54 protein-coding genes (2 of these 54 cut by a window edge) are annotated in these 57,671 nt (G+C 52.0%); 27 read left to right on the forward strand and 27 right to left on the reverse strand.

Annotated elements, in window-relative coordinates; genetic code table 11:
• Window positions 1–2,731: the 5' portion of a methionine synthase gene (locus tag IE065_RS07070; RefSeq protein WP_189513327.1), read on the reverse strand. Its footprint begins 1,211 nt before the window's first position; only the first 2,731 of its 3,942 coding nucleotides appear in the window; it begins with the start codon at window positions 2,729–2,731; its stop codon lies beyond the left edge, outside the window.
• Window positions 2,732–2,835: 104 nt separating this feature from the next.
• On the opposite strand from IE065_RS07070, the gene rsmG reads away from it, so the two are divergent.
• Both rsmG and IE065_RS07080 read left to right on the forward strand, forming a co-directional pair.
• Complete coding sequence (rsmG, locus tag IE065_RS07075; protein ID WP_189513329.1) at window positions 2,836–3,522, forward strand: 16S rRNA (guanine(527)-N(7))-methyltransferase RsmG; 687 nt, start codon at window positions 2,836–2,838, stop codon at window positions 3,520–3,522.
• Window positions 3,519–4,265 (forward strand): class I SAM-dependent DNA methyltransferase, encoded by a 747-nt coding sequence (locus IE065_RS07080; protein WP_189513331.1) that lies wholly within the window; start codon window positions 3,519–3,521, stop codon window positions 4,263–4,265. Before rsmG ends, IE065_RS07080 begins: the two co-directional genes overlap by 4 nt.
• A gap of 31 nt (window positions 4,266–4,296) precedes the next feature.
• Here the strand turns inward: IE065_RS07080 and ruvB are convergent, their stop codons facing one another.
• The 3 genes from ruvB to IE065_RS07095 form a co-directional block, all read right to left on the reverse strand.
• Window positions 4,297–5,337, reverse strand: coding sequence for a Holliday junction branch migration DNA helicase RuvB (gene ruvB, locus IE065_RS07085; protein ID WP_189513334.1), 1,041 nt, complete (start codon window positions 5,335–5,337; stop codon window positions 4,297–4,299).
• Window positions 5,338–5,392: 55 nt separating this feature from the next.
• On the reverse strand, window positions 5,393–6,697 hold the full coding sequence (murA, locus tag IE065_RS07090; RefSeq protein ID WP_189513336.1) for a UDP-N-acetylglucosamine 1-carboxyvinyltransferase: 1,305 nt from the start codon (window positions 6,695–6,697) through the stop codon (window positions 5,393–5,395).
• A 151-nt stretch (window positions 6,698–6,848) separates the two neighbouring features.
• On the reverse strand, window positions 6,849–8,207 hold the full coding sequence (locus IE065_RS07095) for a hypothetical protein (RefSeq protein ID WP_189513338.1): 1,359 nt from the start codon (window positions 8,205–8,207) through the stop codon (window positions 6,849–6,851).
• 304 nt (window positions 8,208–8,511) lie between these two features.
• On the opposite strand from IE065_RS07095, the gene IE065_RS07100 reads away from it, so the two are divergent.
• From IE065_RS07100 to IE065_RS07145, 10 genes are all read left to right on the forward strand, one after another.
• Window positions 8,512–9,690: an ATP-binding protein gene (locus tag IE065_RS07100; protein WP_189513340.1), complete on the forward strand. Its 1,179-nt coding sequence runs from the start codon at window positions 8,512–8,514 to the stop codon at window positions 9,688–9,690.
• A gap of 46 nt (window positions 9,691–9,736) precedes the next feature.
• A complete protein-coding gene (locus IE065_RS07105; RefSeq protein WP_189513342.1) occupies window positions 9,737–11,038 on the forward strand; it encodes an urea ABC transporter substrate-binding protein in 1,302 nt (433 codons plus the stop codon).
• Window positions 11,035–13,143, forward strand: a complete 2,109-nt coding sequence (locus IE065_RS07110) for a methyl-accepting chemotaxis protein (protein WP_189513344.1) — start codon at window positions 11,035–11,037, stop codon at window positions 13,141–13,143. Before IE065_RS07105 ends, IE065_RS07110 begins: the two co-directional genes overlap by 4 nt.
• Before the next feature lie 107 nt (window positions 13,144–13,250).
• Complete coding sequence (gene def / locus IE065_RS07115) at window positions 13,251–13,826, forward strand: peptide deformylase (RefSeq protein ID WP_189513346.1); 576 nt, start codon at window positions 13,251–13,253, stop codon at window positions 13,824–13,826.
• A gap of 63 nt (window positions 13,827–13,889) precedes the next feature.
• Window positions 13,890–14,789 (forward strand): TIGR01777 family oxidoreductase, encoded by a 900-nt coding sequence (locus tag IE065_RS07120; RefSeq protein WP_189513348.1) that lies wholly within the window; start codon window positions 13,890–13,892, stop codon window positions 14,787–14,789.
• Between the two features lie 3 nt (window positions 14,790–14,792).
• Window positions 14,793–15,764 (forward strand): NAD(P)/FAD-dependent oxidoreductase, encoded by a 972-nt coding sequence (locus IE065_RS07125; RefSeq protein WP_189513350.1) that lies wholly within the window; start codon window positions 14,793–14,795, stop codon window positions 15,762–15,764.
• 53 nt (window positions 15,765–15,817) lie between these two features.
• The gene (locus IE065_RS07130; protein ID WP_189513352.1) at window positions 15,818–16,693 is read left to right on the forward strand and encodes a DMT family transporter; all 876 of its coding nucleotides are present in this window, start codon (window positions 15,818–15,820) and stop codon (window positions 16,691–16,693) included.
• A 59-nt stretch (window positions 16,694–16,752) separates the two neighbouring features.
• Window positions 16,753–18,084: a histidine--tRNA ligase gene (gene hisS / locus IE065_RS07135; protein WP_189513354.1), complete on the forward strand. Its 1,332-nt coding sequence runs from the start codon at window positions 16,753–16,755 to the stop codon at window positions 18,082–18,084.
• A gap of 165 nt (window positions 18,085–18,249) precedes the next feature.
• Window positions 18,250–18,717 (forward strand): hypothetical protein, encoded by a 468-nt coding sequence (locus IE065_RS07140; RefSeq protein ID WP_189513357.1) that lies wholly within the window; start codon window positions 18,250–18,252, stop codon window positions 18,715–18,717.
• A complete protein-coding gene (locus IE065_RS07145) occupies window positions 18,714–19,208 on the forward strand; it encodes a nuclear transport factor 2 family protein (protein WP_189513359.1) in 495 nt (164 codons plus the stop codon). Before IE065_RS07140 ends, IE065_RS07145 begins: the two co-directional genes overlap by 4 nt.
• Before the next feature lie 11 nt (window positions 19,209–19,219).
• Here IE065_RS07145 and IE065_RS07150 read toward each other — a convergent pair whose 3' ends face one another.
• Entirely contained in the window at window positions 19,220–19,981 is a 762-nt protein-coding gene (locus tag IE065_RS07150; RefSeq protein WP_194500010.1) for a hypothetical protein, read from the reverse strand.
• A 123-nt stretch (window positions 19,982–20,104) separates the two neighbouring features.
• Window positions 20,105–21,697 (reverse strand): citramalate synthase, encoded by a 1,593-nt coding sequence (cimA, locus tag IE065_RS07155; RefSeq protein ID WP_189513363.1) that lies wholly within the window; start codon window positions 21,695–21,697, stop codon window positions 20,105–20,107.
• 114 nt (window positions 21,698–21,811) lie between these two features.
• On the opposite strand from cimA, the gene hflX reads away from it, so the two are divergent.
• From hflX to IE065_RS07170, 3 genes are read left to right on the forward strand one after another with little or no spacing between them, the layout of a single operon-like run.
• Window positions 21,812–23,110 carry a GTPase HflX gene (gene hflX / locus IE065_RS07160; RefSeq protein WP_229792071.1) on the forward strand — a complete coding sequence of 433 codons (1,299 nt, stop codon included), beginning with the start codon at window positions 21,812–21,814 and terminating at the stop codon, window positions 23,108–23,110.
• A 10-nt stretch (window positions 23,111–23,120) separates the two neighbouring features.
• Window positions 23,121–23,975: an outer membrane lipoprotein-sorting protein gene (locus IE065_RS07165; protein WP_189513365.1), complete on the forward strand. Its 855-nt coding sequence runs from the start codon at window positions 23,121–23,123 to the stop codon at window positions 23,973–23,975.
• A 2-nt stretch (window positions 23,976–23,977) separates the two neighbouring features.
• Window positions 23,978–24,364 carry a DUF983 domain-containing protein gene (locus tag IE065_RS07170; protein ID WP_189513367.1) on the forward strand — a complete coding sequence of 129 codons (387 nt, stop codon included), beginning with the start codon at window positions 23,978–23,980 and terminating at the stop codon, window positions 24,362–24,364.
• 11 nt (window positions 24,365–24,375) lie between these two features.
• On the opposite strand, the gene IE065_RS07175 is transcribed toward IE065_RS07170, so the two are convergent.
• From IE065_RS07175 to IE065_RS07195, 5 genes are all read right to left on the reverse strand, one after another.
• A complete protein-coding gene (locus IE065_RS07175) occupies window positions 24,376–25,065 on the reverse strand; it encodes an HAD hydrolase-like protein (protein ID WP_189513368.1) in 690 nt (229 codons plus the stop codon).
• A gap of 129 nt (window positions 25,066–25,194) precedes the next feature.
• Complete coding sequence (locus tag IE065_RS07180) at window positions 25,195–25,650, reverse strand: single-stranded DNA-binding protein (protein ID WP_189513370.1); 456 nt, start codon at window positions 25,648–25,650, stop codon at window positions 25,195–25,197.
• 72 nt (window positions 25,651–25,722) lie between these two features.
• Window positions 25,723–26,028, reverse strand: coding sequence for a 30S ribosomal protein S6 (locus IE065_RS07185; RefSeq protein ID WP_189513372.1), 306 nt, complete (start codon window positions 26,026–26,028; stop codon window positions 25,723–25,725).
• Complete coding sequence (gene pth, locus IE065_RS07190; RefSeq protein WP_189513374.1) at window positions 26,006–26,614, reverse strand: aminoacyl-tRNA hydrolase; 609 nt, start codon at window positions 26,612–26,614, stop codon at window positions 26,006–26,008. Before pth ends, IE065_RS07185 begins: the two co-directional genes overlap by 23 nt.
• A gap of 65 nt (window positions 26,615–26,679) precedes the next feature.
• Window positions 26,680–27,291 (reverse strand): 50S ribosomal protein L25, encoded by a 612-nt coding sequence (locus IE065_RS07195; RefSeq protein ID WP_189513376.1) that lies wholly within the window; start codon window positions 27,289–27,291, stop codon window positions 26,680–26,682.
• Window positions 27,292–27,614: 323 nt separating this feature from the next.
• On the opposite strand from IE065_RS07195, the gene IE065_RS07200 reads away from it, so the two are divergent.
• From IE065_RS07200 to IE065_RS07215, 4 genes are read left to right on the forward strand one after another with little or no spacing between them, the layout of a single operon-like run.
• Window positions 27,615–28,577, forward strand: a complete 963-nt coding sequence (locus IE065_RS07200) for an SGNH/GDSL hydrolase family protein (RefSeq protein WP_189513378.1) — start codon at window positions 27,615–27,617, stop codon at window positions 28,575–28,577.
• A complete protein-coding gene (locus IE065_RS07205; protein ID WP_189513380.1) occupies window positions 28,574–29,605 on the forward strand; it encodes a hypothetical protein in 1,032 nt (343 codons plus the stop codon). The genes IE065_RS07200 and IE065_RS07205 overlap by 4 nt, the downstream gene beginning before the upstream one ends.
• Before the next feature lie 31 nt (window positions 29,606–29,636).
• A complete protein-coding gene (locus IE065_RS07210) occupies window positions 29,637–30,584 on the forward strand; it encodes a hypothetical protein (protein ID WP_189513382.1) in 948 nt (315 codons plus the stop codon).
• Window positions 30,581–31,456 (forward strand): nucleotidyltransferase family protein, encoded by an 876-nt coding sequence (locus IE065_RS07215; RefSeq protein ID WP_189513384.1) that lies wholly within the window; start codon window positions 30,581–30,583, stop codon window positions 31,454–31,456. Before IE065_RS07210 ends, IE065_RS07215 begins: the two co-directional genes overlap by 4 nt.
• A 30-nt stretch (window positions 31,457–31,486) precedes the next feature.
• Here IE065_RS07215 and IE065_RS07220 read toward each other — a convergent pair whose 3' ends face one another.
• Complete coding sequence (locus tag IE065_RS07220; protein ID WP_229792072.1) at window positions 31,487–33,124, reverse strand: ATP-binding cassette domain-containing protein; 1,638 nt, start codon at window positions 33,122–33,124, stop codon at window positions 31,487–31,489.
• Between the two features lie 67 nt (window positions 33,125–33,191).
• Between IE065_RS07220 and IE065_RS07225 the strand changes: the two genes are divergently transcribed.
• From IE065_RS07225 to IE065_RS07235, 3 genes are read left to right on the forward strand one after another with little or no spacing between them, the layout of a single operon-like run.
• Window positions 33,192–33,785: a hypothetical protein gene (locus IE065_RS07225; protein ID WP_189513388.1), complete on the forward strand. Its 594-nt coding sequence runs from the start codon at window positions 33,192–33,194 to the stop codon at window positions 33,783–33,785.
• Window positions 33,786–33,843: 58 nt separating this feature from the next.
• Window positions 33,844–36,837, forward strand: a complete 2,994-nt coding sequence (locus IE065_RS07230; RefSeq protein ID WP_189513390.1) for an alpha-L-rhamnosidase-related protein — start codon at window positions 33,844–33,846, stop codon at window positions 36,835–36,837.
• A gap of 57 nt (window positions 36,838–36,894) precedes the next feature.
• Window positions 36,895–38,115: an MFS transporter gene (locus tag IE065_RS07235; RefSeq protein WP_189513392.1), complete on the forward strand. Its 1,221-nt coding sequence runs from the start codon at window positions 36,895–36,897 to the stop codon at window positions 38,113–38,115.
• A gap of 73 nt (window positions 38,116–38,188) precedes the next feature.
• On the opposite strand, the gene IE065_RS07240 is transcribed toward IE065_RS07235, so the two are convergent.
• A complete protein-coding gene (locus IE065_RS07240; protein WP_189513394.1) occupies window positions 38,189–38,896 on the reverse strand; it encodes a hypothetical protein in 708 nt (235 codons plus the stop codon).
• Window positions 38,897–38,911: 15 nt separating this feature from the next.
• Window positions 38,912–39,616, reverse strand: coding sequence for a hypothetical protein (locus IE065_RS07245; RefSeq protein WP_189513396.1), 705 nt, complete (start codon window positions 39,614–39,616; stop codon window positions 38,912–38,914).
• 277 nt (window positions 39,617–39,893) lie between these two features.
• Here IE065_RS07245 and IE065_RS07250 point away from each other — a divergent pair, with 277 nt between their 5' ends.
• Window positions 39,894–41,219 carry a homoserine dehydrogenase gene (locus tag IE065_RS07250; protein WP_189513398.1) on the forward strand — a complete coding sequence of 442 codons (1,326 nt, stop codon included), beginning with the start codon at window positions 39,894–39,896 and terminating at the stop codon, window positions 41,217–41,219.
• A 57-nt stretch (window positions 41,220–41,276) separates the two neighbouring features.
• Here IE065_RS07250 and nadA read toward each other — a convergent pair whose 3' ends face one another.
• The 7 genes from nadA to IE065_RS07285 form a co-directional block, all read right to left on the reverse strand.
• A complete protein-coding gene (gene nadA, locus IE065_RS07255; RefSeq protein ID WP_343218634.1) occupies window positions 41,277–42,233 on the reverse strand; it encodes a quinolinate synthase NadA in 957 nt (318 codons plus the stop codon).
• Between the two features lie 119 nt (window positions 42,234–42,352).
• Window positions 42,353–43,696 carry a tetratricopeptide repeat protein gene (locus IE065_RS07260; protein ID WP_189513402.1) on the reverse strand — a complete coding sequence of 448 codons (1,344 nt, stop codon included), beginning with the start codon at window positions 43,694–43,696 and terminating at the stop codon, window positions 42,353–42,355.
• Window positions 43,697–43,699: 3 nt separating this feature from the next.
• A complete protein-coding gene (locus IE065_RS07265; RefSeq protein WP_189513404.1) occupies window positions 43,700–44,350 on the reverse strand; it encodes a TonB family protein in 651 nt (216 codons plus the stop codon).
• Window positions 44,347–44,769, reverse strand: coding sequence for an ExbD/TolR family protein (locus IE065_RS07270; protein ID WP_189513406.1), 423 nt, complete (start codon window positions 44,767–44,769; stop codon window positions 44,347–44,349). The genes IE065_RS07265 and IE065_RS07270 overlap by 4 nt, the downstream gene beginning before the upstream one ends.
• Complete coding sequence (locus IE065_RS07275) at window positions 44,766–45,353, reverse strand: MotA/TolQ/ExbB proton channel family protein (protein ID WP_189513408.1); 588 nt, start codon at window positions 45,351–45,353, stop codon at window positions 44,766–44,768. The genes IE065_RS07270 and IE065_RS07275 overlap by 4 nt, the downstream gene beginning before the upstream one ends.
• Window positions 45,346–46,716, reverse strand: coding sequence for a MotA/TolQ/ExbB proton channel family protein (locus IE065_RS07280; RefSeq protein WP_189513410.1), 1,371 nt, complete (start codon window positions 46,714–46,716; stop codon window positions 45,346–45,348). Before IE065_RS07280 ends, IE065_RS07275 begins: the two co-directional genes overlap by 8 nt.
• A gap of 56 nt (window positions 46,717–46,772) precedes the next feature.
• A complete protein-coding gene (locus tag IE065_RS07285) occupies window positions 46,773–47,531 on the reverse strand; it encodes a DUF3450 family protein (RefSeq protein ID WP_189513412.1) in 759 nt (252 codons plus the stop codon).
• A gap of 85 nt (window positions 47,532–47,616) precedes the next feature.
• On the opposite strand from IE065_RS07285, the gene IE065_RS07290 reads away from it, so the two are divergent.
• Together IE065_RS07290 and IE065_RS07295 are read left to right on the forward strand one after the other, a co-directional pair.
• Complete coding sequence (locus IE065_RS07290) at window positions 47,617–48,123, forward strand: hypothetical protein (protein ID WP_189513414.1); 507 nt, start codon at window positions 47,617–47,619, stop codon at window positions 48,121–48,123.
• Window positions 48,095–48,985 carry a DNA-3-methyladenine glycosylase family protein gene (locus IE065_RS07295; RefSeq protein ID WP_200163126.1) on the forward strand — a complete coding sequence of 297 codons (891 nt, stop codon included), beginning with the start codon at window positions 48,095–48,097 and terminating at the stop codon, window positions 48,983–48,985. The genes IE065_RS07290 and IE065_RS07295 overlap by 29 nt, the downstream gene beginning before the upstream one ends.
• Before the next feature lie 30 nt (window positions 48,986–49,015).
• Here the strand turns inward: IE065_RS07295 and IE065_RS07300 are convergent, their stop codons facing one another.
• From IE065_RS07300 to IE065_RS07320, 5 genes are read right to left on the reverse strand one after another with little or no spacing between them, the layout of a single operon-like run.
• Window positions 49,016–49,447 (reverse strand): ExbD/TolR family protein, encoded by a 432-nt coding sequence (locus tag IE065_RS07300; protein WP_189513416.1) that lies wholly within the window; start codon window positions 49,445–49,447, stop codon window positions 49,016–49,018.
• Window positions 49,447–49,851: an ExbD/TolR family protein gene (locus tag IE065_RS07305; RefSeq protein ID WP_189513418.1), complete on the reverse strand. Its 405-nt coding sequence runs from the start codon at window positions 49,849–49,851 to the stop codon at window positions 49,447–49,449. The genes IE065_RS07300 and IE065_RS07305 overlap by 1 nt, the downstream gene beginning before the upstream one ends.
• A gap of 21 nt (window positions 49,852–49,872) precedes the next feature.
• Complete coding sequence (locus tag IE065_RS07310; RefSeq protein ID WP_189513420.1) at window positions 49,873–50,655, reverse strand: MotA/TolQ/ExbB proton channel family protein; 783 nt, start codon at window positions 50,653–50,655, stop codon at window positions 49,873–49,875.
• Between the two features lie 36 nt (window positions 50,656–50,691).
• Complete coding sequence (locus IE065_RS07315; RefSeq protein ID WP_189513422.1) at window positions 50,692–51,801, reverse strand: tetratricopeptide repeat protein; 1,110 nt, start codon at window positions 51,799–51,801, stop codon at window positions 50,692–50,694.
• On the reverse strand, window positions 51,801–54,710 hold the full coding sequence (locus IE065_RS07320) for a tetratricopeptide repeat protein (RefSeq protein WP_189513424.1): 2,910 nt from the start codon (window positions 54,708–54,710) through the stop codon (window positions 51,801–51,803). Before IE065_RS07320 ends, IE065_RS07315 begins: the two co-directional genes overlap by 1 nt.
• 341 nt (window positions 54,711–55,051) lie before the next feature.
• On the opposite strand from IE065_RS07320, the gene thiD reads away from it, so the two are divergent.
• Window positions 55,052–55,831, forward strand: coding sequence for a bifunctional hydroxymethylpyrimidine kinase/phosphomethylpyrimidine kinase (gene thiD, locus IE065_RS07325; RefSeq protein WP_189513426.1), 780 nt, complete (start codon window positions 55,052–55,054; stop codon window positions 55,829–55,831).
• A gap of 189 nt (window positions 55,832–56,020) precedes the next feature.
• Window positions 56,021–56,485, forward strand: coding sequence for a prepilin-type N-terminal cleavage/methylation domain-containing protein (locus IE065_RS18260; protein WP_200163127.1), 465 nt, complete (start codon window positions 56,021–56,023; stop codon window positions 56,483–56,485).
• Window positions 56,486–56,491: 6 nt separating this feature from the next.
• Here IE065_RS18260 and proS read toward each other — a convergent pair whose 3' ends face one another.
• A protein-coding gene (proS, locus tag IE065_RS07335; protein ID WP_189513428.1) for a proline--tRNA ligase crosses the window boundary here: on the reverse strand, window positions 56,492–57,671 show its 3' portion. The gene runs 335 nt beyond the window's last position; the window shows 1,180 of its 1,515 coding nt (coding positions 336–1,515); the start codon falls outside the window, past its right edge; it ends in the stop codon at window positions 56,492–56,494.

Here is a 57,671-nt window from a genome sequence, read left to right on the forward strand (position 1 = left end):
CAAGCTTGATGGCGGTATGTGCGCTGCTGGTAGTGGCTCCACCGATCAACAAGGGCTGCTTGTTGCCGCGCTTCTGCATCTCTTTCGCGTTGAAAATCATCTCATCAAGAGAAGGCGTAATCAGACCAGACAAACCGATAATATCCGCCCCCCACTCTTCCGCTTCGCGCAGAATTGTGTCGCAGTCAACCATCACACCGAGGTCTTTGACCTCATAGTTGTTGCAGGCAAGCACAACACCGACGATGTTCTTGCCGATGTCGTGCACATCACCTTTCACCGTCGCGATAAGAAATTTGCCCGCCGAACTACTACTGCCGTCTTTCTCCTTCTCCATGTAGGGGAGTAAGTAGGCTACGGCTTTTTTCATTACACGGGCACTCTTCACCACCTGTGGAAGGAACATCTTCCCTGCACCAAAAAGTTCGCCGACAATCTTCATACCGTCCATCAACGGACCTTCGATGACATCCAGCGGACGCGGGTATTTTTGACGCGCTTCCTCGGTATCAGCGTCAACGTGCATGACAATGCCTTTGACCAACGCATGCGACAGCCGTTCCTCGACTGTGCCGGAACGCCAGTCGATCGCTACGTCAGCCGTTTTTTTTTCTGTGGCTGCTGGAACCGCGCCTGCACCCGACTCCAAGAATTTCTCAAGTATCTCGGGTTTTTTTTCTAAGGTGGCGCGTTCAAAAAGATCGCGGAGCACGTTCATGCCCTTGAGCATGGCCAAATTGATGCGCTCCTCCGGCGTACCAGCGCCCAAGGTCACGCGGCCATCCTTGATCGCTTCGGCAAAATCAATGAGTTTCTCGGTAGACTCTGGATCGCGATTCAGGAGGACGTCCTCGACTAGCTTTTTAAGCGTCGGGTCCATTTGCTCGTAGTCCATGAGCAGGCTCGGGTTGACAATCGCCATGTCGAGCCCAGCCGCGCAAGCGTGGTGCAGGAAGGCCGCATGCATGGCCTCGCGCACTGGGTTGTTGCCGCGGAAGGAAAACGAAACATTCGAGAGACCGCCGCTAGTGCGTGCACCAGGGCAGCGTTTCTTAACTTCGCGAACAGCCTCAATGAAGTCCACTGCGTAGTTATTGTGCTCCTCCATACCGGTCGCAACGGTGAGGATATTCAGGTCAAAAATAATGTCCTGAGGATCCATGCCGACTTCTTCAGTCAGTATCTTAAACGAACGCTCCGCAATAGCGACCTTGTCATCTTTATTATCCGCTTGGCCCTTTTCGTCGAACGCCATCACGATGACCGCCGCGCCGTAGCGCGTGATCTTCTTAGCCTGTGCACGGAACTCATCCTCGCCACCCTTCAGGCTGATCGAATTGACGATGCACTTACCTTGCACGCATTTCAGGCCCGCCTCAATGACAGACCACTTCGAGCTGTCGATCATGATCGGCACGCGGCAAATATCCGGCTCCGAAGAAATGAGGTTCAAGAAATGCGTCATGCAGGCTTCACCATCTAGCATGCCTTCGTCGAAATTAACGTCGATGACTTGCGCGCCGCTCTCCACTTGAGATAGGGCAATGGCGAGCCCGCCATTGAAATCGTCATTCTTAATCAGCTTTTTAAAGCGCGGGGAGCCAGTCACATTAGTGCGCTCGCCGACATTTACGAAGCCCGTGCTTTCGTCGATATTGAGCGCTTCTAAGCCGCTGAGGCGTAATGCAGGCTTGGCGACTGGAATCTTGCGGGGGGGGTATTGCTTGAGCTCCTTGACGACAGCCGCGATGTGCCCCGGCGTGGTGCCGCAGCACCCCCCCACTAGGTTCACAAGGCCATTCTTGGCAAACTGCCCGACCGCGCTACTGGTGTGCGCAGGGGTTTCATCGTAACCGGTGTCGGAAAGTGGATTCGGCAGACCGGCATTCGGGTAAACGTGAACGTAGCAATCGGCGACACGAGAAAGCTCTTCGAGAAAGGGCTTCATCAGGTCGGCACCGAGTGCGCAGTTCAAGCCAACACAGAGCGGTTTGGCGTGGCGGATGGAATTCCAGCATGCCTCAACCGTTTGCCCCGAAAGTGTGCGCCCAGATTGGTCGGTGATCGTCACCGAAACGATGACCGGCAGGCGCTCGTCCAACGTATCTTGAAAGTCTGCTATAGCGTGCAGGCAGGCCTTGAGGTTGAGCGTGTCAAAAGTTGTTTCCGGCAAGAGCAAATCGACGCCTCCTTCAACAAGAGCTTCAGTCTGGTCATAGTATGCCTGATAAAGATCGTCGTAGGTAGCCGCGCGATATTCAGGGCGATTGACGTCCGGCGAAATCGATGCCGTACGATTCGTCGGGCCTATAGCACCTGCAACAAAAGTTGGCCGATTTTCTTTGGCTGAAATTTCCTCCGCCACCTTTCGGGCTAATCGTGCAGAGGCCACATTGATGTCCCGCACGCGGTGTTCGAGCTTGTAATCGGCCTGAGCGATCGTTGTGCCGCTAAAAGTGTTCGTCTCAATGATGTCAGCACCAGCTTCAAAGAATTGCTGATGAATCTTCGCAATCACGTCTGGCCGAGTGATACTCAACAGGTCGTTGTTCCCCTTGAGGTCACCTGGGGCATCCGCTAGGGATTCGTCGCGAAAATCTTTTTCGGCCAGCTTATATTGCTGAATCATGGTGCCCATGGCACCATCTAGGAATACAATGCGTTCTGCCAGCAGATCAACGAGCAGCTGGCCCTTGGCCGTATACGGTTTGGTGTGTGCTTTTTGAGACATGGAAATAACGCATCAATAAATTCGGATATTTTGATGCGTTGCAAGCATGAAGTTGCGATTGCTTGTCTTAAATCCAGTTGGCATAACTTGCCAATATTCAAACCGTGCAAAGCTTAAAAACTCACTTCCCTGAAATCACTGAACCAACCTGGACGCAGCTTGAGGCATGGTCCGCGCTTATGCGTGACTGGAATGCCAAAATCAACCTAATCTCGCGTAAGGATATAGACCGGCTCGAAGAAAAGCACCTCGCGCACTGCCTAGTCGTCACCAAAGTGCTCAAGCTTATGGCTGGCGCACGGGTGATTGACGTTGGTACAGGTGGCGGTTTGCCTGGTTTGGTGATGGCCATTTGCTATCCTCAGGCTCACTTCACCTTGGTCGACTCTGTGGGCAAGAAGATCAAGGTTGTTGAAGACATCTCCAAACAGCTGAATCTCGAAAATGTCGAAGTGCGCAACTGTAGGGCTGAGAGCATAAATCGAGAATTCGATTTCATTACGGGACGAGCCGTCAAAGAACTGCCATTATTCGTCAATTGGGTCCGAAAACTGAGTCGCCGCGGCAAGAAGCACTCGCTCGAAAACGGCCTACTCTATTGGAAAGGTGGAGAATACGCGGAGGAAGTGGATAAGCTAAAAATCAAGCCTGTCCACGTATGGCCGATCGATGATTTCCTGCCCGGTGAAGAGTTTGCTGGTAAATATCTTTTGCACTTCCGCGCACAGGATCTGCCACAGGCGCGTAAGCCCCCCGTCATTCCAATACAGCACAGAATTCGTTCGAAATGAGCGAAAACGATCTAATGATCGCCAATAAGAATCAGCACATGTATGATTGCTATGGCGCGGCCTATCACGCCAAACGCGGACGTGAGGCTGACAGTTCGTGGAACCGCTACCTCGATCAACCCATGATCGAGGCGCTGTTTGATGGTTTGGCTGCTGGGCGAGTGGTTGACCTTGGATGTGGAAGCGGCTTGATGACGCGCTGGCTGCGGGATCAAGGCCACATTGCTGTTGGTGTCGATTTCTCCGAAACGTTGATCGATATTGCCCGCACAGAAAACCCCGATCTCGATTTTTCCGTGGCCAACATCAAGGCGACGCCCTACCCCGCTTCCTCGTTCGACATAGCCGTCAGCGCTCTGGTGTTACACTACGAGCAAGACCTCGGACCGATTTTCGCCGAAGTCGCGCGCGTGCTCCGACCGAACAGTCGGTTCATTTTTACGATGCACCACCCTGTGGACGAAGTGTCCCACTCCCACGAGCGCCTATCGAATGCCAGGACCATTACACCTTATTTTCACAACAAGCCCTATACCTTCGATATGGCGGGCATGCAACTGACCGCCTATCATCATACCTTTGAAAATATCTCCGAAGCTCTGTTCGCCAATGGCTTCGTGATTGAGCGGATCAGGGAGGCGCGGATGTTGGACACGGTGAAAGATCACTTTCCAGACTATTATGAGCGCACCAATAACTACCCTTCCTTCGTTGGCTTCCGTGCAAGGCTTTTCGCTCAATAAGCCATTATCGCCCAAGTCACTGACCGGCGAGTTACTCAAAAAGCGAGGTCTGACCGCTAGCGCTCTCCGGCTTGATACCAATCGTGGCCCATGCTTTCGGCGTGAGCACTCTGCCCTGCTGGGTACGAGCAAGGTAGCCTTCTTGGATTAGATACGGCTCGTGAACTTCCTCGAGCGTGTGCTCTTCCTCCCCCACTGCGACAGCAACGGTGCCGAGACCGACTGGCCCACCCTTGTAATTCTGCGCCATGAGGCGAAGAATACGCTTGTCCATTTCGTCGAGGCCATTGCGGTCAATCTCTAGCAATTCCAATGCTGAAGAGGCAACGGAACCCGTGATCTCGCCATCGGCGCGTTGCTCCGCGAAGTCGCGGGCAAAGTTGATCAAATTATTTGCGATGCGCGGCGTACCTCGAGCACGGCCTGCGATCTCCGCCGCTCCGTCGTCTGTAATCGCCACATTGAGCAGTTTGCAGCTTCGGCGGACGATCTTTTCGAGCGTGGCGCGATCGTAATAATCAAGGCGGGTCTGAAGCGTAAACCGGCTGCGTAATGGCGCGGTGAGGAGCCCCGTGCGAGTTGTCGCGCCAACGAGCGTAAAACGAGGAATCGACAAGCGAACGCTGCGCGCGTTGGGGCCTTGGTCGATCATAATATCGATGCGAAAGTCCTCCATTGCCGAGTAGAGATATTCTTCGACGGCCTTGGGGATGCGATGGATCTCGTCAATGAAAAGCAGGTCGCCCTCCTGTAGTCCAGTAAGTAGCCCGGCGAGGTCGCCTGCCTTATCGATAACGGGACCGCTGGTCAGTCGCAAACTAGCGCCCATTTCGTGCGCGAGAATGTGAGCGAGGGTTGTCTTGCCGAGTCCTGGCGGGCCATGCAGCAAAATGTGGTTCAACGCTTCACCGCGCTTGCTCGCCGCACCGACCATTACCTCAAGCCGCTCCTTGGTTTTGCCCTGCCCGGAAAAATCGGCGAAGCTCAGAGGACGCAGCGCTTTTTCCACCGCAGTCTCGGGTGCTTCAAGCACCTGCGAGAGGTAATCCGTTCCTTTGGCTTCGTCGGGCATAGTGGAGTGTTAGCTGGATTGCTGGGGAAACGAAAGAATTTTCCAGCAAGGCACCCTAGCTTTCGCCCGAGAGATCTTTGGGCATCTGATCCTGATTGAGCCGCTCCACATCGGCACCAAGCCCGCGGAGTTTTTCGTCAAAATTCTCGTAGCCACGGTCAAGATGGTAAATGCGCTGAACCCAGGTTTCGCCGTGAGCTGCCATCGCCGCCAAAATTAGGGCTGCACTTGCCCGAAGGTCGCTCGCCATGACGGGGGCACCAGAGAGCGGATTTCGACGTCCTTTGACGATCGCACTGGCACCCTCGATGGCAATATCTGCTCCCATGCGCTGAAGCTCAGGCACGTGCATGAAACGATTCGGATATACGCGCTCTGTGATGATCGATAGGCCCGGAGTAACGCTCATTAGCGTACACATTTGCGCCTGTAGATCGGTCGGAAATCCTGGATGCGGCAATGTGATAACGTCGACCGGATTCAACGTGCCGGGGGTGCCTCGCATCCGGATACGGCCACCGAGTTCGATGGAAAAATCGGCCCCGGCCTCCTCCAGCTTGTCAAGGAGAGCCGATAAATCTTCTGGATGCGCGCCATTGACGGTGATGTCGGCATCCAGCATCGCGGCGGCAATCAAATACGTTCCTGCCTCAATGCGGTCGTCGATCACACGGTAAGTCGTGCCATTCAACTTATCCACGCCTTCGATTGTCAGGCAATGACTGCCGACGCCTTCGATCTTCGCCCCCATGGAAAGGAGCATTTTGCACAGGTCAACGACCTCAGGCTCGCAGGCAGCAGACTCGATACGCGTGACACCCGGCGTAAGTACGGCGGCCATTAAAATGTTTGCCGTGCCAGTGACCGTGCTGCCATGTCGGCCACCAAGGAATACATGCCCCCCCCTCGCGCGTTTTGCGTCGATGTGAACGTAGCCCGCACGGACATCCACCTCGCAATTGAGCTTGGCCAAACCTTTCAGATGCAGATCGATTGGGCGCGGGCCAATGACGCAGCCACCAGGCAGCGAAACTTCAGCTTTCTTTAGTCGGGCAACGAGTGGCCCCAGCAAACAAACGCTCGCACGCATGCGACGGACTAGGTCGTAGGGGGCGCGATGAGTGATGTTTTTCGCAGTGATGCGCCAGGTGTTCTTGTCGGGGCGCTCGACCTCAGCACCAAGATTTTCAATAATCTCTGCCATGAAGCGGAGGTCAGATAGGTCCGGCACGTTTTCAATGACGCACGTTTCACCCGTTAATAAAGTAGCAGCAAAAATGGGCAAACATGCATTTTTTGCCCCGCTAACGGTTACCTCGCCACGAAGGGGGCGGCCCCCATTAATACGAAAAACATCCATGAATAAAATAACGCGGCTAGCGCGCTCATCGCGTTAACCAACTTGGCTAGCCAAAATGAAGGCCGCCTCGGGTTCAACGTCATTGTGCAAAAGTTCAAAAAAAGCGCCGCTCCAATTACGGAACGGCGCTGAAAATTAGGCGTTGCTTCGATTAAGAATCGGAGGCGGGGGGGCGACTGTCGCGGCGGCTATTCTGGCCTGAGCCATCTTGGCGTGGCCCATCCTGACGTGGCCCGCTACGACGGTTTTTACCACCACGCTTACCACGGCGGCGCTTTGGCTGATCACCCTCTTCACCAGCAGGACGATCAGTGCGAGGTCCACGGTTCTGGCTTTGGTTGCGATTTTGTCCCCCACGAGGCCCACGATTCTGATTAGAACCTTTTCCACGCGGCCGACCGTCCGAACGACGATCGCTGCGAGCTGATGGTTCTTGCTTTGCTTCAGCTTTGGGCGCTTCTGCACCGCCAAAGAGCGAGCGGAAAACCTTCTTAACTGCACCAAGGAAACCCTTTTCAGCCTTAGCTACTGGTTTGGCACTGGAGCTAGCAGCCTCATTACGGGGCTTCCATTCGCTGGTGCGGGTACCACGCTCATTTGAGCGTGGTCCTCGATCACTACGTGGTCCTCGGTCGCCACGTGGGCTGCGATCACCTGAACGTGGTCCACGATCGCCAGAGCGTGGATCGTTGTTGCGCGGAGCACGCTCTGAACGAGGGCCGTCTGGGCTCACATCGCTAGATCCCGTGGCCGCTTCGCCCTCTACAGGCTTCTTTTTACGGTTACGACTGCGCTTACGCTTTGGTTTTGGTCCGTCTTCCGAGGATTCCGTTGGAGACTTGGCAGCTTCGTCGGTGACACCGTCAGTTGGAGCGGTTTCTCGTTTTGGAGCAGTGTGGCGCTTCCGTTCAGGTTTACCGTCTGCTAGACGACCACTGAGCTTTTCTTCAAAAGCGGCAGGAGATTCGACTAGACTTGGGTAACCAGAGACCTCTTTCGACTTACTCGCCTCCGGACGGTTGCGTTTCCGGCTAGAGGACGATTTCGACACTTCTGAGCGATTTTGCAGCAGTGCAGGGCCAGGATCCGGCAAGCCACTATCGTCAATACGACGTGTTTCCGCCTTTGGAGCAACTGGTTCGGTTTTGGACGCGGTTGCTGCAACTTCTGGTTCTTTTTCTGCTGTGATATCGTCTTCTGCGAGTCCTTCAACTGCTACATCCATTTCGGGGTCGTAGTCAGTCATATCAAACTCATCTAGGGATTCCTCTTCAAGTATCGGTTGGACTTGGGCCTGTGCTGTAGCAGCTTCAGCTGCTACAGAGGTTTCTTCGGGCTCAGTCGGTTCGGGTTCTTTAGCTAAATCGCCCCAGGACAGACGTTCCTGTCCGAGGCCGATGTTTTTGGTTTCTTCGGCGGAAGCGTCCGGTGTGGTCGCATCTTCGCCTGGACGATAGTTATCGTCCTTTCGCGCCTTAGGCTGCGAATTAGTGTGTTCGAATGAAGGCATACTTCGTTGTTAGGTGTTGGGTGGCCGGCCGCTCAACTATAGATTTAAAAGGCGCCGCGCCAAATTCGGGTACGGATGAGATGACCAAAAAAGTCCTAATGGCTTCAAAACCAATTAGCCCGAAAGCCTCCTGTGATACGCATTGCTGCGGATCATACAAGCGCAAAATGCCGTCAGGACTGACGTTGAATGTGGTTAATCTCGTAATTAACTTGAACGTCTGGTATGATTTAGACCCATTAAAGAAACAGAAGTTCCTCACCAATCGGGAGTAGCGTTACTTTTGGGCTAGACCTGACCACCGATGGGACTAGAGTTTAATCCATGTGGACGCACCTTCGCCTACCTGAACAGTCATGAATTGAACGATCGTATGAACCTCAACGATCATCCGTTTTTTCGCAACTCTGATCAAGAGAGTGTGGCGCAGCTCGTCGACCAGGCGGATGTCTCCAGCTATGTTGACGGAGAAGTCGTCTTTTTGGAAGGAAGCCCTTCGGACAGTCTGTGTCTAGTGCTGGAAGGCACGGTGGCTTTTGCGGCCGAAACGCCAGATAATCGACGACGCATTATTTCGACCGCAAAACAGGGCAACTTCTTCGGCGAAATTGGGATATTCACTGGTGCCCCTCGTTCCTTGAGCGCAATTGCAGAGGGAGAGGTCCGCATTGCTAAAATTTACCGTGAAGACCTCCTGACGTTCATTAAACGCACACCTGGACCGATTGAACAAATCTTGGGCAGCATTGTTAATCATCTTCATCAGACGACCCGCCATTATCTCGATGACATGCTCCAGCAGGAGAAAATGAGTTTGGTGGGCACGATGGTGAACAGCATTATCCATGACTTCAAGAACCCCTTCACCCTCATAGGATTAGGCGCTCAAATGCTGGAGAGTCGCCATAAGGAAGACGCCAAAACAATTAAAATTTGCACCAACATCGCCGCTCAAGTCGATCGCATGGTTGAGATGGCCAACGAGCTTTCCGAATTCTCTCGAGGCGAGCAAAAGCTCATTTTCAGTCAAGTCAGCCTAACACAGCTTTTTGAAGAATTCCGTGAACTCAACGAACCCTCCTTCGTAAAAGCAAACCTCCAGATCGAGATGGATATTGTCGATCTCACCATTGAGGCGGAAAAAAACAAGTTGCTGCGCGTCATTCAGAATCTTGTTGGCAACGCCGTGGACGCACTGGGAGACAAGCCAGATGCAATAATCTCGCTTCTCGCCAAATCTGAAGGCGACCACGTAGTGATTACCATTACCGACAACGGAAACGGTATCCCTGAACAGATTCGCAATAAATTTTGGACGCCATTCGTTACATTTGGTAAAAGCCGTGGGACTGGGCTAGGTTCTGCCATCGTCAAATCTATCGTCGAAGCTCATTGTGGCACAGTGGAATTTGAAACTGAAACAGGCAAAGGCACCACCTTCACTGTGAGCCTGCCGATCGAGCAACCTGACCATATTGCCTGATTAGGCTCGGCATCCGCTTGCCTTTTAGGTTGATGCTTACACCGCGATGCCGAAATATATCTCATCGATGACCCGCATTTATCTGCTCAGTTTATTGGCCACAGCAATTGCGCTCTTAGCCGGCTGTGGCGAACGACAAAAGGAGCAAACCGTCAAAGTAGGCATCCTTCACTCCACCACTGGCACGATGGCCTCCTCCGAGGAGCACGTGATTGACGCTGTTCAGCTCGCGATCAAGGAGATTAACGAGAGCAATTACCTACCAGGCATCAAGCTCGAAGCGATTGTGCGAGATGGTCACTCGAATGAAACAATATTCGCACAACAGGCGGAAGACCTGCTAGCTCGTCAGGGTGTCGCAGTTATCTTTGGTGGGTGGACCTCAGCCAGCCGAAAAGCAATGATCCCTGTTCTTGAGAAACACGACGGACTGCTCTTTTATCCAGTTCAATATGAAGGGGCAGAAAGTTCCCCCAATGTCGTCTACACGGGCGCAGCACCGAACCAGCAAATAATCCCTGCAGTTTACTGGGCAATGAAAGATAAGGGCGCAAAGCGCTTTTATCTGGTCGGCTCAGACTATGTTTTTCCACGCACAGCAAATGAAGTTATCAAAGATCAAATTAAGGCCCTTGGCGGCGAAATTGTTGGCGAGCGCTATCTCCCCTTGGGTTCTGAAGATGTCGAAGAAATCGTTGCAAACATTAAGGAATCTCAGCCTGATTTCATCCTCAACACGATTAACGGTGACAGTAATGTAGCTTTTTTTCGCGCACTTCGGGCTGCTGGGATCGAGTCAAAAGATGTCCCCACAATGTCATTTAGCGTCGACGAGAACTTACTCAAGAGCATGGGTATGGAAAAGCATTTGCTCACTGACGACTACGCCGCTTGGAACTATTTCCAATCAGTACCGACCCGCGAAAACCGGCGATTTGTAGATAACTTTAAAAAGGAATATGGCGAAGATAGCGTGACCTCCGATCCTGTTGAGGCAGCTTATAGTGCGGTGTATTTATGGGCGGAAGCCGTTAAAAAGGCTGCCCTCGATAAAGAGTCCATCACTGTGGAGATGACTCAGCCCAATGTAGTTCTAGATGAGCTTGGCAATCGCAGTTTCCAAGCTCCAGGAGGGATCGTTTTTATCGACCCTCAGAATCAACACATTTATAAGACTGCTCGTATTGGTCGAATCAAACAGGACGGCCAATTTGAAGTCGAGTGGCAGAGCGATGCCCCAGTACGCCCTGCCCCCTACCCCATTTTTCGGCCAATGGAGTCTTGGGACGAATACCTAGCCATGCTCAAAAAAGGCTGGAATGGCCAATGGAGTGCGCCCCCCGAATGAGCAATCAACAACAGCCACACACGTTTCTATCTGCTGGCCGCAAGAGCCGACCAGCAACAAAGACTGCGACCGAGTCAAAACGTGCGCCTAAAGCGGGGCGTCGATTGTTCCGGCAGATCATGATCTACTTCTTGGCCATCGCCATGGCCCCGTTGATTATTGTCAGTGTCGTTCAGTATCTGCTGGCGCGTAAGGCTCTATTAGAGACAGAGGGTACATATTTGGCCTCAATTGCCGATCTCCAGCTCAACGAAGTACGCGCATATCTGGAGGAAGTTGAGAACATTGTTGGGCTGGTGGCTGATAGCCCTGCGGTTCAGTACAGCCTACTCTATCTCAAAGAAATGACCGCCATTGATCTGCCTACCATTGAGCAAGATACAACCTACCTTGAGGTGAACGAGTTCGCACGGCCGATCATGCGCGACCTCCGCAGTAAGTTAGGCTTTAAACAAATTTGCCTCATCAACAATGAAGGCGTGGTTGTCTATAGCGACCCAGCTATTCCACAGGAATATCGTGATTTGCGGGACGAAAGCAACCGCGAGAATGAGCTCGCGAAGTCGTTTGAAAGCTCGATCCGGCTGATGAGCGTGCAAGCTGGAGATTACGATAGATTTCCCGGCACACAGGAACCAGCCCTCTTCATCACCAGCCCAGTACTCGAAGATGGCATCCTGCTCGGGGCAGTCGCCCTTGTGCCCGAAAACAAAAAACTGCTTTCGGTCATAGAAGACACCACTGGCCTAGGAGAAACAGGCGAAGTCATGTTTATCGCCAAACGAGGTGAGGACATTATTGCGCTCAATAATCTACGAAGTGATCAGACTCTGGCATTTAGCAAAATCACCGACTACGAGCCCAATCCCGGGCAGCAATTAAGCCCGTCGCAGAAAGCTATACGAGGCATGAGCGGTGGAGATCTGGATGTTGATTACCGCGGAGAGGAAGTGGTTGCTATCTGGGATTACTTGCCGAACCTTCGCCTAGGTCTCGTCTTGAAAATCGACCGAGACGAAGTTTTCGGGCCGGTTAATCATCTCCTGCAAGCGTCTATTCTGGTTGCGGGCATCACGCTATTTGTCGTGGCTATCGCCGCGCTATTAATGTCACGAGGCATTACTCAACCAATCGCTGGCTTGACCGATGCTGCGCACCGACTGGCCGAAGGCGACCTGACTGCAGAAATTCGTTGCAAGGCACGTAACGAGATTGGCCAGCTTTCCGCCGCCGCTCAAACGATGGCCACGAATCTTAAATCACTTGTGGGGAAGGTCAAAGTCACAGCAGAAGAAATTAGTGGGGCCTCGCGACACCTCAGCGCATCGGCTCAACAACAGGTAACTGCCGCAGAGCAAACGGGCACCGCCTCCGTGGAAGTCAATGCCACAGCCAAGCAAATTTCCACGACATCGCGCGAGTTGGCCGAGACCATGAAACAGGTGAACGCTGTCACTCAGGACACCGCACTCAAAGCGGAGTCTGGGCTGGACGTCCTCGCTGCTATTGGGACATCGATGAAAGAGCTAGGTATCGCCAATGACGAAGTCGCCGAACAACTGGATGTTATTAATCAGCGTGCACATGCGATAACCAGCGTCATCGCAACGATGACCAAAGTCGCCGATCAGACCAATTTACTTTCGCTGAACGCAGCCATTGAGGCAAAAAAGGCCGGTCAGCATGGGCGCGGCTTTTCCGTCGTTGCCATCGAAATTCGCCGCCTCGCCGATCAAGCTGCATCCTCCACACTTGAGATTGAGCAAAGCGTTCAAGACATGCTTGCAGCTGTCCAAAACGGGGTAAAAAATATGGGTATGTTTTCCCGAAAAGTGGACACAAGTGTCGGCGAAATCATTGATATTAGCGGACGTTTAACGGACGTCATTCAGCAAGTGCAAGGACTCCCCCCCCGCTTCGATATGATTTTAGAGGGAATGGAAAGCCAGGCAGAAGGCGCAAGCCAGATCAACGAAGCCATGGGGCAACTGAGCACATCCGCCCAGCAAACCGCTAACGCAGTCCGTGAAACCAATCGCATGATTCTGAACCTGAAGCGTAGCGCCGACGTCCTACGCTCCGAAATTACGCGTTTTCAGACTTAAAAACGCAAGTGGGCAAAAATTAGCCCGTTTGTAATTTGTTTTTTCGGTTTTGCCTTCGAGTCTCAAAATTTTCAACGTTTCAAGCTTAGAACTTACAAACATACGAAATGATCCTCCGCGTAACCCAATACGGCGAACCCATCCTCCGCGAAAAAGGTGCTAGCGTCACCGAGTTTAACGACAAGCTTAAGCAGTTTGCCCGTGACATGCTAGAGACCATGTATGACGAAGAAGGCATCGGACTAGCCGCGCAGCAAGTCGATGTCGCCAAGCAAATCTTTGTGATGGATCTCCAGCTCGGTGATCGGCCAATAGAATTTCATTATGAGATCGACGGCAAGTCTCCGCCCCTTGAGCTGATCATGCCGCTCGTCGTGGTCAACCCACAGATCGTCACCCGTGAGCCCAGTGCACCTTACGAGGAAGGCTGCTTGTCCTTCCCTAGTATCCGTGGCGAAGTCGTTCGCGATACGGTTGTCGAGATGCAATATCAAGATCTTGAGGGCGCATCCCATACCATCGTCTGCGATGGCCTCTTTGCTCGCGTTATTCTCCACGAAAACGACCACCTGCAAGGCGTGCTCTTCATTGATCATATGACGCCTCTGACTTTGCGCCCACTTCAGACCAAGATCAAGAAACTCAAGCGCTCGACCCGAGACTGGATTAAGCACTACGGTTGAGTTGCTGACACGAGCCCTTTGTTGGTTTGCACATGGCTAAAATGATGCAATGTTGAGAGTCGGATGACGAACTCAAAACGTATTGCAATCACCGGAGCCACCGGCCTCGTTGGGACTGCTCTAAACGCTGCCCTTCGAAAGCGCGGAAATATCGTAATCCCTATTTCCCGAAGCTCGCAGCCTGAAGGTGTCGTTTGGGATCTAGAAAAGGGTGAACTACCGACCGAGCAACTAAACGGTCTTGAAGCGGTTATCCATTTAGCAGGCGCTGGTGTGGCTGATGAACGCTGGACACCATCCCGCAAGCAAGTAATCCGAGATAGCCGTATCAAAAGTGCAAAGCTGCTCATTGATACACTTAGCAAAGTATCGATGCCGCCCAAGACATTCATTTCAGCATCTGGGATTGGTTATTACGGTCCTAAGCCTGCCCAGGAATGCGATGAATCCAGCCCGTTAGGTCCGGGCTTCCTAGCAGATGTTTGTCGAGAGTGGGAAACAGCTGCGCATCGAGCAGAAGAGTTTGGGGCAAGGGTTGTTATCGCACGCCTTGGAGTAATTCTATCGCCTGAAGGTGGAGCACTTGCCCGAATGCTACTGCCATTCAAGCTCGGTCTTGGTGGGCCTGTTGGCTCAGGAAAACAACGACTGGGGTGGATCGTGCTGGATGATGTAGTCCGTGCGATTCTTTTTCTGCTAGACCATTCCCAAGCAACCGGCCCATTTAATCTGACTGCTCCTCAGATCATAACAAATGCCGCGTTTGCAGATACTTTAGGCAAGGCACTCAATCGTCCGACGAAGCTGCCCGCCCCTCGATTTGCCCTCAAATTGGCCTTTGGCGAACTGGTTGATGAAACCCTGCTCGCGGACTCTCCATCCATTCCGAAGCGACTAACCGAATTAGGATTCGATTTTCAGTTTCCGAAACTCGACGCAGCTTTACGGGATATGCTTAAGTAATCTATGAACTCTGAGAAGATTGATGTTCTCGTAATCGGTGCCGGTATTGCCGGACTATTGGCGGCGCACGAATTGACAAATCAGCATGGCCTGCGTGTCGCGATTCTCGACAAGAGTCGCGGAGTTGGTGGGCGCATGGCCACTAGGCGTGATGGTGAGGCAGCCTATGATCATGGTGCTCAGTTTTTTACAGTGCGTAATCCACGCTTCAAGCAATGGGTGGACCGTTGGCTAGAGCAAGGATTGATCAAACTATGGTTCGACCAACTCGCTGACGAAGCCCCATTGATGCGCTACGCTGCGATGCCCTCGATGACTGCCATTGCCAAACAGTTGGCGGTTGGCCTTGAATTGCACCGAGAGTCGCAGGTGGTTTCCGCTCAGCGAGCAGATGGTGAATGGACGCTTGTCACGAAGTCAGGTGCTACCTATCAGGCTCCCAAACTTTTAATCAATGCTCCAGTCCCTCAAGCCATGGAAATCATCGACGCAGGTGGCATCCAATTGGCCACGGCTGACGAGCAGTTCCTTCGCTCAATTCATTATGCCAAATGCATCGTCGCTATGGTTGAACTTAATCGACCTAGCGGACTGCCTGCTCCAGGACGTATTAAATTCGACGATCAGGAACCAATCTCATGGATGGGCGACAACCAGCAAAAAGGCGTCTCGATGCGCCCAGCAATTACAATTCATAGCGGCCCTGCTTTTGCCGAGAAATACTTTGATGCTCCAGATGACGTTCGGTTGCCTCTGCTTGTGGCCGCGGCAAAGCCGTGGCTTAAGGCAGAAATCCTTTCAGTCAAAGGTCATCGCTGGAAATTTGCCCACCGTTTGACTGAACATGATCGCGATTTCTTTGGCGACCCACCACTGGGCCTATGGATGGCGGGTGACAGCTTTAATGCACCTCGTGTCGAAGGTGCCGCCATGTCTGGTTTGCTTGCGGCAGACGCGATTGCGGCGACAATATAAAACCTTGGACTAATAAACGTGTCGGCCGGCACGGCTTTGCGTTTTCACTGCCTATGCCAATCCACTACCTATTGCCTGCACTATCCGCCGCATTGTATGCGGTTTCTTCACTCTTTAGCAAACGCGCATTGGAAGAAGGCGTTGGCATTATGCGGCTTTCATTTGTGGCAAATGTAGGCTTCTTTTTGGTTTTTGCTCCTTTGGCACTATTGGCCAATGAACCGCCTGACTGGAGGGCCGTCCAATGGCCAATCCTAGCCGGAACCGGCTTTTTCCTTGGGCACGTACTAACCTTCTCAGCGATTAAATTTGGCGATGTCTCGGTGCAGGCCCCAATGATGGGGACCAAAGTCGTTTTCGTCGCCACATTCACCGTAATTATTGGTGCGGGGACTGTTCCACTACACTGGTGGATCGGAGCTGGGTTGACTGCGGTTGCCATTTTTCTCTTAGGTTTTTCTGACTGGTCAAACCGTCGCGCGGTCTGGCGAACGGCATTGTTGGCCCTGTCGGCATCGGCTATTTTCGGCCTTACAGACGCACTGGTGATGAAGCATGCAATTTCATTTGGGCCTGGGTGGTTTCTCTGCGTGGTTAACGCGGTGATGTTGCTGGAATCAATACTGCTCGTACCATTCTTTGAAGGGAAAATGAACGCAATTCCTCGCAAAGCCTGGCCCTGGCTGATCGGCGGAGCGGGCTTGATGTCCCTTCAGGCACTAGGAATTGGGATATCGATTGCTTTCTGGGGTGAGGCAACAGCCGTGAACATTATCTACGCCTCGCGAGGATTATGGGGCATTATTCTCGTCTGGATCATCGGCAGTTGGTTTGGCAACCGTGAACGCGATGCGGGCGGTAAGGTCATGGGGCGACGCTTAGTCGGTGCGATGTTACTTGTGGCATCAATCATCCTCGTGCTGATTTAGCATTGCGCTAGCGTAGCATGGGCCTACGGTTTTCCGCTTTTCCACCTAAGCGAACCACCATGGCCACACATAAGACATTACCCGGATTCCGTGATTTTTACCCTGAAGATTGTTCGCTGCGCAATCACTTGTTTTCAGTGTGGCGGCAATGCGCCAAACGCTTTGGGTTTCAGGAATACGACGGCCCAATACTTGAGTCCCTTGAGCTTTTAACCGCGAAATCTGGTGACGAGATCGCTGGCCAGCTTTTTAATTTTGAGGACAAGGGCGGACGCGCCGTTACACTGCGACCTGAGCTAACTCCCACGCTGGCTCGCATGGTCAGCGCAAAAGCAAATGCCCTTCCCCGTCCCATCAAGTGGTATAGTATTGGTGAAAACTTTCGCTACGAGCGCCAACAAAAAGGCCGCCTCCGTTCCTTTTATCAATTTAACGCAGACATTCTCGGTGAAGCTGGCCCCATTGCTGACGCCGAAGTGATCGGTTTGCTGGTCGAGAGTCTTTGTTCTCAAGGCCTCCAAAGAGATGAGTTCATTGTCCGCCTGAGTGACCGGAATCTCTGGTTCTACTTCATTGAAAGCCTGGGCTTTACCGGCGAACAGGCAACTGGCGCATTGGGCATCATCGATAAGATGGAGCGTATGCCCCCGGAAAAAGCGCTTGCCGCACTCGGTGAACTCGGTGCCCCCGATCCAGCCAAGACCTTTCAAGCGATCACTGATTTCCAGCAACTACCAGACGTTGAAGCAATCGCTGCCTTTCTCTCAAAAATGGATCTGAGCGAGGAGTCTCATGATAAATTAAATGGCCGCTTAGACGCTTGGCGCGAACTATTGGACCTGCTTGATGCCGCTGGGCTCAATGACTTCGTTAAGCTCGACTTACGTATTGTCCGCGGGCTGGCCTATTACACGGGATTTGTATTTGAGGCCTTTCAAACAGTGGGTAAAGGCCGGGCGTTAGCTGGCGGTGGACGCTATGACGATTTGCTGGAAAAGCTTGGCGGCTCTGCGATGCCCGCAGTGGGTTTCGGCATGGGCGATGTCACCCTACGCGACCTTTTGGAAGAGGTTAACCGTCTTCCCCGGCTGATTGACAAGGCTGATATATTCCTCGTCTACACCGGAGATGCTGGTTTTAAGGCGGCCCTTGGAGACGCCTACGCATTGCGGCGCCAAGGATTACGCGCAGAACTGCCCTTTCGCGAGGCAGGCATGGGTAAGCAATTTAAACAAGCGGCCCAGTCCGGGGCAGACTTTACGCTGGTCTATGGGCCGGAAGAGCTCGCACAAGGCATTGTCCAAGTGAAGCATATGCGTACCGGCGAGCAAAAGGCAGTCCCTGCCGCACAATTGGTCGGTAGCGTGCTGGCGCTATGGCGGGAAGGCTAATTATTCACGAACCGAGTGAAATTCTGCGCTTATATGCATAATATGCAAAGTTTTAGCTAATAAGATGTATATAGGACGCCTTGGGATTCACGGGCGGCAATTCGTATTGTCATCACAGTTACGAGGTGATAACTCAATGGTGACAATCTAATTATAGGAAATGCCATGAAGCTTAAAAATCTTATTGGAATCATCGTGCTTGGAGCCGCTGGCTATTTTGGCTATACGTTTCTAGTCACGAATTTCAGCGCAGAAGCCATGGTCTATAAACGCTATGCATCAGCGTTGCTTGATTCAGAACCCTCAAGAATCAAAACCCTTGTCGCTGATAATAGTGCGCTGGAGCCGTTTAAGGCCGGGCAACAGCGAAAAGATCTGATCAATGGCGAGGTCCGATTTACTTGGTATGAATTCAAAGATAAGAAATTTTCCAATGACGGTAAATCCGTCACATTGACGGTTCTCCAAAAGATGCGCGTCGATCCACCAGGAGAAGATACTTTTTACGGAACTGTCGTTCGATCCGATCGGCACGTCGTTGTTTTGGAAAAGTTTCAGTCATCTTGGCGGATAAGGTCTTTTGAGGATACGCCCATGATGAATTATCGAGCCGAGAACAGTAGCCGTCGATGATCTGGCTGCAGCAGAATCTAAAAGTTGCCTTGGGGGTTATTGGGTTGGCAGCGATTGCCCTCTTTTTCATTCTTTCAGGTGAATCTGGGCCTGAAGGTGCCATTAATTCCCGCCTCGATGACCTATGCGAGCTTGTTTCCTATGAGCAGCGGGCTCCACAGTTAGCTCAGATAACGACCACCAAGAAGCTTTCAGGATACTTTACCGAGAAGCCGTATTTGATCGCCTGGCCAGGACAAGCCGCCATCACTGATCAAAATGCGGTCAGTGGCATGTTTATGTATTTGCTCAAGTATGCCTCCGAGGCGGAGGTCTCCTTGGGGAGCCGTCAAATGACATTGCAGAACGAGACATCTGCCATTGTAACCGCCAACGTCACGGCCAAAGCCAAGGTGAACGGTGAAACAGAACGGCATTCGGGGCGTTATCGCATAGAATTGGAAGAGGTAGATGGCAACTGGTTGATTAGTTCAGCCCAGCCTATTAACTAATTTTCCGCAGACTAATTGAGGTCTTCCTTGCTCACTTTTTGGTAAGTGCTGGGCTTCGTGAAATAAAAACTTAGCATGCCCGTGTTGCGTCTAATTTTGGTAATGTTGATGCGAGCCAGTTGCTTGTCTTTGAACACCGATTCCATGGTGTAAGGCGTATAAATCCCGTCGACTTTACGGTAATCGCTGAAAGTCGTTACCAAGGGTTCAGCTTCTTCATTTGGGCGATACGAACGGCGCTTTTCCAAAAAATCAATGGCGTCGATCCAAACGTCAACAGTGTCGCCAAAACGTTCACTGCTAAGCTGCACATGATGCTCTGGCTCAGATTTATCATTAATCTCGACCCCCAAGTATCTCACATCGAAATCATACAATTGCGGGCGATCTAGTGGTGTGTGAAACGAGTTGTTTAAACGAAAAAATCGAAGTTGCGCATCAGTAAGCAGATTGGCCCCCAATTCTGGTCGACCAGAAATCCAGCGCCAGCCATCATGCCCATCATGCACTTGAATGATTGTTTCTTCGTCCAGAGTAAGCGTGTAGCGAATCTCCCCAGTATCCTTCTGGTTCAATTCAAAAGAGTAAGTTTGCCCACCCTGCTGAATTTCACCAATAATAGCGACACTGCGAATATTTAAAAATGCAGAAGATTCCGCTCGTGCTTGCCGATAGCGGTTTAGCAAATCCTGTAAGTCCGAAGATGAAAACTGGGCTTGTACGGCGATTGCGGAGAATAAGAAAAATATTATTGTCCGAAAGTGACTGGTCATTCGTAAATTAGAATTGTAGGGAAAATTCATGATAGAGCATTCTCTAAAGTTGGCAAAGAAAATACGAGTAGTAGCGCATGCATAAGCGCCTATCTATCATGCAATAAGAAGGACGGATGCGCCCTACTCAGTTTCACCGTGATCCAGAGCAATCTTGTACAGGAATGCATCACGCAGGGCCTCTAGAGAGGCCTCAATTATGTCGTCTGAGGCACCGACAGTGCCCCAAATATTAACGCCATCCGTCGATTCCACCTGCACGCGAATGATCGCTTTAACACCTTTTTGCCCATCGAGAATGCGCACCTTGAAATCAGTCAAGCGCACGTCGTTAACTTGTGGAAACTCATGGGAAAGCGCCTTGCGCAGCGCTCCATCAAGGGCACCGACCGGCCCCGTGGATTCATCAACCACATGGTAAATGTTTTCGCCAATTTTGACCTTTACGGTGGCCTCAGCCGTCACGTCATCCGTCCATTCACCGTACTCATCGATAACTTTGTAATTGAGCACCTTGAACGGATCGGCCTTCTGGTTCACATAGCGCCGGATGAGCAGCTTGAAGGAAGCATCGGCGGCTTCGTATTCGTAGCCACGGAATTCCAATTGCTTAAGCTCGTCCAGGAAATGAGTCATCGCTGGCGATTTCGATTCCACATCGAGCCCCATCTCTTGAGCCTTCATCATGATCGAAGCGCGGCCAGACATATCCGAAACCACCACGCGCGTGCGGTTGCCCACGGCCTCAGGGGCAATGTGTTCGTAAGAATGCTTCACCTTGTTAACAGCGTCTGCATGCACCCCTCCTTTGTGGACAAAGGCCGACGCGCCGACGTAAGGCTGCTTGCTGTCATGGCGTTGATTCGCCAATTCCGCAGTGAATAGAGACAAATCGCGCAAGCGACTGATGTGCTCCGCGCAGGCCATCGGGTAGCCCATTTTCAACGAGAGATTCGGGATGACTGTCGTCAAGTTCGCGTTGCCAATGCGTTCGCCATAGCCGTTCATCGTGCCCTGCACCATAACGGCACCCGCTTCGACGCCGGCCAGCGTCACCGCAACACCCAAACCAGCGTCATTATGGCAGTGCATACCAATCTTTGTCTTGGGAAAATGCTTCTGTACTGCACCGACAATGTTTTGAACTTCGCCAACCAATGTTCCCCCGTTGGTGTCACAGAGGGTTAGGAATTCCGCACCGCCGCGTTGAGCAGCTTCCAGCGTTGCTAGAGCGAACTTTGGGTTGTCCTTGTAACCGTCAAAAAAGTGCTCGGCATCATAGACAACTTCACGGCCGTTATCCTTCAGGTAACGAACGGTGTCCTCGATCATCTTGATGTTTTCCTCGGCAGTCGTACGAAGAACCTCGGTCACATGCATGAGCCAAGTTTTGCCGAAAATAGTCACGACCGGCGTTTCGGCTTCGAGAAGAAGCTTAACCTGTGGATCGACCTCTACTGCATTGCTCGCACGACGCGTGGAGCCAAATGCCGCCACCTTGGCGCGCTTCAGCGTGACCTTGCGGATCTGATCGAAAAAAGCCATGTCACGCGGGTTTGAGCCCGGCCAGCCGCCCTCAATATAATCGATGCCAAACGAGTCCAGTTTCTCCGCCAGGCGCACTTTGGAGCTAACGGTGAAGGAGATGCCCTCGCCCTGCGTGCCGTCGCGCAAGGTGGTGTCATACAGAAAAACGTTTGGTTTCGCGGATTCCATGGGGATTGAAAAACGGAGCATTGTGCCAGATTCTGCCGCTTGGCCAAGTCTGAAAGTAAGAGTTTCCCAGTTGCAAGTTCAGCCCAATCAGCTGTAATTTGTTAAGTTTCTCCCATGATACAAACCGACGACCTCAATCCAATGATCAACCGCGCCTTCCTTCTGGGGGTACAAGGGCCACGGACGCCTGACGGAGAGGCTGAAACCCTACTCGATGAATTGGAGGAATTGGTTTCGAATCTGGGCATCGGCGTCGAAGAAAAGCGCGTGATAAAAGTCCGCCAGCCAAACGCCGCTTTTCTCCTCGGCTCGGGCAAAGTCCGCGAAATTGTCGAAGAGATCAAACAGCACGGCTGGGATTCACTCATTTTCGACGAGCCAATGACTCCCGGACAACAGCGCAATTGGGAGAAAGAGCTTGGCGGGAAGGTGCTCGTGATCGATCGCCAAGAGATCATCTTGGACATTTTTAATAGCCGAGCACAGACCAAAGAAGCCTCACTTCAAGTGGAATTAGCTCGCTTGGAATATGAACTGCCGCGCATGAAGCGCGCGTGGTCTCACCTCGACCGACAACGCGGTGGCGGTGCCATGCAGCGTGACGCGGGGGAAACCCAGCTCGAAATTGACCAGCGATTGATCCGCACCCGGATCGCACGGCTTAAAAAGGAACTAAACGAGGTGCTTCAGCACCGCGAAGTGCAGCGTAAGCGCCGCAATAGAGTCCCGCTGCCATCAGCATCCATTGTGGGCTATACCAACGCTGGCAAGTCCAGCTTGCTCAATCGAATTACTCAATCCGATGTCTTGGCGGCAGACAAACTCTTTGCCACCCTGGACCCCACGACACGTCGCACGATTTTGCCGAATGGCCAAACTTTGCTGATGACAGACACTGTGGGATTCATCCGCCGCCTCCCTCACCGACTTGTCGAGGCCTTTAAGGCCACTTTGGAAGAAGCCGTTGTTGCCACGTTCCTTATCCATCTACTGGATGCCTCCAGCCCAGATGTCGCCCAGCATTACGCCACGACGATGGGTGTGCTAAAGGAACTCAAAGCAGACGAAAAAACGATTTTAACCGTCTTCAACAAAGTAGATCGCGTCGAAGATCGCATGCAATTGGCTATGCTGCGGCACGACTACCCGGACGCACTTTTTATCAGCGTTAAGACTGGCGAGGGGCTGGATACCCTTCTCCGTCTCTGTGAACAGAGCATCGGCGAATGGGCGGAAACCGTTGAGCTAATGATCCCACATGATCGATATGATCTTGTGAACCGTTTACACGAGGCTGGAGCAGTCACTAGCAAGAAGGTGCTGGACGAAGGCGTACACATTGTCGGGGCTATTCCTTTACGATTACTCGATCCTGTGAAGCAGTTTCTTGTAAATGGCAAGACGCCTGCTTAACTTTGCCTCTATGAAATATTCGCTGCTGGGACTACTGCTTGCGTGCTGCTTATTAGCAACCGGCTTTCGCCCCGTGTCTCCCGAAGATCGCGCACGGGAGCTAATTCAGCGCACAGAAGGCCATTTCGGCATTCGTGAACATGCTGAGCTCTACCGCTATGTCCGCGCTACCAGTGACGGCGAAATCTACGACGGCCATATGCTCATCATCTTTCGATACGAGAAAGATGAGGTAAACGGCGTCTTCCGACTCTTGCCCGATAATGACAATGAAGGCGTCACTCTAATTAGTCAGCAATTACCTGGGAAATTACCTGCACTGGGCGTTTATGACCACAATAAGGACACGGGCGGCCCCGTCGAAACCGAGGAACTTCATCAAAAGCTCGGTGACACTGACTGGTTCTTTGAAGGCATTTACGACGATGACAAGAACCCGTGGACTTATCGGAATACTGGCTCCATTACTTACCGAGGGACTTCTGCCGATGTCATTGAAGCAACCTACTCGGATAAACGCCTGAAAGACGCCGTTGGCTATGACCACCGCCGCATTTTAATTCGCCAGTCAGATGATCAACCACTATCATCTGAATTTTACAACAGCGAGGGACAGCTCATCTACGTCATCGATCTCCTTGGTAGTGAACACTTTGAATATCAAGGAAAAGAGCAGGCTCGCACTAAACAGCTTCAATTGATCGACTTTGATGCGGGTTCCACGACTGTATTTACCCGTATTCGCAGCAACTGGAACCCACAACTACCAGCGGATATCTTTGAACTGGATTTCGCGCCTAAATGGGACAAATCTACTGACGACATGGTTGTCTCAAAGCTATTACGGGATCAGCCGGCAAACTAAGCATGCCCCCCCCCCCTTCATCAGAAATAATTTCCCGCGGTTTGACTGGTTGCTGTCCCAAATGCGGTACCCGTGGGCTCTTTCGCCATTGGTTTCGTTTGCACGAATCATGCAACAAATGTGGCCTGAGCTTGGGCAAAGAAGATGGTTTTTATCTCGGCACAACGTCAATTGGTTACGTCCTGGCGATCATTGTGGTGCTAATTCCCGTATGCTTCCTGGTAGTCACGGATGTGATCGGTGTTTGGCTCGGCGTTTCGATTGGTATCTTCGGCAGCCTCGTGCTCGTTGCTGCAATTTACCCAGCAATGCTCTGCGCCTTAATTACCGTCTATTACCTATTCAGACCGCAAGAACTCGTTGATTCCCAAAACGACTCCTCTGACTAATTTGCTTGTTCTCAAGCGTGGTCAACGGACGCATCTTCAGAGGTAGAGATCAGTTGCAGGAGCTCCTTCGGGTCTTGGAACAAATAATCTGGCTGCTGCTTAGCGAGCACATGATGTTTATTAAAGCCCCAGCAAACACCGACCGAACCCACTCCTGCTTTATTGGCTGCAAGGAGGTCGCGATATTCATCGCCAACATAGACAACTTCATTCGCCTCAAGTGTGAATGTTTTCATGACGGCCTTCAGATTCTTAGATTTTCCTCCAAGTTTCGATACGCTGCTAATGAAGTCAAAGAATTCAAGATTTTCCTTAGCTAGGAAAGCCTCAACGTTGGATTTAGCGTTAGAGGTAACAATGCCAAGTATTTTCACTTGTGGCCGCAAAGCGCACAAAACCTCAGGCATACCGGCGATTGGCTTGATTTCAATGATGCGCTTGCCGATGATACGCCGCCCTTCACGGATCAATGAAGGGATTTTCATGCGAGGAATGTCATAGCTACGAATGAATTCTTTTGTCGTCATGTTCCGCGCACGAGGCAGATCATCCGGCAATAACTGCTTATAGCCATAGACTGGTGCTAATCGATTAAACAAGCGAAGTGCCTCGCTGAAAGTGTCGGCAATAGTGCCGTCAAAATCGAAGATAAGGGCTGTCGGGGCCTGCTGTTGCTTGACGGACATAGCACGCAGAATCATTGGAATAAACAACGCTATTGCAAATGCGAATATCTATCAGCCAAACGTTTAGCCAACGTTGCTAGATGCCAAAGAAAATAGCAACACAGCTTATTGCCGGTTCTCCGCCTTATGGATGGTTTTTTAAAGCTAAAACGGCACGTCTTCGTCTATGCCGTCGTCAGAAGCAGTCGGTGTAGATTTCGTTTGACGAGGTGGAGGCGCGGAACGTTCGTAGGATTCATCGCTGTTATCAGACTCGCCCGAACCACTCTCACGGCCACCAACGAATTTAAATGTCTCGCAAACAACCATCAGTTTGCTGCGTTTTTCTCCTTGTGGCGTTTCCCACTTATCAAGTCGAAGACGACCTTCGACAAGTATCGGGCTGCCCTTACTGAGGTATTTAGAAATGACCTCAGCGCTACGGCCAAAAGAATCTACGTCAATAAACGCAACTTCCTCGCGCTGCTCGCCCTCTTTAGTCGTGAATTGTCGGTTCACCGCTAGAGTGAACTTACAAATCGACATGCCGCCTGGCGTGACCCGCATTTCGGGGGCCGCCACCAAGTTGCCCATAATGATGACTTTATTAAATGAGGCCATAAAAACAAGACTCAGGCTTTGTCTAGCCTGAGTCAAGCGTTGCGACGTGGATTCACACCCTACGCCGTAAAATTACTTAATTTCTTGGATCAAAACGCGGTTCACTGTCTTATCTAGACGGAAACGCTCATTGATTTGAGCAGGGCTCTCTGGCGCTGCATCCATTTCATACTCAACGTAAAGACCACTTGGCATCCGGCGGTCAGTAACACGGATGAAATCTTGGTTGCCCAAGTTATCGACCTTAGTAACGTTGACGCCAACGCTGGTTAGGTTTTCCTTAATCGAATCGACCAGCGTTTCTACCGCTTCGGTGTAGTTGCGTGTGTCGAGAATGAATGTAGCGCGGTAGCGCTTAGTTGTTGCTGTCTGGCTCATGATTGCTGGGAGGTGAAATACGGGTGTTAATACGGTTCATCGCGATAGTTGTCCCTTGCTCCGCCAAAAGACGTAATCCATCGATATACTCAGGAAACTGCGATTGTATGTGAATGTTTTCTTCGTTTGTAAATTTGCCAAGAACCCAATTGATCAGATCTCCGCGATGCGGATTGCCACCAATTCCAATGCGATATCGCACAAAGCCGCTACCCATATGCTTTAACAAACTGGCTACTCCATTATGACCACCAGCACTTCCATTGATGGTAATTTTGCAGCGACCTAGCTCAAGGTTGATTTCGTCATATATCACGACTATAGTTTCAACCGGAACCTTCAGGTAACGCATGACGGCACCGAGAGCGACGCCACTTTCGTTCATATAAGTTTCTGGCTTAACAAGAATTATGGATTGTCCAGCAATCGTTACTTTAGCCATTTTCGCTTGGAGGCGCTTTTGCAGCTTCCACTCGGCACGGCAGGCAACAGCCAACTGATCCACAACTTGAAATCCGACATTGTGGCGCGTATCGCGATATTCAAGTCCGGGATTTCCCAAACCAGCAATAACGGAAACGGCCATCTTGGCAAAGAACAGGGTTAAAACGCGATCAGCGACTCAATGGTGCTGACCGCGGAAATTGAAACTTATTCAGCTTCTGCTTCGACTTCAGGTTCAGCCGTTGTGGTAGCAGCTTCAAGCTTCGCAGGAGAAGCAACTGCAACGATCACCATGTCTGGTTCACCATCGAAATGAACGCCTTCCAGCACAGGAAGGTCTTCGAGATGGACTGCATCACCCACATTCAAAGCTGAAACATTGATTTCAATGAATTCCGGCAAATTGCGTGGCAAGCAATGGACTTCAACTTCGTGCACCACTAGGTCAAGCAGACCACCACCGGTTTTGACGCCGATTGGTTCACCAACGATGTGAACTGGGATATGCGCGTGAATCGATTCACCAGCGACAACTTCCAAAAAGTCAATGTGGCGGAACCGATCAGTCAGCGGATCGCGTTGTGTTTCGTGAATCAGTGCTTGAATGCTCTGATTTTCTTCAACGTTAAGGGTAATGACTGCGGTCGCCCCGGCGACCTCGCGCAATAGCATCTGAAAGTCTCGCTCAGCGACTGCAAAATTGCAGTTGCCGCTTTTACCGTAGATGACTGCAGGGATCATTCCCTGTGCGCGCAGGCGTCGTGAATTACCACGGCCAATGCCCTCACGTTTTTTTACGGACAGGAGGTGTTCGCTCATGTTTTTTCTGGGTGTTATTTGTATTCGGAAACTCCCGCAAGATTATGCGGAAACGAACCAAAGAATCATTTATCGACATTATGGCAATCAAAACTTTTACCAATTTGAATGCCAAAATTCGACCTAAAGGAGCTACCGGTTGAGTGGTCAGCAAGAAAGTGGTGGAACCAGCGCGTCGAAAATCCTAATGGGCGTATAACTTCAATTCAGCATAGTTGCACAGTCAGTCCATCATTCTCAGATTGGCCTCATGTCTTTAAAGGATCAACAAAAACGGCGTTGCCAAGGCAAGAATCGGCGTTCTTGATTGATTGTTTTGATTGATGAGAAAATTCATTTGTGAGATCGTAAAATTCGTCAGCATCCAGGCCGTTATTACGGTTACGATCCTGTCAGTCTTTTTCGGCATCCCAGAAAAGTATCATTACCTCGCGTCTACCGAGGATAAGGCCTTCCGCTTTTATCACGCAGAGTCCCCTCGCCTCATCCTCATTGGTGACTCTGGAGTTGCCTACGGGATGAAGTCAGACATCCTCGCCAAGCAGTTTCCACAGTTTACCGTGGTAAATATGGCCCTGATGGCGGGTCTGGGCTTTCGCAATATCATGGCTGAAGTAGAGGAAGACCTTCGCCCGGGCGATGTCGTGGTAATGATTTTCGCCCATCAGGTCTTCGATCGTAATATCCTGCACTATCAGTATTGGAACTACATTGCCTACCGCCCAGAAATGCTCAAGCGGATGAAATGGCGCGACGTACCGTTCCTCATGGACAACAGCTGGTTTATCTTCAATCGAGCTTTGCACGTTTACCGCCGTATAATGACGTGGAAATTGCATCCACCGCGCGATGGACCGGTTAATCGAGCAGGCTTCGACGAATATGGCGACCTCATAGCCCACCACGGCGGCAAAACAGTCCCGGGAACAAAATTTGAAATGGTTGACCTAAAACTGGATGATCCACGTTTTTCCAAGGAAGTCGTTAAGGAGATGAACGCCTTTGCTGACACTGCCCGTGCCCATGGTGCTCAGGTGTATTACATGTTTCCGGCAATCCCTGATGTTGCTTGGGAAGCGAACGGTGAGAAGATTCGTGAAGCGGCTGCCTATGCCATTGACGGCCTGAACTTTCCTGTAATCAATTCCGTAGAAGAAATGGTCTATCCCGCCAGCGAATTCTACGACACCAATTACCATATGCTCGGTGAGGGCGCGACTCGCCGGACCAAGTTACTGGCTGAGCGTCTCCAAGAGCAGTTTGATCAGGAGGAGAAGTCGAAATGACCACTAACGCCGTCAATTTGCCCGCACCAAAGCCGCATGACCTACGCCTTTTTATCAAGGAATTCGGGAAATTTGCAGTAATTCAATTCATTGTCCTCGGGTTCTGCCTTTACTGCTTCTTCAGCTTCCCACGCGATAACGACCCCAGCGCCTGGGGCTTGGAAAAGCGCCAACGGATGGAAACCACGCCAGGTCCGAGATTGGTTATCATGGGCGACTCCAATGTCGTACTCGGCTTAAACTCTGGACCAATTGCCGCAGCTTTCCCCGAATACCATCCCGTGAATGCCGGACTCTACGCCTTCCTTGGGCACCGCATCATTTTGGAGGAAATAGCGGATATGGTGCAAAAAGACGATGTAGTTGTCCTGACTTGGGCCTATTCCCACTTTGCTAAAAACGAAATCCAGTCGCTCTATTACCACTACGCCGTCCAGCGTCCAGAGTCCTTCAAGCATTTCACTTGGGAAGAGACATCTTGGTTCCTCGACTCTGGCATGACACTGATCAAAGAGGCAATGAAGCGCACACGGAAGATTGTTTTGCGTCACGAGCGCGATCCTTTCGGCAAACCTTACGGCCGCGACAATCTCAATGAATACGGCGATGGCATTGGACATTACGGCATGCCCAGCCCTCCCGGCACCACAACCACCATAAAGCAGCTTGTCTGCACCCCAGACGGCTATACGGGCAAAGTCATCGACATGTTAAACGATTTCAATGCACGTATGGAGGCCAAGGGCGCACATGTGCTATTTGCCTATCCACCAATCTCTGAGGCCTCCTACGAGGAGAATAAAGAGGCCTTGCAGTTGCTTGATAAAACCCTACGCACAGAGCTCGACTTCCCAGTGATCAATCAGCAAAACGAAAAGTTCTATGAGCCTGAAGAGTTCTTCGACACCGCCTATCATCTCAAGAAAGACGCGGTCTTTGATCGAACCGATCGCCTTATTGAAAACCTCCGTCCCTACCTGCTAATTGAGCCTGAATCGGAAAAGGTTGCCCCACAAAACCAGCCATAACTGATAACAATACCCTACACGCAGCCAGCCAATGAGACGCTTCCTGCTAGAAATGACGAAGTTTTTTGGATTACAGAGCGTGATTCTAGGCATTAGCCTGATGACGTTCTTCGGTGTGCCCAATAAGCATCATTACCTAGCAGCATCGCAGGATAAAAAACGAATTTTGGAGGACGCACCCAGCCCGCGCATGATCATCATCGGGGATTCTGGCGGTGCCTACGGCATTTGCTCACCCATTCTCCAAGAACGTTTTCCTGACTATCATGTCGTCAATATGGCACTTATGGCCGCTGTCGGCTTACCGTCAATGCTCGCCGAGGTTCACGACGAATTACGCCCCGGCGACGTGGTTATCATGGTCCTTGCATACCAACACTACGACCGCTACGTGCCGAGCTGGGAATACTTTACATATCTGTCCTACCGTCCCGACATGATGTTCACGAAGCCTTTGCGGGAAGTCCCGGAACTCTGTCAAACGGGCTACTACCTCTTCAATCGTGCCATCAAGGGTATGTTGCGAACGATCACCAAGGGGCCACATGTCCCCCGTAAGCCACCACTGCACCGCGAAGGCTTCAATAAATACGGCGACCTCGTGGCGCACTATACCATGACGCCGCCTGGGAACATCGACTTCAGCATGGCAGACCTCACCTTCAGCCGCCCTCGCTACAGCAAGGCGGTGTTAAAGGACCTCAACCAGTTCAACGTCGACGCCAAGGCGAAAGGAGCGCAAGTCTACTTGTTGTTCCCCGCTATTAGCACAACCACGTGGGAAGAAAATGGCGAAGTTATCCGCGAAATCTCTGATTACGTCGTCGAAAACATCGACTACCCGATTCTCAACCAGCCACAGGATGTCATTTATCCGGAAGAGGACTTCTTCGACACTTTTTACCACCTCACCGGTGAAGCTGCCCAACGCCGCACGACCAGTCTGGCCGAAGATCTCGAACCCTACATACAACCATGAAGCCCACTCTCCTCGTCCTCGCCGCTGGCATGGGTAGCCGTTACGGCGGACTCAAGCAACTCGACCAAATGGGACCGCAGGGCGAAACACTGCTTGATTATTCCCTCCGCGACGCCCACCAAGCTGGTTTTGGTAAGGTTGTTTTTGTCATCCGCAAAGACTTTGCTGACGCCTTTAAGACCTCTGTTGGTGCCCGACACGCCGACCAAATCGAAGTTGCCTATGCCTTTCAGGAGCTTACCGACCTGCCCGCCGGTTTCACGGTTCCGACCGATCGAATCAAGCCTTGGGGCACCGCCCATGCCATCCGTGCGGCGAGAGATGTCATTAATGAGCCTTTCGTCGCCATTAATGCCGACGACTACTACGGTGCCGACGCCTATCAGCGAATTGCCCAGTACCTTCAATCAGATACCAGCTCGGCCACGACCGACATCGCCATGGTTGGTTACCCGATCCACAATACGCTCTCGCCGCATGGGTCGGTCAACCGTGGCGTCTGCTCACTCAATGGCCTCTACCTGCAAACCGTGGAGGAGCATACGCAGATCTCTGAACGTAAAGGCGTAATTCGCGGCAACAACCTTGCGGGCGAAAGCGTCGTTATTGATCCCAAGACCCTCGTTTCGATGAATTTTTGGGCCTTCCCGCCAAGTTTTTTCGAGCCACTCGAAGCCTACTTCACCGATTTCCTGCGAGAACGCGGCAACGAGCTAAAATCAGAGTGCTATATCCCCACCGTCGTCGACGACATGATCAAGGCAGGCCAAACCCGTTGCGCCGTGCTCCCCACCACTGGAGAATGGTTCGGCGTCACCTATCCCGAAGACAAGCCCCTCGTCCAAGAACGCCTCCTCGCCCTCACCGTTTAATCAAATGGCCAAAGCCCAGCGATTGCTCGTCTACCACTGGGTCTTGCGGCAACCGATAGCGACCATTGCAATGCCGACTGTGGCCTGAACGCCGAGCACCGTCAAAGCAAGAGCGGGTGAGGCAATCCATTCCGGGTTTGAGTCACGATAGGCGTCGAAAATACGACTGTCGATCATCGAGCGCATATACCCTGCCCACCCCCAATAGCCGTTGATAAATGGCCGACAGACCCAGATTAGGTAGTCCGGTAGCGCGAGCACCACACCCGATAATGGGAGCTGGAAGCCAACCAAGTAAATTGAGAGCAGCGACGCTTTTTCCGCTGAGCGAAACAACGCGCTGAAGCCTAGGCAGACGAAAGTCATCGATACACAAACCGCCGAGAGCACGCCAATCTGCCAGAGCCACGGTCCAGGGAACTGACAAATCACCTTAACGAAAGTGGTCATCCACGCGCCTTGCAGCGCCGCAAGCACACCAACGAAAATCAGCTTGGAAATGGCATAAGCCCCAACGCTTAGCCCGGAGAGGCGTTCCTTTTCGTAAAGGGTGCGTTCGGCAGCGATTTCGCGGGCACCATTGTTAGAGCCCATCAGTGTCAGCAAGATCACTTGGAACATGATCAAGCCCGTGACGAGTGACGCAGTTTTCATGTTTTCAATGCGGTACTCCACACTATCCACCATTTGCTGCATGATGCCGCCACTACGCTCCAAGCTCATGGTTTCGATCTGTGGTAGGCCATCCAGTGCGAAAATGACAACGAGGCACGGGAAACCAAAAGTGATTGCGAGCGTCAGCCAAAGGTAACCACTATCGCGGAAAAAAAGCAGCAGACGGCGGTTTAGCAGCGTTATCAACTGAGATATCATGCCCGGGTGGGCCACGGTAGGCTCAGGCGCAGGTTGCGGGGGCGGTGTTTGCAGTGCAGCTTTACCCTCGGCCCAGCGTTCCTGCCAATACGCCAATTCCTGCTGGTTCAGTAAATCGTAGAGATGCAGGGCGTCAGGGATGCCAAAATACGCGCATAGCTCCTCGTTATTGCCCTGGAAGACAACGTCGCCATCGTAAACCACAGTAACGCGGTCGAAGAGCTCCAGCTTGGCGAGATTGTGAATGATACACAGGAAGGTCTTGCCGTCGCGCTCACTGAGGCTGCGCAGCAGAGCGAGAATCTGGTCTTCGGAGAGCGGGTCGAGGCCGGATGTCACCTCGTCACACACCAAGCAATGAGGATCAAGGGTCAACTCCAGCCCAAGTCCCAGTCGACGCAGTTGACCGCCAGAAAGTGATTCCACCCGTTTATTTCGGTGATCAGCCAACCCGATGGTCTGTAGGATGTTTTCCAAGCGCGCGCTACGCTGCTCGGATTCGGCCACATTGAGCTGAAGCGTGAAGCCAATAGACTCCTCGACGGTCAGCTTGGGCTGAGCGATGCTGAACTGTGGGGCAAAACCTACGCGGCCCACTAGATCTTCTGATCGAGTGATTCGAGCATCGCCATAAAAGGCATCTCCCTCGCTCGGCAATATCCCGAGGATGGCTTTCATCAGCGTGGTCTTACCGCAGCCTGAGGGGCCAATGACGGCGTTTAAGCCCCCATCAAGGAAGTCAGCCGAGGCCCCCCGCAAAATCAGCGGGCCTTGCCCACCGGCGCGGACTGTCATATTTTTACAACGAAGCATGAATCAAAAAAGCAATTGCGTGGTTTAACAGGATTGATTGACTTATCTTGTGGCAACGCGAAAAAACATCCTTATCCTTCTATTGACCGGCGTGCTTATGGCGCTTTCCCCGCTGGGCGCGGTTGTGGTCAAGGAAAACGCCCTGCGTAATAAACGACTTTTTGGCATCGAGATGCCAGAGAACCTCCAGTCCTTTTACGGACGACACGACCGGATTAACTCCGTGTCGTTGCAGGAATATCAGGCAGGACCTTACGCAGTAACTGAAGTTGTCATCGACATGGCCTCCAGCCCCTGCCAGTTGCGTATGTATCATACTGAGCTGGCATCCCTGCAAGACGTCCAGGCTGCCGCCCCTAATACCCCCAGAGGCACGGCCACAATCCCCCCAGGCGTACAGAAAGCCGCAAACAAGGCTCGTGATAAAGCCAACAGCGCTGATCCTCCAGTGATCAAGGACTACCCCATAACAACTCATGCGATGACGATTGAATTCCGGGTTTCGACAAAGAAGGAACTGGAAGATTTTTACCGGACATTTGTATCAACCTACACTCAGAACAACGCCACGGGCGCAACCGATGAAGCCGATGATGAAGCTTCCGCCCGAGGGCTGGCCGGCACGTTGTTCCAGATTGAGTAGCTGAAGTTGCCTGCTAAAAGCGAGTTTGGTGTGGCCAAGGCATCCAGATTGTGCCTCTTTGGCGATCCCCCCCCCTCAGTCGATCCTCATGCCCCCCCCCCGCTTAGGCAGTTTTACTCCCACAGTTCGTTATCGTTATTTTTCTGGAGCTGAATGCATTTGGAAGCGAGAGCTCGTTCATGCGTATAATTGCCATCTGATTTTCCGTAAGCGCTTCGATTGCGACAGCCCGATTTTTGCTGGCGAACTGCGCATTACCGCCAGTGACACATACCGACTCTTCATTAATGGGCAATTTGTTGGTGATGGCCCAACGCGCAGTGAACGCGGTCAGGCCTATGTAGACCATTACAACGCAGTTGATCTGCCCATCAGCCCTGGTGAAAACGTTATCGTTGTCATCGCCCTGAATAAATATCTTGCCGAGCACGGCCAGCCCCCGAAGGACGGCGCTATCGCACTGGCGCTAGATGCTCATTGCTCTAGCGGCTGTGCTTTGGAATTACGAACCGGAAAGGACTGGAAAGTCCGCATTGCCGACTGGTATCGGAAACCAGCACCTCGTCGTTTTTCCCCTATCGGCTTCAATGAGCACATTGACTTCCGCAAAGCAGGACAAGATGTCCTTAATCTTCGCTTTCCTGACACGCATTGGGAATCAGCTGACGTCGTCGACGACAAACATTTAGCTCAGTGTTATCCGCGACCAACCCCCCCCTTCATCTACAATCACATTTTTCCCAAAGCAGCGCTTCGCTGGGGCAAAACGGGTTCGTTGACAGGGATGATGGGTGTGGCCAGACATAAAGCTGAATTACCCGCGGCAAGCCAAGGGCGCTTTAAAACTTGGGTCTATGCGGAATCTAATATTAACGACGCCTACGTCTTTTTTGGCTGCGATAATCACGCCCGAGTAATTGTGAATGGTGAATCAGTTTGGGAACAGGGTGCTCCTGACAACCAATTTCGCCAGCATCTGAGCACTTACGAAGACGCTTGGTATCAGGGCATGTTTCATGGCCATGGCATCCGTTTCGAGCCCAACGCTGCAGATCGCGTGACCTCACGTTGTCAATTGAAAGCAGGCTGGAATGAACTGGTTGTGGATATCGACTTTTTCGACAAATGCTACGGCTTCGAGCTGACTTTTTGCGACACGAACAGTAACCAGCGACTGCCTCTGCTGAACAGAGCTCAACAGGCAATTGACGAGAACAATACCTGGCTTTGGCGCGTTGCGGACACCGATGATTGGCAACTGCTTAAAAATACGAGCGAAGAAATTAGGCCCTATCTTGAACCTTCGCATCTCACTGAATGGGATTACCGCGAAAAAACTGAGATACCGGAGGGGGTGGATACTGTATTTCGTAGGGCTGAGGACGGTGGTCTTGTCCTTTTACCCGGCCAATTCGTGGAATATGAATTGGAAGCTTACGCCGTCGGGTTTCTTAAAATGAACCTCAGTGGGCCTGAAGGCAGCATTGTAGAATTCGCTTTGTCAGAGCGAAATGACTTAACGAGCGACCGCATCTCACCGATTAACAATGGTCAATGGTTGGTTGAGCGCATCACTCTTAGCGGAAATGAAGACCAATACACTGGGCTTGAGCGGCGTGGCGGGCGTTACCTCAGCATCCATGTGAGAAAGGCCAGAGGGCCAGTCATCATCACAACGTTGATGATGCGTGCTATGCGTTACAACAATGAGCGCATGGGCGAATTCACATGCTCGGACCCAGTACTAAATTGGATGTGGAAAATCGGCTATCGAACCACGGAGCTTAGCACGTTTGACCTTAGTGAAAACTGCCCCACGCGCGAAATGGCGCAATCTAGTGGCGACACCTTTGTGCGCACGCACCAACTAGCCTGTATGTGGGGAGATCTACGCGTCTCCGAAAAGGCGATACGCGAGTTCGCGGCCGATCAGTTGGACAACCGATGGGGGCGCGCCATGGTCCCCTCAGGATATGGTGATAGCATCGTCGATTTCGCGTTGTTACTCCCAATCTGGATTTGGTCCCACTACCAGATAACTGGCGGCGAGGCGTTGATCCCCGATGTTTTCTCCGGTGTGCGCAATCTCTTTACCTATGCTTCCAAATTCGAAGATAAGCGCGGTTATCTGATCCCGATGGAGCGTTCACGCAACCAAGTTTACTTGGATATGAAACTCGCGGACGCTGTTCGCCAATTGCCCAACGTGGCCGGTCTACAGGCTTATTATGTCAAGTCGTTGGAGCATGGCGCGTTACTCGCGGATATGCTCGGCCAAAAACCAATGGCGCACCAGTGGCGTGCGAAAGCAAAGAACTTACGTACACGAATCAATGAGGATTTCTGGGCCGTCAATCAAGCACTATATATGAATGGTGAGGACGGCAACGGGCGAATTTGTCCGGAGACTGGAGCCGCCACCAATTACATTATGCTCTGGGCTGACATTCCTCCTGCCGACCGTGCAACAGCAATGCTCAAACAACTTTTCCCAGCCGCAGACGAAGAAAACCTCAATTTATGGCCCGATGGCGAAGGAGTCTACCTGAAGCACTTGATGGCGGACGCATTGTTGAAACGCGGATGCTGCTATGAAGCCCTCACCGCTTGGCGTGGCTTTTATGGTAGTATGATGAATCAGATGAAAACCATCCCCGAGGCATGGGACCGGAGTTGGGCAGATAAACTCCCCACTGAATATAGTAGCACACCTTCAGCCAATTTTTCCACAGTTAGTCCAGCCTCATCACGCAGCCTGGTTCATCCGGTTGGCATTGGGGCAATGTGGCACTTGATGACCCACATCTGCGGCATTAAACCTGCCAAGCCCGGTTATAGGGAAATACATTGGGAACCGATGCCTGGAGACCTCCAGACCATGAATGCGCGCTTTCCCCTCGTTAACCGCGAGGAATATGTCGAGATCAGCATAGAACCCAATGCGCAAGGTGGCCGTTGTATCACCCTCTCCTGCCCCACTGATATTGCCGTAGAATCCAGCAACCGCTGGTTGGCCAGTAACGATTACTTGGGAATTCAAAGGAATGCCTGATGCCACACCGGATTAAAAAGAATTGTCTGACTCGGGAATGACTTCATCGTTGCTCGCTTGAGTCGACAAACAGACAACGCGACAACGACATACCTATACGACCGCTTACGCGCTCCCTTTCAGGGCATTTGTGACGCGGGCTGGATTACCTTTGCCCTGCTCATCGTCATTCGTGGCTATGGGGCGGACCAAGGAACTGTGGCGGATCTCATCAAGGGACTCATTACCGCATCAAGCTTTATTGGCCTTTTATTGACCGCGGTATGTATCGCTCTCGTAGGCAAAACAGGTTGGCGTGCCACGAGCATTGTTTCGGTCTATCTCAGTATTGCAGGCGTCCTTCTGTTGGCCTCCGCATTAGTAAACAGCCTGATCGCCTTCACTTTGCTCTTCGTTGTAGCGAGCATCATTTTCAACCAACAAGCGCCGATGATGATCCGCGCTTATAGCAGTAATTACTCACCAACGGAACGAGGGCAAAAAGTCTCGACCGTTCTCGTGATTGTGGCTGGATGCGGCGCCGTGTATTCCTTTCTCGGTGGCCGTTTGCTGGACTGGAATTTCAACTTGTATCCCCTAATCCTGATCGTCATCGCTATATCCTGTTTCATAAGCGCATCCCTGATTCACCGGATTCCCTCTGAACCACTCACCCAAGCGGAAACGGGCAATCCGTTCAGGAGCTTTAGCCTGATCTGGAAGGATAAACTGTTTGGCTGGCTACTCATGAGCTGGGCGCTGATGGGCTTTGCCAACATCATGACAATTCCTATACGCGTAGAAATCTTGGCCAATCCCGACTACGGTATCAATGCCAGCAACGAGCAGATTGCGCTGGCTACTTTTATTATCCCAGCTGTCGCTCGAGTGCTTAGTGGTAAGGTCTGGGGCGCTCTCTTTGACCGGATGAATTTCATCCTCTGGCGAATATGCGTCAATTCCTGCTTCTTTATCGGACTACTGCTTTTTTTTAGCGGCATGAATCTGCCGGTCATCTACCTAGGAGCTACGTTTATAGGACTCGGTATGGGAGGGGGTATGATCGGCTGGAATCTCTGGGTTACCAAAATCGCACCGCTGGAAAAGGTGTCGGCCTATATGAGTATTCACACCATGCTGACAGGCCTACGCGGCGTCATAGCCCCATTCGTTGGTTATCTGGTGTTGACCTCTTTTTCTTCACAGGCAGTTGGCTGGCTCGCGGCTAGCCTCGTCATTGCCTCAAGCACGATGTTCGCACTGCTTTGGCGTAATGATCGCTTCCGCCGTGCAGCTTAGACATGCATTTTTCCATACAAAAAAGCTCTCCGCGCACGGAGAGCTTTGCATTGAAAAGCATTGGTCTGTTCGCCTAGGAATTAGGCGGTGTGTGGGAAGTGATGTGCAACACCATACGTGCGAGAATTCGGCGTTGGAGACGCTCACGCTGAGTCAATTGATCTTCAGGCTTGTTGAGTAATTCGCCAAGCGTAGTATCCATTGCAACCAGTGATTGCAGAAGATTCTCGTTGAAGTAGTTGAGCCCATTTCCACCCGTTGCATCCTTCATTCGTATATCGATCTGCAAGGCAAATTCAGCCATCATTTGACGTGTGAATTCCTCGGCAAATTCTTGGCTGTCATGTTGGTTTGCGAACTCCCTTAACTCGACTTCGTTCGACTTGATATATAATCGAACCATATCGTTGAACTCTTCGCTCAGATACGGAATCTGATCTTGGTAACTCATGTCGATCTTCTCCTTGCCCGTGGCGGCAAACTTGGGGACCAACTGCTTGAAACGGTTACTAACCTTATTTGCGGAAATCGACGCATTTTTGGCTAGGGTCATTTCTCCACTATGGATCATATCAGGCACTGCCTGCTCCACCTGCTGGCGCACCGCAATTGCGAGGAATTCTCCATCAGTGGCTTGCTTGACCATCGACAGGATGAAGGCCATATAACCGGCCACGAGAACTGCGGCAATGATGCCGAAGAGATAGGTGTGCCCTACTCCCTTGCGCGTACGGGCAATTTCTTCCCGCATGAAATCGATTAGCTTCTTTTCGTCGCTCATGATAATTTTTCGTGCTTAGGATTCAGACTCAATTTGGGCAGCGGTCTGGATTTCCAAACCTACCAGTTCCAACAACAAGCCAAGCGTATACTTGACGTCGCCCGGCGTCAGATCGTCCTCTTCTTCTGCGATCTGATTGAGCTTATTGATGATGTCCTGACTGACTTCCATGTTTACCGCAAATTTGCCTTCCATGTAGTGAGAGAGGTATTTCTGCAAAGCTTCATTATAATAGACACTTAGGTTAGCAAGTTTGTCTCGTGGTATAAACTTCATGAGCTCTGCGCTAGCAGTTTCTTCTTGCTCAACGACAAGCTGGGCCATCGCTTCTTCAATCTTTGGCCAAGCTCCCTGGGCATGTTGTTGCAAGCTGATGTATTCATCAGAAAGAATCGCGTAATACTCTTCTTCATTTTCTTTGAATACTTCGACAAATGCTTCTTCATAAACCGGAACGAGACGATCAAACGCTTCGCCAAGATCTTTCGCAATTACTGGGGCCAACTGGCCGGCTTCTTCGCTTAACGCGGTGGCAAATTCGCCTAATTCCTCTTCTTGGAATTTATTAATTTCTTGGAGTCCAAGAAAAATAAAAACCACAACAACAATCGCGATTAACGCCGTCATAATATTACGCGCGTTACGTCGGTCTCGTTGTGCAGCTTGCAGTTCTTCAATCAGTCGATCAACTAGATCGCCTTCATTGGTTCCATCACTCATAGTTGAATAGCAGTTAGGAGTTTAGTATAGCAGAAACTACCGATGTAGGCACTCCACTCTAGACTTTTTCTAGCACCAATCAACCCTTTATCTAAATCTCTAATAATAAGCCAGGAAACTCAGACTGAATCTCATTTGGTTAATCATTAGCAAATTGATTCATTGACGCGAAATTTAGTCGAGACTCTCCGTGATTTAGCGTAAAATGCGATCAACACTTAGAAGGATGTAGCGTTTAGCGTTGCCAAGGGGAGCCCTTCAGCACTTCCCTATTCGCGTGAAAAACAAGCGTACTATCAGGATTGGACTCCTCGGTTTCGGCACAGTCGGCCAAGGTGTTTGGAAGCATCTACAGGCTGATCAAACGGCTCTCGAATACCGCCTCGGTGCTAAGCTCGAGCTCGTCCGTGCTGCTGCCCGTGACCTTACCAAGTCTAGAGCCGTCCAGCCCCGCCCTGACCAACTAACGGACGACCCATTCTCCATCGTGGATGATCCCAACATCGACATCGTCTGCGAGCTTATTGGCGGAACAACTTTAGCCCGGGAACTAACACTGCGCGCATTGAAAAATGGCAAGACGGTCGTTACGGCTAACAAGGCCCTCATCTCAGAGTTCGGAGAGGAAATCTTCGCCGTCGCACGTGAGTCCAATACGCATTACTTTTTCGAAGCCAGCGTCGCGGGCGGTATACCGATTATCAAAACGCTACGCGAAGGCCTCGTTGCCAACCGTTTTCCGCAAATTTATGGTATTCTCAATGGTACCTCGAACTACATCCTCACGCGGATGGAACGCGAAGGCCTCAGCTTCGAAGACACCCTTAACGACGCCCGCGCCCTCGGCTACGTAGAGGCCGACGAAAGCCTTGATCTTGATGGGTGGGACGCTGCGCACAAGGCAGTCATTCTCGCCTACCTAGCCCATGGTAAATGGGTGAAGCTCGATGACATGGTAGTGGAGGGCATTCGTGACATCACCACCGGAGACATCGCCTACGCCAAGGAACTCGGTTATAAAATCAAGCTCCTCGCCGTCATCCGCCGAGACTTCACCCAAAATACGGTCTCCGTCCGCCTACATCCGGCACTCATCGCCAAACAGGAACTCATTGCGCAGGTCGACGAAGTCTTTAATGGCATCAGCCTCACAGGCGATGTTGTCGGCACGACAATCCTTGTTGGTCGTGGTGCCGGACAGGATGCCACCGCGAGCGCCGTCATCAGCGACATCGCCGACGCCGTCGCCGCCCTTCTCGGTGCCCCCCCCCCCATCATCTCTGAGGAAGACGTGGACATCTATCGTGCTTTAGCGGACGAAGTGCAACTCGCCGGCCCCGAGTCATTAGTGTGCCCTTACTACATACGGCTACGCGTCAAGGATGAGCCCGGCGTACTCGCCCGCGTCGCTCAAGTCTTTGCCGACCACGGCGTTTCTGTGGCCACAATGATCCAGCAGGAAGAAATCAACTCCGCCAGCGCCCGTATCATTTTCACCACACATGCCGTGAGTGAAGCCAGCCTTGATCAGTCCCTTGGGCTCGTCGCCGAGCTGCCATTCTGCCTTGAAACACCCTTTCGCCTGCGGGTTTTTAAGCCGTAGAACTTCAGTGTTTTCTCGCTCAATTTCACCGATGCTGCTCAAGAGACAAGGAGTGCCCTACTTCGACCATTCCAGCATGCGCTTGATGGGAGCATAAGCCTGCTGACGGACGCCTTCGTCCATGGTGATTTTAGGCGTCATGTCCCGCAGGCAATTGCGTAGCTTCTCCACGGTATTCATCTTCATGTAGCGGCAGTCGTTACAGGCACAATTGTCCGTCGGGCCAGCAACAAACGTCTTCTCGGGAATTTCCCGTTGGAGCCGATGAATCATACCAGTCTCGGTGACGACGATGATCGTGTCCGACGGGTGGCTACGACAGAAGCCGACCATTTTCTCAGTCGAGCAGACTTCGTCGGCCATATCGCGGACAGCTTCCACGCATTCCGGATGAGCGACCACTGGTGCACCCGGAAAAGCCATTTTCACTTTCTCGATTGCGCGAACTGAGAATAGGACATGTGCGTAACAACTCCCTGGCCACAACTGCATTGGGCGGTCTAGTTGCTTGCTAACCCAATTGCCTAGATTTTGGTCGGGCACGAATAAAATTTGCCGGTCTGCGGGGATGCGCTCTGCGATTTTAACCGCATTTCCACTGGTGCAAATAACGTCGCTGAGCGCCTTGACGCCTGCCGAGCAATTAATGTAGGCCACCGTATAAAGGCCGGGATTGGCATCCTGATAAGCCTTCAGTTTTTCGGGGGGGCAACTGTCCGATAGCGAGCAACCAGCATTAAGTTCAGGCAGCAAAACCGTCTTACTCGGGTTAACGATCTTCGCGGTTTCGGCCATGAAATGCACCCCGCAGAACACAATCACATCGGCATCTGTCGCTTCCGCCTTGTAGGCCAAGCCCAAGGAGTCACCAACGAAGTCTGCAACCTGCTGGATCGGATCGATCTGGTAATTGTGTGCAAGGATGACGGCATTGCGCTGTTTTTTCAATTCGAGGATCTCCTCCTGCAATGCGGTCAGCGGCGCTTCGCCACCTACGCGGGGCGCAAACACCATCGGTTCGTAATCAAGGACTGCCATGTTGCGGACAAACTGTTTGAATTGGCGCCGGTTTGTCAAACGCAGGCTTAAACTCGTTTCATTGGCACCCTGCTACTACTTGGAAATAATTGACGTCAAGGCTGACTGGTAGCAACACGCTGCACAGAATCCAAATAACGCGCCACGCGGTCTTCAGGGCGAATCGATTGAGCGCGACGAAGCGCTTCAACCGCTGCTGACCATTGTGACTGTTTCACGTAAAGTCTCGCTAGCTCCAACCAGGCATCAGCGGCTACATCGTCCAACTCAGTCGCACGTTCCAAAATCAGTTGTGCCTCGGCAAAGTGGTCTAACTCCAATTGTGCAGAACCAAGCAAAAGTAGCGTCTGACCGTTAAGCGGATCGCGCGTAGATGCCTCGGTCAACAAGCGGGCAGCGGACGCAACCTGCCCCGACATTAGCTTAAGACGGCCTTGCAAGCGAAGTAATTGGCTCATCGCCTCACCGGAAATCGCATCACCATATTGCTGATAAACAACCGCTAGCAAAGCCTCTGTCTCGTCAACGTTACTCCGTTGTGCGAGCATTTCCGCAGCTTCAAGTAATTGCTCGATCGTGGGCTTCTGCTGATGCCGCATCGATTCCAGAAAGGACTGTGTTGCCCGGTGCGGTAGCCCCAACGCCAAGTAGGCCCGCCCCAACTGCAAAAGAGCCTGAGCGTCAGCCTTGTTTTGTCGGCGAAGTAATTCAAGGTGGGCTGCAGCATTTTCCCAATCCAGCATGGCCACGCAGGCATTGACCGCTACGCGACGCGCCTCAACGTGCTCAGGGTGACGGCTCAAGTAACGTTCCGCCACAGACAGCGCCTCTGCTGCACGCGAAAGCTGGATGAGGCATTGCGCACGCCCAAGTTGCCAGTCCGCATTTTCCGGATTGAGAAAAACAGCCTGCGCGTAGCCTGTGAGAGCGGCGGAGTAATCGCTGTCCTGATAATGACAAAAAGCCAGCGCTCCAAGTGTTGTCGGGGCGTTATCCCCTCGCTCAATGGCTTCACGCAGCGCCGGAATTGCCTCAATGATACGACCTTCCTGAGTCAGCATTAGGCCGAGATTGCGAGAGGCACGGACAAAGCCCGGCTGCTTGGCCAAGGCCCGGCGATAAGCGTTTTCTGCTGAGTTGGTGTCACCTGCCTGTAGATAAAGATTGCCCAACGTGTAGTCGAAAGCGGCGCTAGAATCCTGTGTCGTTGCATCCTTCAGACGGCGAGCCGCCTCCACGATTTGGCCGTTCTCCATCAGTGGCACGATAGACTGGAGGGCCTGCTGCTCGGCTGAGGTCACACTGGGCTCTCTTGGTCCATCGAAGCCATAGCTACCCAAAAAACGCGCTTGGAACCCCGGGCTGGACCACGATAGCGAATCCAACGCAAACGCAAAGGGTGTAACGAGCAGGGTCAAAATAGTGAGAATGCGGTACATTGTCTAAAAAGAGATCGGGAAAATATAGGCCGTAGCGACAGGCTGGTTATTGCGCATTGGTGGCTCAAAACGGCACTTTTCGGCGAAACGACGTGCTGGCGTAATTAACCGCTCATGATCGGTGGAAAGTACCTCAAGCACACTCACATGGCCCTTGGGGCTGATGAGGATCTTTAATCGAACTTGCCCGCGTATTTCGTCGCGCAAAAGATCATAGGGCATGACGCGTGCGGGGTTGCTTATCAACTGAGGTACACGGTCAAGGTCAACGACGTCAAAAACCAACGCTTCCGCTGGACCGCTCATTTGCAAAGGAAATTGCTCAATGTCCAGCACGCCAGTAGTAACGCCTGATAATTGCAAAGTCTGGGTCGGCAACGCTTGCAACTCAATCGGTGCCCCTAATGGACGGGGGGCGGAAGCAGTGACTTCTGCGATCTCCTGAACGACCTCTTGCTCGGTCGTAAGGGGGGGGGGCGGTGGTGGTGGCAAAGTGACCGTGGAAATGGTTCGAGGGGGGGGGGCAACTGGATCTTTGGCCAGCCAATGGCTGAGTGGCACCACCAATACGAATAAAACCGCCGTAACGAGCGCCGAGCCAGTCAACGAAACCAAACGCGAACGCCAGGACGTGAAATCGACGGCATGGCTCATTGGTCAGCCTCCTGATTGGCGGCAATGCTAACTGAAGGCGCGCCAGCCAAGGTTGCTTCGTCAATCACTTTAATGAGTGTTTCTGTGGTCACTGTGCGATCCGCAATGATCACCACTGGGCGCGGGGCCGCACGGTTAAGCCGACGGACGACCATTCCCAGTTCGGAGAGCGAAATCGTGCGTTCACCGTAATGAATTTGTCCCTGGTCGGTGACAGAGAGTAAAATGTTCTGTGGTTCCAGCTCTTGGGCGCTTCGTGATGTGGGCCGCTCAATCGGCACACCGGTTTCTTCGACGAAGACGGTCGTTACGACGAAGAAAATCAGCAGGATAAACACCATGTCAATAAGCGGTGACAGGTTGATGTCCGTGATAACGGGTGGGCGAACCCGCTGTTGACGCCGAGCACGCAAGCTCATGCTGCCTCCTTTCGCATCGGGCGTAGGCCAATGCTCTCAACGTGGGTGATCGCGGCGGCCCATTCATCACGGCGACGGCGCAGCGCGTAGAGTGCCATGTAGGCGGGAATGGCGATGATTAAGCCCGTCTGCGTACTGATAAGTGCCTCATAGAGGCCGGACGCTGCACCTTCGGCTAGCGGGCCGTGCTCCGTTGAAAGCCCCCGAAATGTCGCCAGTAAGCCTGTCACCGTCCCCAGAAGTCCGGTCAATGGAGCGGCGCTGGTCAAGATCGCCAGAAACGTCATTCGCCGGTCCAAACGCAGAAGCAGGCGGCGGCGGAGAACATCAAAAACGCGGGCACTGTCAGCTGGATTTGACTGGGCGAGCGCGTCTGATAATTCAACTGGCAGGTCAGCGCTGGACAATTGGTCTTCGGTCAAGGCAAGTAATCGACCCAGAGGCCAACGGCTCGCTTCGCGCCACAGTTCGAACGCCGCATAATAGATGGCCAGAGCGAGAACCGCTAGCACTATCATCAGCCAGCCACCTCGCTCCCAAACAGGCCAAACCTGCGCATCAAACCATGAGACCAGCTCAGGCATCGGCGGAATCCTTGGTTGAAGCGGCAGGCAGGCCATCAATAAAGCGAGTCGCGACGTTCTCCAAATCCGAGGTCAAGCTCTGCGCCTTGCGAGACAGCAGCGCGTGGACGATCAATGCTGGAATAGCCACCATCAGGCCAAGCTCGGTCGTGACCAGTGCCTCAGAAATACCGCCCGAAAGTGGTCGCGCGTCGCCGCTACCGTAAACGCCGATGAGTCGGAAAGTAGCAATCATCCCCGTCACAGTGCCTAACAAACCGAGTAGTGGTGAGACCGCGGCGGTCACCGCAAGCACAGCCAGCCCACGCTCCCAGTGCATTTGCCAGCGAATCACGTGCTCCAGCATGAGATCTTCGAGCACTTCCCTCGGTTGGCCGACTCGCTCCAAAGCCTCGGCGAGGAGAGATTTTGCCGGATCACGGAGCCGTGCAATCTGCTCTTTGGCTGCATCAATACGGCCATTGCTGAGGTCCTTGAATAAACTGTCCAACGCAGCATCTGATGGCATACGCACGATGCCAATCTCGACTACCTTGTAAATAAACACCGCCAAAGCTAGCACTGCCAGCGTGAGTATGGGCCAAACCCAAACACCGCCCGAGCGCAAATGATCGGCGATGTCTTCGTGCTCTTGAGTCAAGCGAAGAGCTCGACCATTACTGGCGTCGAGAGGCAGGGTTGCGGGTTGGCCAGCCATGGCGTGCTCAAGTTGCTCATGCTCACCTTCGTTGGTGAAAGGCGTCAGATGTGGGGATAGCCCCTCTTCATCAATGACAAAGCCGGATTCATTCGTCCATTCATTGGAGAAGTAAGCCATCGGCCCCCAAAGTAAAAACTGCCCACTGAGTAGCTCACCACTTGGCCCGACCGCTTCGCCAGGAATGACACGCCCAGCCAACGATTCCCGCAGACGTTCCATCCCATAGTCAACGAGATCACGCGCCTGCTCAGCAGTCAGGTCGCCAGCAGCGGAGGCATCACCAAAGCGTTTCTGGTAATCCGCCATTTCGATTGAATGAAGATTCGATTCGAGATAAATCCGATAGTCCACAAGTGCGGCCTGAAAAGCGCCATACTTCTGCTCCAACTCAGCCAACTGACGGCGGCGTTGCTCATAGTCAGCCCCTTGCTGGCCAGCGGTCAGCTTCAGCAGTTCCCATTGGCGACGCTTTTCACGGACGCTGGCTTCCAGCTCATTAAAGGTCTGAAGCAGCACAGCCTTCTCCTCGGCAATCGCCGTGCGTTCAGCACGGAGACGATCTAAAGAAAGCTTGAGATCAGCCTTCGCGGAGGCTGCCAAATCATCCGCCCCGGCAAAAAGCGGTGCGAGCAGGAGAAATAAAAGGAAAAACCACGGCCTCATGCTAGGAATAGTGAGTATCTGAAAATTCAATGGATGAAATTGATAAAAAGAGCGTGCTAGTCGACCGTTACTGGTGCCTCGAGATAGACGGATGGGCGCCGCCGCTCGGCAATAGCGATCATGTCTTCAGCCAACGGAGTAAGCTCTGGTGCTGAACGGCGAATCCAGCCCGTCGGTAACGGGTCTAGATAACCGCCACGTTTCCCATCCGCTGTTAGCCAATAGCCACCTCCAAGACCAAAATAAATCTCCCGCACTTCCCAACTTTTGCCGTCGGGCAATGTGTCGAGGCCGTAATGCACCGTCACCTGACCATTAAACTGGTCAGCTTGCATCAACAGTGTAATCCAAGCTGGAACACGCGTTAACCAAGCTTCGTTCGATGTCGCTTTCTTTTGCAACGCTGGCAGCTGATCAAGTTCCTCGGTTAGAGCTGTCGGCCAAGCATTGACTACGGGCCAAGCCGTTGTTTCCCAATCAGGCAAGATCGCCGCGAGCTGACCAATTTCGCCTTGGATGTTTGCCTCGCGATCCGCTAGGGCTTGTGTTTTCGCGGAAGAGTCGGCAATTGCCTTCTCCACTGCAGCCATCTGCTCATCAATTTGAGCAGACTCACGCTCAAGCAGCGCGATCATGTCTTCCAAGACCATCCGGTCTTCCCGCCAATTGGCCGCTTCGGTCGAAATTAGCTTCTCCGTCCGCACCCATTCCAGTAAGGCCGCATGGGCGTCAGGCTGCTTATTCTGCGCAAGCGACAAGCTAGTTCCCGCTAGGAGAAAGCCACAGAACGCACAGAGACGTATAGAGAAAAGCATCCCTGAATCTAAAGCCAGTGAACACACTCGGCGCAACGACGAAATAACATTGCTAAGGGAGCAAGGAGCCGCAGCATGGCGAAACATGCGGACTTTGCTCATCGTTTTATCGGCGCTATGTGGCCCAGCGCTGCTGGCGGAAAAAATGCCCTCTGTCGAGATCGACAGCGTGGTTTCCTATTATAAGCCCGAACAGGCTTTTAAGCGTATTGGAGAATACTTGGGTGGAGAGGAGCAAACTGGCCGTAAGATCATTCTGCGTACTCAGACCAGCCCGCGCAAAGGACTTTATTTTGTGGTGCGTATCACTGAATTTGCCGACGAACTGCCCGCTGGATGTTTTTTTGAGGTCGACCTACTGCGACCCGATAAAAAGCGACCTGTGACCAAGCGATTTGATCTGCCAGCCAATCCAAAATCCCACCGTGAAATCTGGTTGGGATTCACAGGAGACGATCAACCCGCCAATGACGAGCCACCAGTTGCTTGGCGTGTGCGCATGCTCGGGCCCGACGGGCAAGAGCTGTCCAGCTACCAGAGCTTCTTGTGGAGCAAGCCAGCGGATGATGAATCCGCCAGCACCGAGCAATAAAGTGAGCGCATGGGGCCAATGGCGGTCAGTCAAACCAGTAGTCCGCTGTCCAGATGACGTACTGGCCGAACTTCTTGATGGCGGCCAAGCCTTTCGCTGGAATCGTGTAGACGGCGTTTGGCGAGGCGTTTGGGGTAATTACATCGCCGAACTAACAAGCCAGAACGACGTTGTCCAATGGCGAGCACCTGTGTTGATCGAAGATCGCGTCAGCCGAGACATCAGCACCTATCTCGGGCCGGATGACGTCTTTGCAGATGCGTGGGACGCCCTACCCCACCGTAGCGATCCAGTCCTCAAAGCGGCAATGGGCCAATGGCCTGGCCTCCGATTACTACGCCAGCCTTTTGCTGAGGCCGTGCTCTGCTTTTTGTGCAGTTCGATGAAGCAGATCACACACATAAAGCAGATCTGCGAAACGCTGGCACTACGCTTTGGCGCAGAAATCATCCCCGGCGTACGCGCTTTGCCAAGCTGGAGCACATTGCACCGGGTAAGCGAGGGCGAGTTGCGGGCGGCAGGCTTGGGCTATCGTGCGCGATTCATACATGGAACCAGCCATTTTCTAGCTGGGCAACCAGGATGGCTCGATGTTGTCGAGGACCTGCCCTACCCCGAAGCTAAGCATCGCCTGATGCAGCTACCAGGAGTGGGTGCCAAAATTGCAGATTGCGCACTACTCTTTGGCGCGGGTAAGCTGGAGGCTTTTCCCGTGGACACCTGGATAGCACGCGTGATGACCGAACGCTACCGGTTGGAAGGCTGGAGCTTAGAGCAGATTGCCCACTTCGGTCGTGCCCACTATGGTCAGTATGCAGGCTTGGCGCAGCAGTATCTATTTTCCAGCGCCCGCCGAGCCTAGTGTATGATCAGATTTGGCGAGTTCTCCCCTCTAATCAGAGGAGAACATCACGTATTTGATCTTGGCTGCAGCACAGGCATTGAGGACTGCGATGGAGCGCTCATGCAAGGAATCCGGATCAGCAACAATGGTAACAGCTGTCCTCTGACCACCACGATCAGCGGCACCTTTGAGCTTCGAAAGCGTCGAGACAAGCTGTGGCATATCGATGCTCACCTGATTATCCATTGTTAACCCATTCAGGCGAACTTCACCACTAGGCAAAATGTCTACTGTGTTTTCATCCGGCGGGCTCGCGTCTGGGTCAGGTGGCGTCATCGCGGGCAACGTAATGCCGAGGTCGGACTCCTGCGTCAGGTCAGTCGTAACCATGAAGAAGGCCAGCAGGAGGAAGACCACATCGATCATCGGAGTGAGGTCGACGGAATCCTTGGTTTCAAGAAATGAGATCGTCTTGGCCATTATTTCTGCTGAAAGGTTGCGAAAATGACGTCGAGCACACCGTTTTCGGCGCACGTCTTCATTACGTCATTCACGAATTTATGGGGGACGCGGGAGTCGGCGCGGACAAAGACCTTGAAGCCAACAATTTCACTGTTGCCGATGCGAACACGGTCTCCGAGTTCACTCATATCGACCGGAATCATGCCCACATAGACATCTCCAGCTTCATTGATGGAGACTTCCATGCGGCGTCCAAGCTCTTCAGGAACAATGGACTTATCTGCCTCGGGAAGCTCAACTTCGATCTTTTGCGTGATTTCCGCGGCCACCACCATGAAGAAAACGATGAGCAGGAACACCACGTCGATCATCGGCGTGATGTCGAAGTCCTGGTCATCCATCTTGGGCGGGTGCGCTTTCATAGGCGTAAGGTGTCGCGTAGATTATTGACCGTGACGACGGAGGCCGCGGAGCATTTCGAAGAAGACATCGCCAACAAGCTTGGATACGCTGGATGCGATCTTACCGTATTTGTTCTTAAAGAAGAAAAAGAAGAACATGGCCGGAATCGCAACGATCAGACCCGATGCTGTAGTGATGAGCGCTTCGGAGATGTTCGAGGCCAGTCCTTGTGGATTACCCATCCCCTGCTGCTCAATCGACTTAAACGCTTTAACCATACCAGAAACCGTTCCCAACAGACCAACCATCGGGGAAAGTGTGGCGATCAGTGAAAGGTAGTTGATCATCACGAAAGGTCCAGCGAGCTCCTCTGTGGAAGACTCTTCCATGGCTTCCTTGATCGCTTCTGGGTCGAAGTTATCTGGGTCCACGCGGTCGAGACCGGAGTAAATGATGTTCGTAACTACCGATGGGTTTTCGTCGCAAATCTGACGAGCCTTGTCGAACTGCAGGTTGCCCATGACTGGCTTGATTTGCTCTACCAAGTCAGGGCGAAGGAATACCTTTTCGCGGATCATCATGAAGTTATAGATGACCAAGCCAAATGCGCTTGTGGATAGAAACAGCAGCGGATACATCGCGAGGCCGCCTGCTTTGAACATGCCTAGCACATTCATACCACCGTCGCCCGGTGTGGTCTCTGCGGCGGCTTCTTCTGCAGCCGCGTCAGTAGGCTCGGCGTCTTGCGCCCAGACGCTGGACGCGCCTGCGAACAGGGTCAGTCCCAGGGTTAGAAGGAGAATGGTTTTACGGATACTTTGCATTGCGATGATGTTGTTTAGATTTTTGCGAATGAGGGACTAAGCGCCGGGGGCTTCTTCTTTAGGAGCTGGTGGTGGCAGGCGCATCAGCCCACCCTCAGCTTCTTTAGCCCATTTGGATTCCGGGTAGAAAAGCACAATTTCATGATACACCTCCCGGGCAGTGTCGGGGAAGTCGAGATTCTCGTAACACAAGCCAGTGGTGTAAATAAGTTCGGGGGACCAGTTATAGCTAACATCTGTAGCGACCACACCTTTGGCGACTTCTTCCATCGCTGCAGTGTAGTTCAATGTTTCCAGCTCGATCTTGGCCTTGACGAGTTGCGCCAATGAATATGGACGATCTTCAGCCGTAAACTTACCGGCCTTTTCGACAAAAATACCTGCTAATTGATAACGCTCCAGCACCACATTGCAATAGGCACTCCAAAGGGTAGCCAACACTGCTTGTTCGGTGCCCTTGGTCTGTTGGAGACGGTCGTAAAGGAAGAGTGCTTCGTCGAGATTACCCTCTTCACGGAGGTCGTCGGCAAATTCCATAACAAGCTCCAGCATGATCGGATTATCCGAGTCCATCGGGATGCGATTTAGCAATTTAAGCGCATCTTGCTGCTGCCCCATCTCTACCAAACGTGCCACATAATGTAGTGCATGAAGACTGAAAATCGGTGGAGCTTTCTTAAGTGGAATGCGACGAAGCAGCTCCGAGATTTCTTCGTCGTTGCCCTTGCTGTTAACTAAAGCAAAGACATAGCGCTCGATGATCTCGTGGCTGTTAATGTTCTCCGGTGGAACTTCAAAGTACTGAACTAGCGGATAAACCATTGGGCGAAGGACTTCGATTGCTTCCGCATATTCGCCTTTGTTTATCTGTTTGTAGGCAACCCCGACAGAATCCGGGAACTGAATACTCAGCTTCAGGCCTTCAGTGTCGAGTGGCAGACCGACTTCACCAGGGCGATTTTCAAACTTGAGGATCAGGTCGCCGCGATCAACTCCAGTGAGATTAAGCACTTCCTGACTGGCAGGGTCCGTGCTCTGGTTAATCACCTTAACGGGTTTGTTACCGTATTTGCGGAAGTAATCTTCTGCGTTTGCGGCGAGAGCGCTGAGGGTAAGCAGGCAGGCAACTGTAAGAATGCGCTTCATTAGAGTGACTTCCGTTCTTGCTGAATAATGGGATATACTTCCGTGGTCTTGAACATGTCATTTTCCAAGAATTCATCGTATGTGCGGCGTGCATCTTCTTTATTGCCCATGGCTTGAAGGGTTCGGCCACTTTCTAAATATGCCTTGGAGGCCCAGTCAGTGTATGCTGAATAGCCAATATAGACACGTTCGTAACTGGCCAATGCGTGTTTTAGGTCTCCCTCTTCCGCATAGCTCTGTCCTGTCTTATAGAGTGCCTCGGCATGGGCGGGGCCACGCCAGTCACGAGTCGTGCTGACTTGGCGATATTTTTCACGGGCCGATGCGTTGTCACCCATTTTGCGTTTTACGTCTCCCTGACGCAAAACGGCGTCTACACCGTCCTCATGCATTGGGAATTCGCGCTCAGCACGCTCAAAATACTCTAAGGCCTGTTGATTGTTACCCGCTTCCATTTCCAAGTTGCCAAGGGCGACCAGTGCATTAAAGACTTGGTCAGAAGATGGATGGTCTTCCACGACCATCTCAAAGGCGGACCGGGCAGCAGTGGTATCGTATTGCTCGATTTGCTTACCGACCCACACAAGGCTAACTGGGCTGGCGTAGAAGAAATCGTCCTCGGTGAAAACACGGCCTGGATCAACCTTTACGCCCTGTTGAGCCAACGAATACTTAAGTCGAAGAGCCAACGTTTCCTCACCATCCTCACGCGCTTGTTTATAAAGACGGCTGAATGAGTCTTCCGGCGTCTCACTTGGAAATACTGTACTTAGTTCTTGGTATTTAGTTAACCAAGGTTGAATGCTTTCCTGATTTTTAACCAGCCCTTCACGGAAATTCTGATCGTATAGGGCTCGCTTAATTGGCTCTTCGATGAGTGGGTTCTGGCCAAGAAATGTAAAGACTGCCTGCCGATCATCTGCAATGAGTTTGCGGTAGCTTGCATCTGTATTGAGCTTCTGAAGCAATGCGAGATTCTGAGCAATACGCTCCTTGTTCAGGTAATAGCCTTCAGGGTATGCCTTTAGAATATCATCAAGGCCATAGGTATAAGGGTCGTCACCAAATTCGCTGATCGCCGCGAGGTATTCTTTGAGCATTAGCTGCGGCTGGTCATTTAGCTCATAGGCGCGGCCCAAATGGAAGATGGCACCAGTCAGCTCGCCGCGGTCCGCATATTTATCAATAAAGGTACCGTAGACTTGCGCCATTTTCTCGTAATCGCGATTGGTCTCAAGGAGAGCCCCCATGCGGAAATAAGCGTTTTGGATAAACTGAATACTGTCCGTGTATTCCTCAACTTTATTATAGTGGTTGAGCGCTGACTCCACGTTACCAGTGGCCGAATCAACTTCACCAAGAAAGAACTCCACCTCACCACGCTGACTATTTTCAGGGTATTGACGGATGTATGCGTTGAAGTCCCTCTTAGCGCCATCAAAGTCTTCAATACCCATGTAGCAGATGCCGCGACGATAAAGGGAATCTTCCGCATAGGTGCTGCTAGGGTAATCGAGGAGGATCTTATTATAGTTATCCCACGCCTCACCATACTCACTTTTGAGAATTTTCGCGAGACCAATCCAGTAATAGAGACCTGGCGTCATAGGCGAAGTCGGATATTTTTTGTCCCATGCCTCGAATTGGCGAATCATATCATCAAACTGACTGAGTTTGGTGTAGGTATCGCCCATTAAGAAGATAACTGATTTCGCGTAATCCGTGTTCGGACTCTGCTCGACAAAGGACTTAGCTAACTCGAAAAAGTCATAATACTCGCCGCGATTTTTATAATATTCCAACAGCTTGACGATGACGTCGTCGCGGTATTGCACATATTTGGAATTATCCAGATATTGCTCACCCAAGCTAATAACGGCATCGGGTTTATTGATCTTCGTTGCCCCAGTAAAGGCAGCATAAATGTAAGACTCGACGTTCGCGTTATCCGGGTACTCCTCAATAAGGTTCATGTAGGCGTAGAAGGACTCCCAGTCGCGATTCGTCATGAGGTAGTTCCGTGCAATACGGACCTGCAGCTCAGAAGTGTAAGATTTTAGATCCTCCAAACCCTTAATCTGAGCCTTAGTGTTGAAGATCTTGGTCTCCAGCTCAATGGCGCGTTCGTTGTCCTTATCCTTCACCGTTATGCGCAAGCGGTTAAGCTGGCCTTCAAGATCAGTAAGGCGTTCTTTCTGCCATTTAGTGATCTCCTCCACAGTCAGCACCATGCGATACATGAGCATCGCTTCAGTATAACGCTTCTCCTTGGCCAAACGATCACCGGCATCAATTAAAGCAACGTTGAGCTGCAAATTATAGCGTGCCTCGGACTCACCGACTAAAAATCGGAGATATTCGAGCGCGACGTCAAAATGACCTTCCTTAATATTCCCCTCAAGCAATGCCGCAGCAGCCATCGCCTTGTGCTCAGGATTGCGTGTTTCCTTGAGAAATACCGTAAACCAAGGCAACCCGCGCTTCCACTCACGCTTAATATAAAGCGCCTGGGTAAGCTTTTCCAGCACCTCCATCCGCTGCTCATAATTCATGCGCGCCTCCAGCGGTTGCTTCAACATCATCTCATACACGTCCGCTGCCTTTAGGAAGTCTTGAAGCCCACGGTAAGCATCCGCCTCATAAAGGTATCCCTTGATCGCGTTCTTGCCATTGGGAAATTCCCGTTGCATACGCTGCAGCCATTCGACAGCCTTAGTCAGCGATCCCTTGCTTGAAGTGTCTGAATACTCAACCAAATAGCTGATCGCCAAATAGAAGTAAACACTCTCCAGGTTGTCTTTTTGGTCACTGGCTTGGAACCGGGACACTAACTCCTCCATATAGGGGCGCGCACCAACAAAGTCCTTGTTGCCGACCATAGTGTCCGCCGTTTCTAGTAGGTTTGACAAAGTCAGGTTAGTCGCATCCTGCCCCCATGAAAGAGAGCCGAAACCGAGTAATAACCAGAAAAATGAAACCTGAGCAGATCGATGTAAAAATCTCCGCACGATTATTGTCTTAAATGGGGTGTTAACTTGAGGTGTTGAGGCCCTTGAAATGAGCCGAAGGTAAGAAGAACAAAGACTTGTCGGATAATGACAAGCTTTTTTCAAATTTAGATCAATTGATTTGGAATAATGTCACGAACGTCTAGATAGTTACTAAAGAACGCTTTTCGCGATTTCAGAAGTTTTCTAACTATCACTTCAATCGACTAATTCGCGCTAAACTAAACAAATTTCTGCAAGTAATGGTCAAACAACTACCAGTAGCCCTCTCCATTGCCACCAGCGATAGTGGCTGTGGAGCAGGTATCCAGGCTGATCTTCTGACATTTGCGGCCTGTAATGCCTATGGCATCACAGCGCTAGCGGCGCTCACCGCTCAAAACCCTGATGGCGTAACCGAAATTGAGGCCATGTCCCCAGGCTTCCTCCGTGCTCAGCTCGCTCAGCTCGCCGCCTATTATCCCATCAAGGCCGCCAAAACCGGGATGCTCTTTTCCTCTGAATTGATCGAAACCGCCGCTGCATTCATTGCCAAACAGCAAATAGCAGTGGTTGTTGACCCGGTCATGGTCGCCACCAGCGGCGCGCGCTTGCTCAAAGAAGGCGCCATCCATAGCCTGACAACGAAACTACTTCCGCTCGCCACTTTGATTACACCTAACCTTGACGAGGCAGCTGTGTTGCTCGGGCGACGGCCCAATTCCCCAGTCGAAATGCGGGCCTCTGCCCATGAACTCACTGCCCGCTTCGGCACCGCGACATTGCTAAAAGGCGGACATCTGCCAGGCGACGAATTACTGGACATATTGGCACTTACAAGTGGCAAACTGATTGAAATCGCCAGCCCACGCATTCCAGATGTCGATACCCACGGCAGCGGATGCACGCTTTCAGCTGCCATTACGGCTGAACTCGCAAAAGGGCGCGCATTAACGGATGCTGTCCAAACCGCACATGCCTATTTACGACGTGGCCTCGAACGGCCACTCCACGTGGCTGGCCGGGCGTTTATTCGACACTAAACCTAGCGTTTAGGCCGACTGCTACCCATGTCGAAGAAAATTAACGAAAATGCCACGTGATACGGATGTATCAATTGAATTTAATTTATTCACGGATTAGTATTTTCTTTGACATACCCAAAGCCATACGTTGACATGGCAAATGTTCCACCTACGGAATGTCATTGTTAATTATAAAAAGTTATTATTATGAAGAGTAATCTAAACAAAAAATCACGCAGTAAGCATGGTTTCACATTGGTTGAAATCATGATCGTTGTCGTGATCATCGGGCTGCTCGCAGCGATCGCGATCCCCGCGTTCCAGAAAGTGCGGCGGAATAGCCAAGCCACTACGCTCGGAGAAAATTTACAGTCCTTCCGCGACGGACTCTATTTGTATGATATGGAAGAAGGCTCTTTGCCTGCCACAATGGACGCAGACCTCCTCACTTGGATGCCAGAAGCGTGGGGCACCACCCCCCCCATCGAAGGTGCCTACGCCTATGCTGGCACCGGAAACAACGGCGCGATCACTTTCACTCCCGCAGGCGCACTGGATGCTGCCGTTGGCGAGCAGATTGACGATATGCTCGATGATGGCAACTCCGCCACCGGTATCGTGCGCTACGACGCCAACGCGATTACAGTTAACGTTTACGACCCCGACGCTTAAGCTGGCTTAGTAAGACTTAGCAAAAACAACGCGTTTCGGACTGGGGTTTCCTGTAAATGGGCAAACCCCAGTTTCGTTTTCGCCTTCAAGCGGAACGCAACGAATCGTGACCTTGTGCGCCTTGGCGAGCGCATCTTCTTCTTCCGCCGTGCCGCCCCAATGAGACATGGCAAACCCGCCGTGAATCTCTGGACGATCAGCATTCTGGGCGGTAAAGAAGTCAATAAACTCGTCCTTGCTGTCGATCTTGTGCGTGTGCTCCTCGCGGTGAGCCTTAGCGCGAGCCAATAGATTGTCCTGAATTGCGTTTAGACGCTCAACGGCAGTGGCGATAAATTCTGCCCGGCCAACACCCTTCTTTTCACCGGTGTCACGGCGGAAGGCAAAGACGCTATCCTGCGCCATATCCCGCGGCCCGACTTCAAGTATGATTGGCGCGCCCTTCTTGATCCATTCCCAGCGCTTGTCGCCGCCACGGATATCGCGCTTGTCAATCTCGACCTGTAGTGCGCGATTCGCGAAAAGTTGATTTTCCAGCTCGGCCTTGATTTTGGCGCAGTATTCAAGAATAGCACCCGGATCATCTGCCTTATGCAGCACGGGCAGAATGATGACCTGTTTCGGCGCAAGCTTTGGCGGCAGCACGAGGCCGTCGTCGTCAGAGTGCGTCATGATAATCCCACCAACCAAGCGAGTCGAAACGCCCCAAGATGTGGTCCACGCAAATTCCTGTTCGCCCTTTTCATTGAGGAACTTAATCCCGCAGCCCTTCGCAAAATTCTGCCCTAGGAAGTGGCTCGTGCCAGCCTGCAAGGCCTTACGATCCTGCATCATGGCCTCGATGGAATATGTGTGGTCAGCACCGGGGAAACGCTCACCCTCGGTCTTCTCGCCCTTAATAACGGGCATCGCCATCCAGTTTTCGGCAAAATCAGCGTACACTTCGAGCATCTTGCGCGTCTCCTCCATGGCCTCCTCCGAAGTGGCGTGGGCGGTGTGCCCCTCTTGCCAGAGAAATTCCGTAGTCCGCAAAAAGAGGCGTGTGCGCATTTCCCAACGGACAACGTTGGCCCATTGGTTGATGAGGATAGGCAGGTCGCGATAGCTCTGCACCCAATTCGCGTAACTCGCGCCAATGATCGTCTCCGAGGTCGGGCGGACAATCAACGGCTCTTCGAGTGGTGAA

The organism is Cerasicoccus arenae (genome assembly GCF_014651635.1).
GTDB lineage: Bacteria > Verrucomicrobiota > Verrucomicrobiia > Opitutales > Cerasicoccaceae > Cerasicoccus > Cerasicoccus arenae.

Excerpts from the sequence above, each read along its gene's own strand:
- IE065_RS07080 (WP_189513331.1), top strand. The coding sequence starts at position 3,519 with ATGAGCGAAAACGATCTAATGATCGCCAATAAGAATCAGCACATGTAT.
- ruvB (WP_189513334.1), bottom strand. The coding sequence starts at position 5,337 with ATGCCCGACGAAGCCAAAGGAACGGATTACCTCTCGCAGGTGCTTGAA.
- murA (WP_189513336.1), bottom strand. The coding sequence starts at position 6,697 with ATGGATGTTTTTCGTATTAATGGGGGCCGCCCCCTTCGTGGCGAGGTA.
- IE065_RS07095 (WP_189513338.1), bottom strand. The coding sequence starts at position 8,207 with ATGCCTTCATTCGAACACACTAATTCGCAGCCTAAGGCGCGAAAGGAC.
- IE065_RS07100 (WP_189513340.1), top strand. The coding sequence starts at position 8,512 with ATGGGACTAGAGTTTAATCCATGTGGACGCACCTTCGCCTACCTGAAC.
- IE065_RS07105 (WP_189513342.1), top strand. The coding sequence starts at position 9,737 with ATGCCGAAATATATCTCATCGATGACCCGCATTTATCTGCTCAGTTTA.
- IE065_RS07110 (WP_189513344.1), top strand. The coding sequence starts at position 11,035 with ATGAGCAATCAACAACAGCCACACACGTTTCTATCTGCTGGCCGCAAG.
- def (WP_189513346.1), top strand. The coding sequence starts at position 13,251 with ATGATCCTCCGCGTAACCCAATACGGCGAACCCATCCTCCGCGAAAAA.
- IE065_RS07120 (WP_189513348.1), top strand. The coding sequence starts at position 13,890 with ATGACGAACTCAAAACGTATTGCAATCACCGGAGCCACCGGCCTCGTT.
- IE065_RS07125 (WP_189513350.1), top strand. The coding sequence starts at position 14,793 with ATGAACTCTGAGAAGATTGATGTTCTCGTAATCGGTGCCGGTATTGCC.
- IE065_RS07130 (WP_189513352.1), top strand. The coding sequence starts at position 15,818 with ATGCCAATCCACTACCTATTGCCTGCACTATCCGCCGCATTGTATGCG.
- hisS (WP_189513354.1), top strand. The coding sequence starts at position 16,753 with ATGGCCACACATAAGACATTACCCGGATTCCGTGATTTTTACCCTGAA.
- IE065_RS07140 (WP_189513357.1), top strand. The coding sequence starts at position 18,250 with ATGAAGCTTAAAAATCTTATTGGAATCATCGTGCTTGGAGCCGCTGGC.
- IE065_RS07145 (WP_189513359.1), top strand. The coding sequence starts at position 18,714 with ATGATCTGGCTGCAGCAGAATCTAAAAGTTGCCTTGGGGGTTATTGGG.
- IE065_RS07150 (WP_194500010.1), bottom strand. The coding sequence starts at position 19,981 with ATGACCAGTCACTTTCGGACAATAATATTTTTCTTATTCTCCGCAATC.
- cimA (WP_189513363.1), bottom strand. The coding sequence starts at position 21,697 with ATGGAATCCGCGAAACCAAACGTTTTTCTGTATGACACCACCTTGCGC.
- hflX (WP_229792071.1), top strand. The coding sequence starts at position 21,812 with ATGATACAAACCGACGACCTCAATCCAATGATCAACCGCGCCTTCCTT.
- IE065_RS07165 (WP_189513365.1), top strand. The coding sequence starts at position 23,121 with ATGAAATATTCGCTGCTGGGACTACTGCTTGCGTGCTGCTTATTAGCA.
- IE065_RS07170 (WP_189513367.1), top strand. The coding sequence starts at position 23,978 with ATGCCCCCCCCCCCTTCATCAGAAATAATTTCCCGCGGTTTGACTGGT.
- IE065_RS07175 (WP_189513368.1), bottom strand. The coding sequence starts at position 25,065 with ATGATTCTGCGTGCTATGTCCGTCAAGCAACAGCAGGCCCCGACAGCC.
- IE065_RS07180 (WP_189513370.1), bottom strand. The coding sequence starts at position 25,650 with ATGGCCTCATTTAATAAAGTCATCATTATGGGCAACTTGGTGGCGGCC.
- IE065_RS07185 (WP_189513372.1), bottom strand. The coding sequence starts at position 26,028 with ATGAGCCAGACAGCAACAACTAAGCGCTACCGCGCTACATTCATTCTC.
- pth (WP_189513374.1), bottom strand. The coding sequence starts at position 26,614 with ATGGCCGTTTCCGTTATTGCTGGTTTGGGAAATCCCGGACTTGAATAT.
- IE065_RS07195 (WP_189513376.1), bottom strand. The coding sequence starts at position 27,291 with ATGAGCGAACACCTCCTGTCCGTAAAAAAACGTGAGGGCATTGGCCGT.
- IE065_RS07200 (WP_189513378.1), top strand. The coding sequence starts at position 27,615 with ATGAGAAAATTCATTTGTGAGATCGTAAAATTCGTCAGCATCCAGGCC.
- IE065_RS07205 (WP_189513380.1), top strand. The coding sequence starts at position 28,574 with ATGACCACTAACGCCGTCAATTTGCCCGCACCAAAGCCGCATGACCTA.
- IE065_RS07210 (WP_189513382.1), top strand. The coding sequence starts at position 29,637 with ATGAGACGCTTCCTGCTAGAAATGACGAAGTTTTTTGGATTACAGAGC.
- IE065_RS07215 (WP_189513384.1), top strand. The coding sequence starts at position 30,581 with ATGAAGCCCACTCTCCTCGTCCTCGCCGCTGGCATGGGTAGCCGTTAC.
- IE065_RS07220 (WP_229792072.1), bottom strand. The coding sequence starts at position 33,124 with ATGACAGTCCGCGCCGGTGGGCAAGGCCCGCTGATTTTGCGGGGGGCC.
- IE065_RS07240 (WP_189513394.1), bottom strand. The coding sequence starts at position 38,896 with ATGAGCGACGAAAAGAAGCTAATCGATTTCATGCGGGAAGAAATTGCC.
- IE065_RS07245 (WP_189513396.1), bottom strand. The coding sequence starts at position 39,616 with ATGAGTGATGGAACCAATGAAGGCGATCTAGTTGATCGACTGATTGAA.
- nadA (WP_343218634.1), bottom strand. The coding sequence starts at position 42,233 with ATGGTGTTTGCGCCCCGCGTAGGTGGCGAAGCGCCGCTGACCGCATTG.
- IE065_RS07260 (WP_189513402.1), bottom strand. The coding sequence starts at position 43,696 with ATGTACCGCATTCTCACTATTTTGACCCTGCTCGTTACACCCTTTGCG.
- IE065_RS07265 (WP_189513404.1), bottom strand. The coding sequence starts at position 44,350 with ATGAGCCATGCCGTCGATTTCACGTCCTGGCGTTCGCGTTTGGTTTCG.
- IE065_RS07270 (WP_189513406.1), bottom strand. The coding sequence starts at position 44,769 with ATGAGCTTGCGTGCTCGGCGTCAACAGCGGGTTCGCCCACCCGTTATC.
- IE065_RS07275 (WP_189513408.1), bottom strand. The coding sequence starts at position 45,353 with ATGCCTGAGCTGGTCTCATGGTTTGATGCGCAGGTTTGGCCTGTTTGG.
- IE065_RS07280 (WP_189513410.1), bottom strand. The coding sequence starts at position 46,716 with ATGAGGCCGTGGTTTTTCCTTTTATTTCTCCTGCTCGCACCGCTTTTT.
- IE065_RS07285 (WP_189513412.1), bottom strand. The coding sequence starts at position 47,531 with ATGCTTTTCTCTATACGTCTCTGTGCGTTCTGTGGCTTTCTCCTAGCG.
- IE065_RS07290 (WP_189513414.1), top strand. The coding sequence starts at position 47,617 with ATGCGGACTTTGCTCATCGTTTTATCGGCGCTATGTGGCCCAGCGCTG.
- IE065_RS07295 (WP_200163126.1), top strand. The coding sequence starts at position 48,095 with ATGATGAATCCGCCAGCACCGAGCAATAAAGTGAGCGCATGGGGCCAA.
- IE065_RS07300 (WP_189513416.1), bottom strand. The coding sequence starts at position 49,447 with ATGGCCAAGACGATCTCATTTCTTGAAACCAAGGATTCCGTCGACCTC.
- IE065_RS07305 (WP_189513418.1), bottom strand. The coding sequence starts at position 49,851 with ATGAAAGCGCACCCGCCCAAGATGGATGACCAGGACTTCGACATCACG.
- IE065_RS07310 (WP_189513420.1), bottom strand. The coding sequence starts at position 50,655 with ATGCAAAGTATCCGTAAAACCATTCTCCTTCTAACCCTGGGACTGACC.
- IE065_RS07315 (WP_189513422.1), bottom strand. The coding sequence starts at position 51,801 with ATGAAGCGCATTCTTACAGTTGCCTGCCTGCTTACCCTCAGCGCTCTC.
- thiD (WP_189513426.1), top strand. The coding sequence starts at position 55,052 with ATGGTCAAACAACTACCAGTAGCCCTCTCCATTGCCACCAGCGATAGT.
- IE065_RS18260 (WP_200163127.1), top strand. The coding sequence starts at position 56,021 with ATGAAGAGTAATCTAAACAAAAAATCACGCAGTAAGCATGGTTTCACA.